The organism is Streptomyces sp. NPDC001393 (assembly GCF_053597455.1).
In genome coordinates, this window is record NZ_JBSFIH010000030.1 from 57,672 (window position 1) to 107,008 (window position 49,337).

A 49,337-nucleotide genomic window follows, 5' to 3' on the forward strand; every position below is an offset into this window, starting at 1 on the left:
CCCGCTCCGTGCGCCCTCGGCCGCTCGGCCCTTCGCTGACCGTCGCCCGGCGGCCGGCCAGGCCGGTGCGCCGCATCGCGGTCCTTCGGCCCGACCCCGAGGCCCCTCGCCCCCCTGCGGGCCCTGACGTGGTGCCGGCAACCATCGCTGGAGCAACGCCGAACCCCGTGCCTCCCGTGCAGCGCACCGCCGGCCCGGCACGCCCCGACAGCCGGGCACCCCTCGGCGCTCCCCTGTCGGAACTTCCCGCCACCGCCAGGCCACTGACCACCGACGGGCCCGAGGCGACCGGTCCGACCACCGGCACACACCCGTCGGCCGCACCGGAGCTCCCGATCGTGCAGCGCCAGGCGAGCGCTCCTGGGACCGGTGCCACGCCGGGCCCGCACGGCGCGGACCCCGCAACGCCCCGGACCCGGCACCAGATCCAGCCGCGGCTCGAGCCCCAGGCCCAGCCCCAGACCCAGACTCGGACGACCGGAACGCCCCGTACTGCAGCGACCGTACCCGAGCCGTCCGTCGCCCGTGCCCGTGCCCGTGGTGGACTCGGGGCGCCGCTGTCCGCGATGCCACCGACCGCGGACGCGACACCCCCGGCCGGCCCCGGTGGCGCCGAGGCCGTCGCGCGCATCCAGCGCACCCCGGTGCGCCCGGACCGCACCGTCACGGACACGCCCGCGACCGCTTCCGGTGCCTGGAAGCCCTCCGCGCCGCTACTGGGCGCAACGAACACCGAGAGCGGCGGCGGCAGCCCCGGCTCACCAGTGGTCCAAGGGGTTTCGCTCCCTGCGTCGAGCGCCTCGGACGTTTCCGCCACGCCTCTGGTCACTCCGGTCGCCCCGCAATCGGCGCCTTCCACCGCGGTCGGATCCGGTTCCACCGGGATCGCCTCCGCGGCCGATGCCGTGCAGCGCAGGGCCCCGCAGACACACCCGTCCCCCTCACCGGGCCAGGCGCTCACGTCCCGCGAGGCGTCGGCGCCGACGCCGGCGGGCACGGCGGAAGGCGCCGTGACCTCGGCCGGCGGTAGAACGCCGGCCCGTGGGGCCACCGCGGCGGGCAACGCGGGCATGAGCGGACCGGCGCCGCTGGTCGTCGCCCGCTCGGTCACCGTTGCCCGGCCGGGCCCCGGCACCGACGGTGTGGACGCACCCGGCGTCATCCGGCGCCGACCGCTCCCGGCTCAGGGGCAGCGGTCCGCACCCCGCAGCCTCGCCCTGCTCGCCGCACGGCCGCTCAGCGTCAACACCCGTGCGCCGGAAGGCGTCGCGCCGCCCACGGGAACCCGCGCAGCCGAGCGGCCCGTCGTCGTCGCGTCCTGGCGCCGCGCCCCGGCCCCTGCCCTGAGCGCAACCGCGCCCTCGTCCGTGCCGGGTCCCGAGGTGCCGCACGTGCAGCGTGCCGCTGCCGGTCCGGTGCCCTCGGGGTCGGCCGACCCGCCCTCCGGTGCTTCCGGTCCATCGCAGACCCGGCAGACCGTGCCCGGAGTGCGGCCGACCCCGCCCGTCCCACGGGTCGTACGCGTCGTACGGCCTGTTCCGCCCGTCCAACGCGCCACCGCCGGCGGTGACATGGCCGTACGGCCGCTCAGCCTGCCATGGTCCGATCCGCAGGCATCACCGCTCCAGGAGCAGCCGTACGCCCCGGCTGCCGTCCCCCCGCTCGTGCCGGTGGTCCGCGCCGCCCGTACCGCACCGACCGCGCCCACGACGGCGCCGCCGCGGGCCTCCGGCCCCACGGGGCCGGCCGTGCAGCGCGAGGCGGCCCGAGCCGGGGGCGGCGCCGTGTCCGCCGGGGTGTCCGTGACGGCCGTGCCCCCGCGAGGACGGCAACGGTCGTCCTCCGCGCCGTCGGTGCCCGGGACGGCCGGTGCCGGGAGGCTGGGGCCGGTGGGGGCGCGGCAGGAGCCCGTGGTCGACCTGGACGAGCTGGCGCGGCGGCTGCTGGACCCGCTGGCCCGGCTGCTCCGCGCCGATCTGCGGCGTGGCCGCGAACGTGCGGGCCGCCCCTACGACGGACGCCGCTGAGGACTGGAACGGATGACCAACGGATGACGGACAACATCTTCGCGACGAGCGTGTTCTTCCGGCTCGCGATCGGCGGCAACGATCTGGGGGCCTTCCACACCTGCTCCGGTATGGGGGCCGAGGTGGAGATGGAGAGTTACGCCGAGGGCGGGAACAACGGCTTCACCTGGCAGTTGCCCGGCCGGGTCACCTGGTCGAACATCACTCTCAGCCGGCCGGTCACCGCCGACACCGCGAAGATCGCGCGTTGGCTCGACGAGACGCTGCGGCGTGTGGAGCCCAAGGACGGCGAGATCGTGGCCCTGAAGCCGGATCTGACCCGCATCATCAGCTGGCAGGTGCTCGGCATCGTGCCGGTGCGCTGGCAGGGGCCGTCGTTCGATCCGACTTCCTCGCAGGCGGCGGTGGAGACGCTGGAGATCGCCCACGGGGGACTGAGGCCTTCCTGATGCCTGCCATGCGGACGAGCCGGGCCAGGGCCCAGTTGACCCTGAAGGAACCCCCGGCGGCGGTCGGCGCGAAGCCCGGAGGGACGATCGCGCGGCTGAACCTCCAGTTCAATCCCAGCACCCTGCAGCTGAGCAAGACCACCGAGTGGCGGCGCACCCCGTCGCGGATGGCGGGGCAGTCGGCGCTGCCGGAGTTCGTGGGCAGCGGGCCGCGGCAGCTGAGCCTGGAGGTCTTCCTCGACGCGACGTCGACCCATGACAACTCGGTGGAGCAGGCGGTGGAGACGCTGATGAAGGCGTGTGTGCCCAGCCCGGCGAGCCTCGCGCGGAAGAAACCGGCCAGTCCCTGGGTGCGGTTCGAGTGGGGCACGGCCCGGACGACGTCGTTCGACGGCGTGCTCTCCAGCCTGTCGGTGACGTACACGCTGTTCGACGTGGACGGCAAGCCGCTGCGGGCGACCTGTTCGCTGTCGGTGGAGGAGGCGAGCGTCGACCCACCGGGACAGAACCCGACGTCCGGCGCCCGTACGGCCCGCAGCACGCACACGGTCGTGGCCGGGGACGGCCTGGCGCTGTTGGCCTGGCGGGAGTACGGCGACGCGACGGCGTGGCGGGTCATCGCGGAGGCGAACGGAATCGACGACCCGATGGCCCTCGTGCCCGGCACCGAGCTGGTGGTGCCGGCGCTCGGGGACGCGGACGGTGAGGAGGAGCGGTGACCACACCCGAGGCGCGGGGCGGCCGGTCCTTCGCGGCGGACCCCGTCGTGGAGGCGCCCGGTGAGCTGCCGCAGATCTGGGCCGCGCAGCTGGTGAGCTGTGTGGTGGACGAGAACGTGGGCCTTCCGGACACGGCCGTGCTCACCTACCGCGATCCCGATCACGAGTTCCTGAAGTCGACCGGCATCACGCTGGGCACCCCGCTGCGGGTGTCGGTGGTGACGGTGGCCGGGCAGGCGCGGGAGCGGCTGTTCAACGGCGAGGTCACGGCGGTGGAGATCGACCGGGACGGCACCGGGTCGTTCACGGTCGTCCGCGCCTACTCCGTCGCGCACCGGCTGCAGCGCGGGCGGAAGGTGGTGGCGTACCGGAACATGACGGCCGCGGCCATCGTCCGCAAGGTGGCCGCCGGGGCGGGGCTGCCGGTCGGGAAGGTGGAGGTGGCGCCGGTCACGTACAAGCAGCTGTCGCAGGCCAATGTGTCCGACTGGGACTTCCTGCAGTATCTGGCGGGCGAGAGCGGTGCGCAGGTGCGGGTCGACGACAAGGGCGTGCTGCAGTTCACCAAGCCCGAGAAGGCCTCCGGTGCGCCCGCGCCGTCGACTTCGGCGACGCAGAGTCCGATGGTGCTGGAGTACGGGCGGAATCTGCTGGCGCTGCGGGCCGCGCTGTCGGGGGCGGACGGGGCGTCCCAGGTCGAGGTGCGCGGCTGGGACGTCGCCACCAAGACGCCGCTGGTGGCCCGGCAGCAGTCGGTGACCAGCGACACCGTACTGCCCGGTCTGGCCCCGCAGTTCGGCGCCCGGTTCGGGAAGTCGGCGAAGCTGACGGTGACGGACACGCCGTACCGTACACAGGCCGAGACGACGGCGGCCGCCGGTGCGGTCGCCGGTCAGGTGAGTGCGGGTTTCGGTGAGGTGGAGGCCCTGGCGGAGGGCAATCCGCGGCTGCGGGCGGGCCGGCCGGTCGCGCTCGGCAACGTGGGGCCCGCGTTCTCCGGCAAGTACACGTCCACGGCGGTGCAGCACACCCTGGAACCGCACGGTGGCTACCGCACCACGGTGTGGGTGAGCGCCAGCCCGGACCGGTCCCTGGCCGGCCTCGTGACCGGTGCGAACGCGCCCGGGCGGGGTCCGCGCATGCCGGGCCTCGCGATCGGGGTGGTGACGGACGTGCGGGAGCCGGGCGGCGCGCAGAGCGGCGGGGTCCGGCTCAAGTTCCCCTGGCTGGACGACACCTATGTGACCGACTGGGTGCGTACGGTGCAGTGGGGCGGCAAGGGCGGGGGCGGTGTGGTGAGCCCCGAGGTCAACGACGAGGTGCTGGTCGGCTTCGAGCAGGGCCTGCTGGACAGTCCGTATGTCATCGGCGGTCTGTACAACGGCGTGGACCGGCCCTCGAAGCACGACGTGCCCCTCGTGGACGGGACCAGCGGCAAGGTCAACCGCCGTTCGGTGGTGTCACGTTCGGGGCACCGGCTGGAGCTGCTGGATCCTCCGACGGGACCGTCCGGGGTACGGCTTCGTACCGCGGACGAACGGCTTGAGGTGCTGCTGGACGACCGGAGCAACCGGCTCGAGCTGACGGTGTACGCGGCCGGCGGCCGACGGGTGCTGTCCTCGGTGGTGATGGACGGCCAGGGCATCACGCTCGACGCGAAGACCGGGAAGGTCAGCGTGAAGGGCGGCACCGTGGAGATCGACGGCACCAACACGGTCAGGGTCGGCGGCCGGTCGGTGAGCGTCGCGGGGCAGACGGACCTCACGCTCGACGGCGGCCTGCTCGGAGTGCTGAAGGCGGATCTCGTGCGTATCAATTGACATTCGGCCCATCTCTGACAGTACGTCATATTGCTTTCACCACAGGCTCCTTGGGGGGCCACGAACCGCTTCGAGGAGCCCGTTGCATGCCCGGCGCAGCCCGTACCGGCGACCCCACCAGTCATGGGGGTGTGATCGCCTCCCCGCCGCCCGGCGCCGCCATGGCGGTGGCGCGCGTGCTGATCGGCGGCCGTCCCGCCGCCGTCGTGGGAAGCCTGCACACCTGTGTGGTGCCGCCGCACGCCGCCCTGGGCCCGGGGAACGTGGTCATGCCCAACCCGGCCGGGCTGGTCTCGGGCGAGGTGCTCATCGGCGGGCTGCCGGCCGCACGGGCGGGCGACCAGACCACGTGCGGCGCCACGATCCAGCTCGGCGCCCTGAACGTCCGGATCGGAGGCCTGTGATGAGCGAGCGGTTCATCGGGCGAGGCTGGGCGTTCCCGCTGCGGGTCGGGCCGACCGGCGGGATCGCCATGGTGGAGCGGGAACGGGAGATCGAGGAGGCGATCCGGTTGGTGCTCGGCACCGCGCCCGGAGAACGCCCGATGCGCCCGGAGTTCGGCTGCGGCATCCACGACTTCGTCTTCGCACCCGGCGACGGCGCCACCGCCGGGCGGATCGCCCAGCAGGTGCGCGAGGCGCTGGAGCGGTGGGAGCCGCGGATCAGCGTGGACGACGTGGTGGTGGCCTTCGACGCGGTGGACGACGGAACCCTCTACATCGACGTGCGCTACACGGTGCGGTCCACCAACGACCGGCGCAACCTGGTGTTTCCCTTTTACACGATCCCCTCCGAGGAGGGGGCCGAGGAAGTGGTCGCGGACTGATGGCCCTGCCCTCCCCCAACCTGGACGACCGGCGGTTCCAGCAACTCGTCGACGAGGCGAAACGGTATGTGCAACAGCGCGCACCGGAGTGGACCGACCACAACGTCTCGGATCCCGGTGTCACCCTGATCGAGACCTTCGCGTACATCGTGGACCAGCTGCTGTACCGGCTGAACCGGGTGCCCGACAAGAACTACACCGCCTTCCTGGACCTGCTGGGCATCCGCCTGTTCCCGCCGGCGGCGGCCGGGGCCGAGGTCGACTTCTGGCTGTCCGCGCCGCAGCCCGACACGGTGACGCTGCCCCCCGGCACCGAGGTGACCACGGGCGACGGCGAGGCGGAGGAGCCCGTGGTGTTCGCGACCACGGACGAACTGCGCATCGTGCCGAGCGAGTTGAACCGGCTGGTGACCGCGCCCCGGACCGGCGAGCAGACCGACCGGACCCGTGAGCTGGGCGAAGGCCGCGACGTACGGTGCTTCCAGACGGCGCCCGAGCCCGGCGACGCCGTGCTGTTCGGGCTGCCCACGGCCGTACCCCGGTGCATCGTCGCCGTACGCCTGGACAGCCGGGTGGAGGGCGTCGGCGTGGACCCGCGCCAGCCGCCTCTGGTGTGGGAGGCCTGGGACGGCGGTCGTTGGCTGGTGTGCGAGACCGGCTCGGACACGACGGGCGGCCTCAACCGGCCCGGCGAGGTGATCGTGCACGTCCCCGCCGGGCACACGGCGTCCGTGATCGGCGGGACGCGTGCGGGCTGGCTGCGCTGCCGGGTCACCGAGCCGGAGCCGGGACAGCCGTTCTACGCGGAGTCCCCGACGGTGCGTGAGGCGTCCGTGTTCACGGTCGGCGGCACCATCGCCGTCGAGCACGCCGAGACCGTCACGGACGTACCGCTCGGCACGTCGGAGGGGGTGCCCGGCCAGACGTTCCGGCTCGGCCGGCCGCCGGTGCTGCTGGACGGCGAGCCGCCGGTGGTGGAGGTCTCCTCGGCCGACGGCTGGCAGCGCTGGAGCGTCGTGGAACACTTCGGCCGCTCCGCTCCCGACGACCGGCACGTACGGGTGGACGCGACCACCGGCGAGTTCACCTTCCCGCCGGCCCTGCGTGAGCCGGACGGCACCCTCCGGCTGTGCGGCGCGGTGCCCGAGAAGGGCGCCCACATCCGGGTGTCCCGCTATCGCACCGGCGGCGGCCAGGCCGGCAACGTGGCGCGGGGCGCGATCTCGGTGCTGCGCAGTTCCGTGCCGTACGTCGCCCGGGTCACCAACCGAGAGGCGGCACGCGGCGGGGTGGAGGGCGAGACCGTCGCCAACGCCAAGCTGCGGGCGCCGGACGCGCTGCGGATGCAGGACCGCGCGGTGACCGCCGAGGACTACGAGATCATCAGCCGACAGGCGGCCCCCTCGGTGCGCCGGGTGCGCTGTCTGCCGGCGGCCGAAGGGGCTGCCGCGGTACGGGTACTGGTGGTGCCGGACGCCGTCGCGGACGACGGGGACCGGCTCCGCTTCGAGCAGCTGATCCCCTCCGACCAGGTACTCGCCGCGATCACCGAGAGCCTGGACGAGCGACGGTTGATCGGCACCCGGCTGGTGGTGGAGCCGCCGGTGTACCAGGGCGTCACGGTCGTCGCCCGGCTCGCGGCGGCGCCCGAGGACACCGACCGGGTACGCGACGCAGCCCTGGCCGCACTGTTCGGTTACCTCAACCCGCTGCACGGCGGTCCGGACGGCACCGGCTGGCCCTTCGGGCGGCCGGTGCAGTACGGCGAGATCTTCGGCCTGCTGCAACGCGCCACCGGCAACGCGCTGGTGGAGGAGATACGGCTGTTCGCCGCCGACCCGATCACCGGGCGGCGCGGAACGCCGGTGGACCGCATCGACGTGGCCGCGGGCGCGCTGGTGTTCTCCTACCAGCACCAGGTCGTCGTACAGCCGCTGGAACCCGGAGGCCGGGCATGAGCCGTGCGGCCGTACCCGGACTGCCGAGCCGGCATCCGATCGGCGGGCTGCTGCCCGCGCTCTACGCCGACGACGACTTCGCCCAGCGGTTCACCGCCGGGCTGGACACCGTCCTCGCCCCGGTGTTCTCGACTCTCGACAATCTGCCCGCGTATCTCGACCCGCGCGTGGCGCCGCTGGATTTCGTCGCCTGGCTGGCGTCGTGGGTGGGCGCCGACGACGGTGCCGGGTGGCCTGCGGAACTGCGCCGGGAGGCGGTGACACGCGCCGTGGAGTTGCACCGCCGACGCGGCACCCGGCGTGGCCTGGTCGAGCGGCTGCGGCTCACCCTCGGGGTGAACGCCGATGTCGTCGGTGACGGCGAGGCGGTGTGGTCCCGTACCGCGGGCACCGAGCTGCCGCCGGAGCCGTCCGGCGAGATGGTGGTCCGGGTCTGGCCGGGCCGCGATCCACACGTGGACGCGGGCCGGGTCCGGGAGGTCGTCCGGTCCCTGTGCCCGGTGCATGTCTCGTGCCGGGTGGAGATCCTGCCCGGCCCGCCCGCGGACGAGGGGAGCTGACGTCATGCGCGCCTGTCCCGCGTGCGGGGCGTCCAACGACGCCGCTGAGGACTTCTGCAGCAACTGCGGTTCGTATCTGGACTGGTCCGAAGAGGGCGCGCGAGGTACGTCCGCGTCGTCGCCCACGCCTGAACCAACACCAACGCCCACACCTCCACCACCGTCCACGCCTCCGGCGGAGGGCGACGGACCGCGAGCGCAACCACAATCCGATCCGACACCGACACCGGCGCCTGCGCCGACACCCGACGGTGCCGCACGCGCCGGAACGACCGATGAGCGTCGCACGGGCCAAGCCGCCGAGAGGTCGCGCGGGAAACCCGCGGGCAGCGGCGCCGACCCGGAGAGCGCCGGCCCGATCGGCACAGGCAGCGGCACCGACCCGGAGAGCGCCGGCCGGATCAGCACAGGCAGCGGCACCGGCAGCGAGAGCCGCGGCAACCACGGCGGTGCGGACCGCCCCTCCGCACCCACGGCGTCCTCGGACCGCCCCGACGGCGAGCCCGTGCCCTCGGTACGTCCGTCCGACTCGGCACAGCCGTCCGCCCCGCCCCCGTCCCCCACGCAACCGCCCGCGCCATCGCCGGCTCCCACGCGGCCGCCGGTCACGCCACGGGCTCCCACGCAACCGCCCACCCCACAGCCGTCCCCCGCACAGCCGAGTGCCGCCCAGCCGGCCCCCGCACAGCCCGCGCCCGTGCAGCCGGCGAAGCCGATCGCGCCGCGGCCGGTCGTACGGTCCGTGGCCGCGCCGGAGGAAGCGGCCGGGGAGCCGTGCCCGGTGTGCGGCACGCCCAATCCGCCGGAGCGCCGGTTCTGCCGCCGCTGTGCCAGCCCGCTGACCCCGGCGGCGGCCCATGAGCAGCTGCCCTGGTGGCGGACGATCTGGCCGTTCCGGCGCCGGGTCCGGGCGGGGTCCGGGCGCTGGATCCGGGTACTGGTGACACTGGTGGTGATCCTCGCGCTGTGCGTGGGCGGGTTCTTCCTGCTGCCCGCCGGGCGCGCCCTGCTCGAGGACACCCGGGACAAGCTCAGCGGCGCCAAGGCGATCACCCCGGTGGCCGTTCACGCCGACGCCGAGGTGCCCGGGCATCCGGCGAAGGACACCACGGACGGGCTCAGCAACCGCTACTGGGGGGCGCCGGGGGCCGGAGCCTCGATCACGTTCGCCTTCGGCAAGCCGTTCCGGCTGGTCGACCTCATCATCACCAATGGCGCGTCGAAGGAGCCCGAGGAGTACGCCCGTGAGGCGCGGGCGCTGCGCATGGACATGGAGGTCACCTCGGCAGACGGCTCGGTGCACCACGAGGAGATCGACCTCAGCGACAAGGCGGGAGACCAGACCGTCGCTACCGGGATCGACAACGTGGTGAAGGTGCGGCTGGTGCTGAGGGCGGTCACGGGGCTCTCCGGGGGGCGGCATGTCGCGCTCGCCGAGGTGGAGTTCTTCCAGCGGAGCTGACCAGCGGGCGCCCATGACGGCACCGTGGTGTGGCCACAGGCCCGGTGCCGCCCGGCGTCACCACGACACTGCTCAGCAGCACACCGAACATCGGCTCACGGCCCTGGCCTTGACCAGGCCAAGGTCATGGCAGCCGCGTTCGCGTCGAGCACCGGCATCGGGGCCCGAACCGTGATCGCCATCGACGACTCGGAGCTGCCCGCCGAGCACCCCGTGTCGAACCAGCTGGGCGCAACGTGCCTGTCGCCATGAGGCAGCCGTCTCCGGTCCCACTCGCGCTCCGCCGGGACGATCGACATGCGGCAATCACTCAGCTACTGCGGAGCGCCAGTCCCAAAGAGGTTCACGACGAAAGCGCGCCAGAACCTCTTCATATTCGATCATTTCGCCGAAATTAGTATCCAGCAATCCCGAGACCCCCTGAATTGTTTCGCCCAATAGGTCACGAATACAGGATACCCCGGAGTATTCAAGCAAGATCGCTTGAAAATCACCGATCCTGTGACGGACTTCATCCACTTCCGCTTCGTCAAATTCACCCAGGACGCCTTCGGATGTGTCCACACCGAAGCTGCACCCTCCTCTATCGAGTCGATCGAGGAGTGTCCCCTTGCTGTAGACCCCGACTTGCTGAAGTCGAGTCACGATCCGTTGGTGATCCTCCGGCGGGCTGAGGAGGACAATGGCGGGACGCATGGATCTTCCTATCTTGATGGGCACCTGGTTCCGGATCTGAGCTATGGAGCCAAGATATCCAGCAGATCATTCTTGTCGCGCGTAACTATGATACCGGCCTGCTCAAGGCTCTTAATCGCACTTCCGCGACCTTGCGGGAGATACGCAATCACCGGGTAGTCCGTCAATTCCCGAGTTCTCAAAGCCTACTTCAAGGCGCCCTTGCCGGAGCCCGACTTGACCTGGACCACCGCATTCTGAATCGCGGAGCCTTTTCCAAGCTGCTGAACTTGAATTCGTGATGTCGGTCAGCCGTCCAGGACCAGGCCGGTGCCGGCCAGGCAGCCGTCCACCAGGTCCGGGCGGTACTGGATCTGCTTGAGCTTCCGCTTGACGGCCCTCGTGATCTGGCCGAGGTCGGCTGCGGCGAGGTTGCCGATGTCGCGCTTGACCAGCGACCAGATGCCCTCTTGCGGATTCAAGTCTGGCGAATAGCTCGGCAGTTGGAAGACAGTAAGCCAGTCGGCGTTGTTGGCGATGAACTCGCGCAGGAGTTCGGCCAGGTGCATGCGCAGGTTGTCCCAGACGAGCACGATCGGCCCGCTGAGCTGGATGTGCGCCCTGATCAGCAGGTCCCGCAGGTCACGCCAGCCGATGCCCTTCGGCTCGCCCTTGCGGCCCCGGTACTCACGAACCGAGTAGAACATCCGGGACCGCTGCCCCGGCTTGTAGCACGTGAGCCCGGCCATGGACACGCGGCCCGAGCCCCGGCCGCGCACCCGCACGACGGGCGTGCTGCCCTTGTGGCCCCAGGTCCTGGCTCGCGGCGGCGTCATCGAATGCCCGGCTTCGTCCTCGAAGACCACCCAGGCGTCGCGCTCCGCCGCTGTTGTCTTACCAGCGACCACGTCTCCTTCCTCCACACCTCGACGGCCCCGTCATCGCGCTCGATCGCCCGCCGGGCTGGCTGCTGCCAGGACCAGCCGTGGCGCCTCAGCAGCCGCCACGTGGCCTCCACCGTGTAGGAGACGTGGAACAAACGCCCGATCAGCGTCTTGATCCGCGCCAGCGTCCACCGCTGGTCGGCCCAGCCGTGAGCCAGCGGTCCACGCTCCAACTCCCGTTCCAATCTGGCGATCTGCTTCTCGCTGAGCCTCGGTCGCCCCGGTGATCCCTTCGACGCGACACCGGCCTCGCCCCGCTCGCGCCACTGACGTCGCCACCGTTCCACGGACCGCTCGCTGACCCGCAAGGCGGCAGCGATCTCCCGGTTCTTCTGCCCGCCCTCGAACCGTTCCACGGCCTGCAGCCGGACCCGCTCCCGTGCGGCCCTCCCGGCGTCGGTCAACCCGCCGCCCTGCGCATATCTCACACGTCAGGGCTATCGGAACGGGCCGGCCGCCGTCAGGCGCACCGCTGGGCATCACCCCATCCAGTTCAGTTCCGTCGGCTTCGCAGGACCGATCCGGCCGCCAAGCCAGCGCCCAGGCCGATCAGGATGCCCACTGGCGTGCGCCACGCGCGCGATGTCGCCGAAGAGGCGCTGCCAGGCGGGCTGGATGTCACGGTTGAGCGAGTCGGTGGCCCGGCGGCGGCAGCGCGATCGTGCTCCTCGACCACGATGGTCAGGAATTGACGGCCGCGACGGCTTCCGGACGCGCTGGCGATCCAGGAGGTACGGGACCTGATCCAGTAGGTTCGCCCGGCCTCTCCGGTGAACATCCCGGCGAGCATGTCCCGCAGTAGGCTCTCGGGAATGGTCCCGACTTCGAAGCCCATCCACGCGTAGTTCATCATCAGATCGGCGTAGACGTGCCGCTTCTGCTCGTGAGGATCGGCTATGTCCATGTCGCCCCAACAGGGCTGGTAGAGCGGCATGTCGTCGAGTTCCATGCGGACCAGTTCGAGGTAGTAACTACGGATCGCCTGGACCTGGTCGGCCCTGGCCTGTCGGTTCTGGACGATCAGTGAGGCCGCGACGCCGGTCAGCGCCAGCGCCGAGACGATTGCCGACGTGAAGCCGTAGGCCGCACCGATCTGACTCAGCTGGTTCCAGTCCACGCCCTTGGAGTGGGAGAACTCCTGCAGGAGGAAAGGCGACAACAGAACTGCAGCCAGGGCGCCCGCAGCGGCAGCTACAAGTCCAAGCAAGGCGCCTGTCCGGCGAACCAGCAGACCTGCATCCAGGGATCGTTGACGTGCTATCAGGTAGACCACCCCCCAGGCGGGCCTGCCCCGGTGACTAGGCCGAGCCTGGGGCAGCGTAGTCCAGTACCGTCTCCGAAGGCTGCTGGTCCTGGATGTCAGTGGCCAGTTCAGATTCCCCACCGGCGGCCACGTGACGGGGAGCCATCTGGCCGCGCCTTCGTCACCTTCCGTGACTGTCGGCACGGGCCATGTCGTGGCCAACCTGGCCCCGCTCGCCGTCGATGAGCTGGAGAAGGTGAATCGGAACGGACATAAGCGCCTTCAATACCGGCCCTCCGTCCTCGACGCCTTCGTCGCGGCCTGGCCTTCAACCCGCTGCCGCCATGCCTTGCGGCAGACCGAAGACCTGCCCGCTGCGACCGACCGGCCCAGCGAGCAATTCCCTTGCGCCGCCGACCCAGCACCGCGATGCTCAAGTGCCGTGAGCAGCCTGGAGATCAGCACGCTGACGGCCACCGAAGAACGGCTCTGGCACGCCTTCCCTACCGGTGCCTTGGTGGACCTGCGCTCCGGACCCGGCGACGGCCCTGACCAGGCGGCATCATGGCCGCGCACCCGCGATATCCGCGCGGAGGTGATCGCCGCGCTGCTGACCGGCAGCAGGCCCGACGCCAACGTCGGTGCGGGCGTCAAGCTGGCCGGCGTCCGCGTCGTCGGGCGGCTCGTGCTCGCCCACGCGCAGATCCCTTACGCACTCGACTTCGAGCAGTGTTCCTTCGACGACGGCATGGACCTCTCCGAAGCCGAAACGCGTAGCGTGCGCCTGCGCAGCTGCCACCTCACCGAGCTGCAAGCCTCGCGCGCCCAGATCCGCGGGGAGTTTCAGGCAGCGAACTGCCGCCTTGAAGGGATCGGCCTGTACGCGGCACGCGTCTTCGAGATCGAGATCAGCGGAAGCACCGTCACCGCGCCCCCACCGGAGCCGCCAAATCCCGACGGCGACTGGACTCCGCCACGCGCCGCCGTCTACGGCGACCTGCTCGTCGTCGACACCGCGATGTACTGCCACGACGTCCTCGTCGACGGACAGTTCCGACTCCCGGGCGCGCGCATAGGCGGCTACCTGGAGTTGGACGGCACCCGGATCAGCCACGAGGAGCCCCACCGCCCACCCGAGCCCGCCCTTCTGGCGCAGGGGTTGCGCGTCGACACCGGGATGTTCGCGCGACGCGGCAACACCGCAGCGCGTAACCGGTTCACCGTCATCGGCGGCGTCGACCTCAGCGGCGCCACGATCAAGGGCGGGCTCATCCTGCCCGACGCCGACCTGATGGACGACCGCAGCGGAACGGCGCTGCGCGCAGACCACATCTCGGTCGAGGGCGACGTTGACCTGTCGGGCGTCACGGCGTCAGGCGCGGTCAGGCTCGACTCGGCCCGTGTCGTCGGGCCGCTGACGCTGACCGGCGCGCACCTGAGCACGCTTGATGCCTCCAGCGCGCGCATCGAGGGGGCGGTGGTCTGCAACAACGGATTCTCCGCGCACAGCGTCGACCTGCGGCGGGCACGGACTGCGACGTTCGAGGACGACGCCGCCTCCTGGCCTGCCAGGCTGCACCTGGACGGCTTCGTCTACGACGACCTGATGCCGTTGCCGACAGCCGGGACGCGACTGCAGTGGCTGGCTCGTGACGTTTATCAGCCTCAACCCTATGAGCAGTTGGCCAAGTGCTACCGCGCGGTGGGGCGCGATGGCGAGTCGCGGCGGGTGCTGCTGGCTCAGCAGCGGCGGCGACGTGAGGCGGCGGGCATGCCGGCGAAGATCTGGGGCCTCCTCCAGGACGTAACGGTCGGATACGGGTATCGGCCGTGGCTGGCGGGACTGTGGTTGTTGGGCCTGCTCGCCGCCGGATCGGTCTACTTCGCGTCCCACCGTCCTGCACCGCTGGGTACGGGCGGCCCGCATTTCAATGCGGTGGCCTACACGCTCGACCTGTTGGTGCCGGTGGTGAACCTCGGTCAATCGGGCGCGTGGAATCCGAGCGGGTCCAGTCAGGTGCTGGCCTATGCGCTGATCATCAGTGGCTGGACACTGGCCACGACGCTGGTAGCCGGAGTCACGCGAATACTTGTGCGGCCTTGATACGTCTTCATGCGGTTGGCGCACACCTCACGAAACGACATCAAGCCGTCGTCCTCAGTAGCCACACCGTCAGGGCCGCCCTGCACCCCGCTCAGCGGCCCGGCCAGGAAGAAGTACAAACGAGAACTCACCCCGAGTCACGCGGCAGAGCCCTTGGCGGGTGACGTCACGGTCTGTGACGGAGCTTCCCGGTGGCCTCGATGGGGAGCGATAACTGGCCGTACTCGGGGAAAGGATCTTGGCCGCCGACACCTGGATCCAGCCTCGCCGGCACCAGCCTGATCACAGACGGCTGACCGACATCACTCAATCAAGTTCAGTGGCGGTGCTGACCGTGTGCTGGACACGCATGCGCGACGACGAAGGTCCTGGTAGACGGGTTCTCGACCAAGATCACCCGTGTCTGCCAGGAGCTTCGCGTGCTTGTCTGCCCATCCTCGGTCGATCTGTCCAATCGCACCCTGCGGTTCCTGACCGCGCGGCTGAAGGCCAGGCGGCAGGAGATCGGGACGCGTTGGCGGCGTCTTCCCGCCTCGAGACAGGCCCTGCGCACCCTGGCTCACCTGCGGTGCGGTGACACCTAACCCAGCTGGCCGCCGGGTTCGGCATCGGGGTCGCGACTGTCTACCGCTACATACGTGAGGCCGTCGAGGCCCTGGCCGCCCTCGCCCCGTCCCTGGCCAAGGCGATGCGGACGATCCGGACGAAGGCGTTCGTCATCCTCGACGGCACCCTGCTGCCGATCGACCGCATCGCCGCCGACCGCCCGTTCTGTTGAGTCGGCACGGAGCGCGGTGCCGGCGTTGCCACCGGTCCGTTTCTCCGTGCCGCTCGCCGAACCCGGCGTGCGGCTCTCACCGCACCGGGCTCTCCACGGTCTCTGCCGTTCAAGCGTGGTTGAGTGTCCAGGGGTTGGGGATCGTGTTGCCCCGATATCGGTAGCGGGTGACCGCGATCGAGACCGTGGGGAACAATTCGATCCCGTCCGCCGAGAGCTTGTGCCACCGGCCGTTGCAGTCGGTGAAGCGTCGGCGGACGTCCTTCCACCTCCAGCGATGCAGCACCATCCACCAGCTGGTCACCCGTCGCCATACGAACTGGTCCAGGGCTTTCAGCGTGGTCTTGCATACCGCGTGCTTGAAGTAGTTGACCCAGCCGCGCAAAATCGAGTTGATCCTCCTCAGCACGGTCCCGGGATCCTGCTGCGACGTTCTGTTCGTCAGGGCACGGATCTTGTCCTTCAGCTGCCGGATGGGCCTCTTGGCGATGAAGGTGTAGACGTACCACTTGTTCGAGCCTCGCTTGCGGCGCCACTGGATGTGGAACCCAAGAAAGTCGAACCCGTCCGACATGTGCACGATCTGAGTCTTGGCCGGTGACAGCCTCAGCCCGAGAGGGTGCAGTACGTCGGCGATGTCCTCGTGCAGACGAGCAATGTCATCACGGCTGCCGTCGACCAGGACGACGAAGTCATCCGCATAGCGGACGATGCGCCAGTTCGCGCGGCCGTGGAGACGATGGTGTGCGCGCCTGCCTCTGGTGGACATCCTCCCGCCCGGCTCCCACGGCTCCATCACGTGCTCGTCGAGCGCGGACAGGGCGATGTTCGCCAGCAGCGGGGAGAGGATGCCGCCCTGCGGAGTGCCGGTGAAGGTCTCCTCGCGGCCGCCGCCCTCAGTGAGGACGCCGGCCTTGAGAAACGCCTTGACCAGCCGCAGCACGCGCTTGTCCTTGACTCTCGCGCGCACCCGGTCCATCAGGGCCGTGTGGTCGATGGAGTCGAAGCACGCCTCGATATCCGCATCCAGCACCCAGCGATAGCCGCTGGTGCCGTAGCGGTGGATCTCAGCGATCGCGTCGTGCGCGCCGCATGGGCCGGAAACCGTAGGAGACCGGCAGGAAGTCGGCCTCGAAGATTGGCTCCAACACCAGCTTGAGGGCTGCCTGGACCACCCGGTCGGAGACGGTCGGGATGCCGAGCCTGCGCACCTTCCCGCTTCCGCCGGGCTTGGGGATCTTGCGTTCGCGCACCGGCAGCGGGCGGAACTCACCCGTCTTCAGTACGCGTTGCAGGTCCTCCAGGTAGCCCGGGAGACCGAGTTCCCGCTCGACGTTGACGACCGTGAGGCCGTCGACGCCCGGGGTCCGGGCTCCCTTGTTGCCCGCGACCCGTTCGAACGCCACGAGCAGCGTCGCCGGGTCGCATACGAGGTTGAACAGATCGTCGAACCTGCGGCCATGGTCAGCCGCCGCCCAACGGTGAAGCTTGGTCTGCATCCCCGATACCCGCTGGTGAGACCCCAACGGGGCCTCGGGAGCACCACTGTTCAGCGGTGCGTCTTTCGGCATTGCAGCCTCCTTCCCTCCTCGAAACCGCTGCCGCCCTTCCCCATGTGCCGGGCTCTCCCCGGCTCGGAGTACTACGGCGGCTCCGCCCCGTCCCGGTCCGATCGGCCGACGATGGACCCAGCCCTCAGCCCGAGCTGGATGCGCGGCAGGAGGGCGGAACCGGGACGGTTCCCGTGTTCGCTCGCTGTTCGATCGCCGGAGTAGGAGCCCGGCTATACCCCCGCGGCCTCGCCACGGCTACCCCGCAGCACTTCACCGTGGCCTCCCCGCGCGACCGAAATAGACCACTCGGGAAGTTCCCTGCCAGCCGAATATCCAGCAGGGACGCACCGCATCCAGCCCTCATCCACCAGGTTCGAGCTGGCGTGCCTTAAGGAGGCGTAGACGCCGGTTCCTCGCGTACTCCTCTCCGTCTCGCTTGCCGGACCCGCACCATCTGGCAGTACTGGCACGTCCCGGCTTTGTCGGGGCTGCTTCCCGCCGTCCCCGGCACCTCCCGGTTCAGGCTGCCCCCAGCTTCAACCGCCCTGCTGCGACAGGACGACGGTGGCGTCCTTTCACCGCCACTCGAACAACGAGCGCCTCACGGCGCACACTCCGGGAAGCACAAGCGCCACGGCAGAACGTGCAGGTCCTCGCCGATCCGCTCGGGCGGCTGCTCTGGGCCTCGCCGGCTCTGCCCGGGTCGGCTCACGACCTGACCGCCGCGCGACAGCACGGGATCACCGAAGCCCTCACCGAAGTGGGGCTCAGATGTTGGGCGGACAAGGCGTGTCAGGGCGCTGGCGGCTCCGTCCGCGCACCGTTTCGGGGCCGGCGCCTCAAGCGGTGGAAGCGCCGCCACAACACCACCCACGCCAAGATCCGCTGTCTCGGCGAGCAGGCCATGGCCACCCTCAAGGGGTGGCGCCTCCTGCGGAAGCTCCGCTGCAGCACCAACCGAATCACCGACGTCGTGAAGGCCGTCCTCGTCCTTCATCTCGCATCAACGTGAGGTTGGAAAGGCTCAGTTTCCGCGACCGCCGCCAACCGTCTGCTGTGGGAAGGACCGGCCGGACGCTCCTGTTGACGGTACTCGCCTTCGCAGGCGGCGCCGCCTGCGACCATGCAGCGCGGACTGGTGGGCTTCGGTCGCGCGGCTGAGCTGCTGAGGAGAACGGGCGGCCAGCAAGCAGACCGCGGCCGACGTGCGGAGGGCCGTTTACCCGGTCCTGCAGCCGCCCCGCTCGTGCGCTGCTCCGATCCGGCCGTCGTCACCGCCACCGAGCAGAGGCTGAACGCTCTGGGCTTCGCCAACTGAGGCGCTCAGGGTTCGGTGGCAGTGCCGCAGGATCAGAGCGTGAGCACAGGCCGTGTGGAGAAGTCCTCGCAGAGGTCTTCACCGTCCGGTCCGTACACGAACTCGGCCATAGAAGGGTTGCGGTTGGCGGTGGCCAGGGGCAGCCACGCCAGCAAGCGGCCGTAACCCCCGCACACCGACTCGCCGCCATCTCCGCCGTGGACCGCGGTGACGTCGCTGGTCAGCTCCGCGCGGTAGGTGTCGTAGGCGATGCGCAGGCCAAAGGCGCTCAGCTGCTGCTGAGGGCCGGTGCGGTCCCCGTACGGGATGCCGTCGAGTGGGCAGTCGTTGCCCCACCGGAACAGTGTGTCCGCGCCGGCTCCACAGGCGTGCTCCCATTCGTCGCAACTCGGCATCCGCAGGCCACGAGCCGCGAGGGCAGCTGGCATGTCGGTAGGCGGCACGGTCAGGTTCTCGTCCTCCACGGCCATGAGCACCGTCGCCAGGATGACGTTCCGGCGTGGGCTGAGCACCTGCGCGAGGTGAGCCCGAAGATCGGGGCCATGGCCGAAGCCCTGATCCAGACTCTCCGCGTAGTCGGTAGCCTGCTCGGGCGTCGGTTGCCAGGCGTCGAGGTCGAATCCGAGTGTCAGTGCACCACCGGGGACCAGTGCGAATTCCTGTGAATTCCGCTCGATCCGAACGCGGTGCAGCGGAGCACCGAGGTGCTCAATGGTCTCGACGACGGTCACACGGCCATCCACCAGGTCCGCCACCTCCTGAGCGACGCGACGTGCGGTGGGCAGCTCGAGTGACCGCCACTGATCAAGGCTGAGGTCGGCAAGAGACATGCGCCGCAGTGTTGCACGCGCCTCTGACACACCCCGCGACCTGGGCCTCGAAGCCAGGCACCCGCCAACTGAAGCACTGAACCCCGCGAATCCAGGTGCCCATCCGCCAAGTGAAAGCGCTCCTTTACCTTGTTGGCGGGTTGAGTGTTGTGGTTGGCGAGCGAGCTGATCTCGTCCCCTACACGCAAGCTCTCGCCGCCCGAATCGACCGATACGCCGCAGCCCGACCGACCCAGGGTCATGGCCCATGAGCACACAAGGCTCACCCATCGGGGTGTCGCCAAGGCTCCGCGTCAGGACGGGGCGAGGATGCAGAACTCGTGGCCCTCCGGGTCGGCCAGGCACGTCCACGGGACGTCTCCCTGGCCGAGGTCGAGGTCGGTGGCGCCGAGGGCCCGCAGCCGGGCCACCTCCGCTGCTTTGTCGTCACCGGGGTACGGCAGCAGGTCGAGATGGACGCGGTCCGGCACGGTCTTCACGTCGGGCGTGCGGAGGAATTCGAGATACGGGCCAGTACCCTTGGCGGAGCGCAACACCGCCTGATCGTCGCTCACCTCGTGCAGGGTCCAGTCCATCGCCTCGTCCCAGAACCGGGCCATGGCCCGCGGATCCGCACAGTCGATCACCACCGCAGCGATCGGCCCGGTGTCCCGGTAGATCTCGCGAGGTTCCAGCACGCAGAACTCGTTGCCCTCGGGGTCGGCGAGGACCGTCCACGGCACCTCTCCCTGGCCCACGTCGGCGGGCGTCGCACCGAGAGACTTCAGGCGCGCGACCAGTTCCGCCTGATGGGCCGCGGAGGTGGTGGCGAGATCGAGGTGTACACGGTTCTTTGCCGATGTCCTGGGTTCCGGGACGGGGACGACGTCGATGCCGAGGAAGACCGGATCCGGCCAGACGAGGCCGCCGGCGGGTCCGACGTAGGTGGTCACGCCGGGACTGTAAGCACTCCAGCCGAGCGCCTCCGCCCAGAACCTGCCGACTGCCGAGGGATCAAGAGCCTTTATGTTCACCATGACAGGTCGCAGTGCCATGTCGGCGATCCTATGCGCCCGCTCTGCAACGACATCCGCACCGTCGCCGAGCAGTCGTTCCACGACGACCACGCGCTGCTCGACAAGGTCCGCCGACTCGGCGGCACCGGCACGCGGCTCCTGGACGACGCGGGCGTACAGGAGTTGGTCCTGCCTGCGCTGCGGGCCGGCTACCGTGCCGTGGCCGCCTACACGGGCACCTCCGGGGCACCGCTGTCGTGTCCTGTCGTGGCGCTCGCCCGCGACGGTGACACCGAGGCGTCCGTCGACGACGTCGCCGCGTGGGCTCAACACACCACCGACTCCTTCGAGTTGACGGTGTTCAAGGGACCTCGATGATCCGCGAACTGCTGCCGCCGGACACGGAGGAAGCGGAGGCGTACGGCGACCCGCCGCAGGCCCGGCTGCATCCGGCCGAGGAGCCGCCGGTGGCGCACGCCGTGGAATCCCGGCGCCGCGAGTTCACGACCGTACGTCACTGCGCGCGCACGGCGCTTGCCCGTTTCGGGTTCGCCGGGCCGCCGCTGCTGCCGGGCCGCCGTGGTGCGCCGCGGTGGTCGGACGGGATCATCGGGAGCATGACGCACTGCGCCGGGTACCGGGCCGCGGCGGTGGCGCGGGCGTCGGCCGCGCTCGGCATCGACGTGGAGCCCGATCTGCCGTCGCTCGCGGGCATGCTGGAGACGGTCTCGCTGCCCTAGGAGCGGGCGCGGATGCCGCGGCTGCGTTCCGCCGTCCCCTCGATCGCCTGGGACCGGCTGCTGTTCAGCGCCAAGGAGGCCGTCTACAAGGCGTGGTTCCCGCTGACCGGGTGCCTGCTGGACTTCCCGGAGGCGGACCTCGTCTTCGCGGTGCCGCCGCCCGGTGTCCGGCAGGGCACGTTCCGGGCCCGACTGCTGGTGCCGGGCCCGGTGCTCGGCGGACGGCCGGTCGCCGTGTTCGAGGGTCGCTGGACGGCTGCGTGCGGATTGCTCGCCTCCGTCGTCGTGGTCCCTCAGCCGGCGACGGCCATCAGCCGGACCAGCGCTGCCTTCGAGTCGATTCCCAACTTGCTGTCGATCCGGTTCAGATGGACGTCCACGGTCCGGGGGCTGACGCTCAGCCGCTCGGCGATGTCGTGGGGCGCGGGACTGCTGCAGCGGTGATCCGTACGGTCGATCGATGTGATCACTCGATGGTGAGTTCTTCCGTGTTCGCGCCTGGGGTGGCGCGATGCTCGAGCGGACGGCCTGTGACCGGGGCCGCAGGGGTGTGCTGTGGGTGGGGGAAGAGCATGACGCGTGAAGTGGGACGGCGCGGGGGCTTGGACGCGCAGGCGGTGCTGCTGGTGGCTGGGCTGGCCGATCTGGCGGTGAGCACGCTGGGTTCGGCCGTGGGGGCGGTGCGGGGGCTGCTGCGCCGCTCGGACGCTGCTGAGCTGGCGGCGCAGGCCGAGCACGACCTCGCGGCGCGTGGGCGTCTGGTGCTGGACCGGTACGCGGCCGTCCCGCCGGCCCACCTGGAGGTCCTGGCCCGGCACGCCCTGGCTCGGAAGGCCGCTGCTGATGACTGACCGGTGGGAGCAGGCCGCGTTCAAGATCCGAGTCGATGAGGTGGTGCGCCGGTTCGTCGCCCAGGAGGCCGACCAGTTCGCCGCGATCGATCCGCTCCTTGCCCCGGTGGCCGAGCAGCTGGAGGCCGCGGTCGCGGACGGCAAACGGCTGCGGGCGGCGTTCTGCTACTGGGGCTGGCGCGCGGCCGGGCAGCCGGACAGCGACGCGCTGGTGCGGGCGGCGGCGTCCATGGAGCTGGTGCACGCCGCCGCGGTCGTGCACGACGACCTCATCGACGACAGTCCGCTGCGGCACGGGCGACCCACGGCCCATGTCGCGCTACGCGGCGCCGTACCACGTCGTCCGCGCACCGACGCCGTCGCGAGGTCGCTGGCGATGCTGGTGGGTGACCTGCTGATGGCGCTGGCCGGGCAGTTGTTCGCCACCAGCGGCCTGCCCGCCGCGTACCTCGCCCGCGCCCGGCCCCTGTGGTCCGTGATGGCCCGCGAACTGGTCGCGGGCGAGTGCCTGGAGATCCTGCGCACCGGAGCCGGTCCGGACACCGAGGCATCGCTGAAGGTGGTCCGCTACAAGACCGCCAAATACACCGTCGAGCATCCCCTGCTGATCGGTGGTGCTCTGGCCGGGGCCGGCGCGCGGCTGCGTGAGGGCTACTCCGCGTACGGGCTGCCGCTGGGCGAGGCGTTCCAGCTGCGGGATGACCTGCTCGGCCTGTTCGGAGACCCGGAACGCACCGGCAAGGCCAACGCCGACGACGTACGCGGCCACCGGCCCACCGCGCTGCTGGCAGAGACCTGGCGCCTCGCCGGTGACGACGACCGCGAGAGGCTGCAGGCCCTGCTGGGCCGTCGCCGTCTGGACGCGGATGCTCTGAACGCGGTCCGTGAGGTGATGCGCCGGCTGAAGGCACCCGACCGCATCGAGGCCATGATCAGCACACGAGTCGAGGAGGCGCTCGGCGCCCTTCACGAGCTGGATGCCCCCACGCACGCCGACGCTGCCCTGACCGCACTGGCGCAGTCGGCGGCGGACCGTCTCTCTTGACCCTGTGCACCCGAGGTGGCGCGACCCCGCTGCCATGTCCGGCCACTGCCCCTCCCTCCGCTCATGGACGATCCCGTGGAAGACAAGGAGCCCCGTCATGACATGCACCGAGGCATCGATGAACGCCCTGCGGCAGGCCGGTGACGAACTCGCCGACGCCACCGTCGCCGCACTGTTCGAACGCGGCCAGGTGGGCACGTTCAACACCCTGATGCGCTACGTCTCCACAGCCGGCGCTCCTCTTCCAGAGGGTCTGCCGGACGTGGCGCGCGAGTACCTCGAGGCCACCCGTGTCCCGCCGTCCTGGGTGGACTGGTCGGAAATGGAGAAGGCCCGGCTGTTCTTCATCGACAACAACGTGCACATCTCCACCGCGCTGTCCTTCGCCTCCATGCCCGCCTGCTACGTCGTACCGCACGTGGCGAAGCTGCTGTCGGCCACCCACGGGCTCAAGTACCCCTCCAAACGCATGGCGGAGACGGGCCAGTTCACCGTCTACCTGATGCAGCCCGACGCCTTCGAAGCCGGCAGCCGCTTCGTCCCCGCCGCCCAGAAGGTCCGCCTCCTGCACGCCTCCATCCGCCACCACCTGGGGCGCGAGAACCGCTGGGACACCGACGCGCTGGGAGTGCCGATCTGTCAGGAGGACATGATCGGCGGGCAGATGTTCTTCTCCCTGCTCGTACTGGACAGCCTGCACCGCCTGGGCATCCACATGTCACAGGAAGGGGCGGAAGCCTACTACTACGCATGGCGGGTGGTCGGTGCCATGCTCGGCATCGACCAGGACGCGGCCCCCAAGACGCTCGACGAGGCCCGCCAGTTCCTGGACCTGTACATGATCCGGCACATGGGGCCCTCCGAAGAGGGCACGCAACTGACCCGGCAGCTCATCGACCTCTACGAGGAGATCGCGCCCGGCACCTTCTTCGACCCGATCGTCTCCGCTCTCATCCGCTACCTCATCGGCGACACCTGCGCCGACTGGCTCGACGTGCCGCACACCCCCTGGGACACCGTCGTCAAGGCCGTACCCCACCTCCTCGGCGTCCTGGAGACCATCGAGGACCGCTCCCCCCTCGGAGCCTGGGCCCTGGACCGTCTCGGTCACCTCACGACCGTCTTCGAGCTGTCCTCCCTCACCCGCGGACGCGTCATGCACTACGCCATCCCCGAACAGCTCAAGAAGGACTACGGCATCACCAGCGCGATGCCCCGCACCCGCCGATGGACCCCACCAGCCGCCACAGTCTCCTGACCGCCACGTCGCTCAAACTTCGCTGACACGCGCCTTGGCGCCAGGTCTCGTTGTCGAAGCCTACCCGTGCGGACTGGGCCGTTCGGGTGCATCACGGTCCCGTGATGCGTCCGTTCCCAGCGGACGGGCAGGCATACGAGCACGGTTCCTGCGAGGAAGGGATTGCGCTGTGCGCCGTGCTCTGATCGTCGTCGATGTGCAGAAGGACTTCTGCGAGGGCGGCAGCGTCCCGGTGAAGGGCGGCGCCGACCGAGCCCGGGCCATCGCCGAGATGGTCCAACGCTCCGCCGGCAGCGAGTACGCGCACATCGTCGCCACCCGCGACCACCACATCGATCCGGGCGACCACTTCTCCGACCACCCCGACTACCGAAACTCCTTCCCCGTGCACTGCGTGGCCGGCAGCGAGGGCAGCACCTTCCACCCGCACTTCGCACCGACCGCCGCGTCCGGTGCCGTCGACGAGGTCTTCTACAAGGGTGCGCACTCCGCCTCAAAGAGCGGCTTCGAAGGCTCGGCCGAGGACGGCACATCCCTGGCCGACTGGCTTCACGCGCGCAGCGTCCGCGACGTGGACGTCGTCGGTATCGCCACCGACCACTGTGTGAAGGCCACCGCGCTGGACGGCGCGAAAGCCGGCTTCGCCGTGACTGTCCTGCTCGACTACACCGCCGGCGTCGCCATCGACACCACCGCCCACGCCATCGAGGAACTACGCCAGGCCGGCGTCGCACTCACCGGCGAACCAGTCGTCCTCGACTGATGACGCCCGCGGGCATCTCAAAGTGAGTGTCGCTCCCGCTCCGGCGGCGCGGGTTGAGGGCAACGGCCGGGACCTATCGCGTCCAACAGGAGCCCTGCTCGGCGCTGCCAGTTCGCGCATCCGGTGATGCCGCCGCCCAAGAGGTGGCCGTCGACGGCACTTTCGCCGTGATCGTGCGGTGGCCAGTGTGGTTGAACCTTGTTCGAAGACGACCGGGGCGAGGCATCCGATCGCCGAGTACCTTCGCTGGTGGTTGCAAGTGGCCGAGCCAGCGGAACACCGTGAGGCGGGCGGCTCGTGCCGTGGACCAGCCGCGCCGGACGGGCAGGATTTCCCGCCGCAGCCGGCTGGGCTGGGCGACTGTCAGAAGGGGCCGATGCCCACGGCGCAGGCGAGGACGAGGGTCGGGGGCCTGCGCAGCACCTGCGCCAGCGGGATGCGGGGCGTGGTGTCGGCGTCCCGTTCCTGCACTGCCTGCCGGAACAGCGGGCTTTCCGTGATGCTGATGCGCACGTAGAGGCCGATGGCGAGCAGCAGTGCGCTGAACAGGAACGGGATGCGCCAGCCCCAGGCCTCGAACTGCTGCTGGGGAAGCAGCGTGGTCGCGGTGATCGTGAGCGTGGACAGCAGGAATCCGAGCGGTGATCCCATGCATCACACCGCTCCACAGGCCGCGGCGCCTGGCGTCGGCGTGCTCGACGACCATCAGTGTCGCGCCGCCCCACTCACCGCCGATGGCTATGCCTTGGACGACCCGGAGCAGCACCAGCAGGGCGGGTGCGGCGATGCCGATCGTCGTGTATGTCGGCAGCACTCCGATCAGGAAGCTCGCCGTGCCCATGAGGACCATGGTCAGGAAGAGCATGGACTTGCGTCCCAGGCGCTCGCCGAAGTGTCCGAAGACGGCGCCGCCGAGCGGCCGTGCGACGTAGCCGGCGGCCAGCGTGCCGAACGCGGCGATCGTGCCGGCCGTGGGGCTGGACCCGGGGAAGAACAGCCGGCCGAACAGGAGTGCGGCCATGGTGCCGTAGAGCAGGAAGTCGTAGTACTCGATGACCGTGCCGAGCAGGCCCGACAGTGCCACCTTGCGCAGCACAGCGGGGTCCGGCGCGGTGACCGGCCCGTCGGGGTCGGAGGTCTTGGATCTGTCGGGTCGCTGTGGGGACGGTGTGGCGGACATGGCTGACTCCCGTAAGCAGGGACGTTGAGGAGTGGTGAGCGGTGTTGCGCCATGTGTGGGGTGCGACGGCTTGCTTCCCCGGGCGGGGTGTTCCGGGGAAGCAAGCCGGCGGGTGCCGGATGGGGCGGGCTCTAGGGCGCGAGGACGCGGGCGCGGCAGGAGGAGGGGGTGCCCCATGCGGACCGCAGGGCGCGGGCTTTGCGGATCCACAGGGAGAGGTCGAGCTCCTCGGTGTATCCGACGGCGCCGTGGACCTGCAGGGCCGTACGGGCCGCCGCGTAGGCGGCCTCGCCGGCGGAGACCTTCGCCGCGGCGATCGCCCGGCCCGCGTCCGGATGTGCCGCGGCCAGCGCGAGGGCGGCGGCGTGGAGCAGTGGCTGGGCGAACTCCAGGGCGATGAGCGTGTCGGCCAGCTGGTGCTTGACGGCCTGGAAGGATCCGATCGGGACCTTGAACTGGGTGCGCTGCTTGGCGTAGTCGGCGGTGCGCGTCAGCAGGGCGCGGCCCAGCCCGAGGGCCTGTGCGGCCGTGGCCAGGGCTGCGACATCGGCTGCGTGCGCGGCCGCTGCGGTCACCTTGGGCCCTTGGGCCAGGACGGCTCCGCCGTGTGGCCGGGCCAGTCGGCGCGCCGGGTCGGCGCAGGGCTGGACGGGGCCCGCGGAGTCCGCCACTCGGACGGTGTCGCCGTCGACGACGAAGACGGCGTCGGCCGAATCGGCGTCCAGTGCGTACGGGCTGTCGCCGGAGAGCAGGCAGAGTGAGGCGGCGGTCTTGCCGGAGGCGATGCCGGGCAGCCAGGCGGCGGCCGCCTCGCCGTCCAGGCGGTCGAGGAGGGCGGCTGCGGCCACGGTCTCCACGAGGGGACCCGGCGCGGCGTGGCGGCCCAGTTCCACGAAGGCGCAGGCGAGTTCCACGGGCAGCGGGCCGAGTCCGTCGTGCTGTTCCGGTACGGCGAGGGCGAAGACGCCGGCTTCGGCCAGGCGGGCCCAAAGGGTCCGGCCAGGTGCGGTGTCCCCGGCCGCCCAGGCCCGTATGACCGCCGGGGTGCCGGCCGCCTCCAGCAGGCCGTCCAGCGTGCGGCCGAACTGCCGCTGCTCGTCGTCGAGGAGGAACCGCATCACCGGCGTCCCTTCGGCAGGCCGAGCAGCCGCTCGGCGATGATGTCGCGCTGGATCTCGTTGGTCCCGGCGTAGATGGGTCCGGCGAGGGAGAAGGTGTAGCCCTCGGCCCAGCTGCCGTGATCGGGCGCCTCCTGGGCGCCGTCTGCGAGTTCCCCGTACGGGCCGAGCAGGTCGAGGGCGGTTTCGTGCAGGGCGATGTCCAGTTCCGACCAGAACACCTTGTTCAGGCTCGACTCCGCGCCGATGGAGCCGCCCTCCCGCCGCGCACCACCGTCCTTGTCCGACGGCCCGGAAGGGCCTGCTTCGGCCAGGCGCGAGGCGGTGGCGTAGGCGAACAGCTGGTAGGCGCGGGCGCCGATCACCGCGTCGGCGACCCGGTCGCGCAGGGCGGTGTCGCAACGGTCGGCTCGCTCGTGCCACAGCCTGGTCAGCCGGTCGGCTGCCGCGGTGAAGCGTCCGGGGCTGCGCAGGGTGAGCCCGCGCTCGTTGCCGGCGGTGCTCATGGCCACCCGCCAGCCCTGTCCGGGCTCGCCGATGACATCACGGTCGGGCACGAAGACGTCGTCGAGGAAGAGTTCGGCGAAGGCGGGCTTGCCGTCGAGCCTGCCGATGGGCCGTACGGTCACGCCTTCCGCGTGAAGCGGGAACATCACATACGTCAGGCCCTGGTGCGGCTTGGCGGTGCCTTGCTGGCTGCGGAACAGTCCGAAGGCCCGGTCGGCGAACGCGGCCCTGGACGACCACGTCTTCTGACCGCTCAAAAGCCAGCCGCCGTCGGTGCGTTGGGCCGTGGAGCGCAGCGAGGCGAGGTCCGAGCCGGCTTCCGGCTCGGACCAGGCCTGGGCCCAGATCACCTCGCCGCTCGCCATGGGCGGCAGGATCCGGGTGCGCTGCTCTTGCGTCCCGTGTTCGAACAGCGTCGGGGCCAGCAGGTTGATGCCGTTCTGGCTGACCCGGCCGGGGGCGCCTGCCGCGTAGTACTCCTCCTCGAAGATCAGCCACTCAAGGATCGAGGCGCCCCGGCCGCCGTACTCCTTCGGCCAGGAGACCACCGACCAGCGGTCGGCGGACAGCGTGCGCTCCCACTCGCGGTGGGCCGCGAAACCCTCCGCCGTCTCCAGGGAGGGCAGCGGGGTGTCGGGCACATGGCCGGCGAGCCAGGCGCGGGCCTCGGCCCGGAAGGCGTCCTGTGCGGCGGAGAAATCGAGGTCCATCAGGCGCCTGCCTCCTTGGTGCCGGCCGCTTTCATCGCGCGGATGTCCATGCCGCCGAGCGAGTCCGTGGCGGTCTCGGCGTTGTGCGCGTGGGCGAGGTGGTGCAGCCCGAAGACGGAGTCCATACCGGCGTGCATCCCCTGCAGGTCCTCGGCCTGGTTGACGGCGCGCTTGGCCAGTGCCAGGCCCATGCGCGGCATCTGGGCGATCCGGCTCGCCGACTCCATCAAGCGGCTGGTGAGTTCGGCACGCGGCACGACCCGGTTGATCATCCCGATCTCGTACGCCCGCTGGGCGCTCATCCGGTCGCCGGTGTAGAGGAACTCCTTGGCGATCCGTGGGGGCATCACCCAGGGGTGGGCGAAGTACTCGACGCCGGGGATGCCCATCCGGACCACGGGGTCGGCGAAGAACGCGTCGTCGGAGGCGACGATCAGGTCGCACACCCAGGCGAGCATCAGCCCGCCCGCGACGCAGGCGCCCTGCACCGCGGCGATCACCGGCTTGGGCAGCTCGCGCCAGCGGCGGCACATGCCGAGGTAGACCTCGGACTCGCGGGCGAAGCGGCTCTCCGCGCCCTGCTTGTCCGAGTGGTCCCACCACAGGCCGGCCCTGCGCTGGAACGGCAGGTGGGCGTCCCGTTCGGGGGTGCCGATGTCGTGGCCGGCGGAGAAGTGCTTCCCCGCTCCCGCGAGGACGACGACCTTGACCTGGTCGTCGTCGGCCGCGCGGTAGAAGGCCCGGTCCAGGGCGTAGGTCATCGCGGAGTTCTGGGCGTTGCGGTACTCGGGCCGGTCCATGGTGACGACGGCGACGGGGCCGTGGCGTTCGTAGCGGACGGGCTCCGTGGGTGCGGTGCGGGCAGCGGACATCCACCCTCCTTCCCTAACAAGTGTTTGGTAGGTTAACGTACGGGGCATCAGCCGTCGAGAGTCGTCCGGAGCCGTGCATGAGCAGCGTCGAGGAGTTCCGCACCGAGATCCGCGCGTGGCTGCGGGCCAATCTCGTCGGTCAGTTCGCTGACCTGCGCGGGCGCGGGGGGCCGGGGCGGGAGCACGAGGCCTTCGCCGAACGCCTGGCCTGGGAGCGGCACATGGCGGCCGCCGGGTGGACCTGTATCGGCTGGCCGAAGGAGTACGGCGGCCGGGGCGCCACGCTGGAGCAACAGGTCGCCTTCCACGAGGAGTACGCCCTCGCGGACGCCCCCGCCCGCGTCAATCACATCGGCGAGCAGCTCCTGGGGCCCACTCTCATCGCCTTCGGTACGCCCGAGCAGCGCGAGCGGTTCCTGCCGCCGATCGTGGCGGTTGAGGAACTGTGGTGCCAGGGCTACAGCGAGCCGGACGCCGGGTCGGACCTGGCGAACGTGCGGACCCGCGCCGAGCGGGACGGCGAGGAGTGGGTGGTCACCGGGCAGAAGATCTGGACCTCGCTCGCGCACGAATCCGACTGGTGCTTCGTCGTCGCCCGTACCGAGCCCGGCTCCACCCGGCACCAGGGGCTGTCCTACCTGCTGGTGCCGCTGGACCAACCCGGTGTGGAGATCCGGCCGATCATCCAGCTGACCGGGACCTCGGAGTTCAACGAGGTGTTCTTCGACGGGGCTCGCACCTCCGCGGGGAACATCGTGGGCGCCCCGGGCGACGGCTGGAAGGTGGCCATAGCCACCCTCGGTTTCGAACGGGGGGTGTCCACGCTGGGCCAGCAGGTCGGCTTCCGCCGCGAGCTGGAGGCGGTCATCGCCCTGGCCAAGCGCAACGGCGCGGCCGACGATCCGCTGATCCGCGACCGGCTCGCCCGGGCCTGGGTGGGCCTGGAGACCATCCGGTTCAACGCCCTGCGGATGCTGGAGGGCGTGGCGGCGGGCGCGCCGGGTCCCGAGGCGTCCATCGGGAAGATCTTCTGGGCTACCTGGCACCGCGAGCTGGGCGAACTCGCCATGGACGTCTGCGGCGCCGGCGGCATGCTCGCGGCCGGTGAGCCGTACGACCTCACCGACTGGCAGCGGCTGTTCCTCTTCTCCCGCTCCGACACCATCTACGCCGAATCGAACGAGATCCAGCGCACCATCATCGCCGAGCGCGTCCTCGGCCTGCCCAAGGAGGCCCGCCCGTGACCACCTCCCCGCCGCCCTACGTCCCCGGCCACGCCCTCCTCCAGGGCCGTACCGCTGTGGTCACCGCCGCCGCGGGCGCCGGCATCGGCGGCGCGACCGCCCGCCGGCTGCTGGAGGAAGGCGCGCGCGTCGTGCTCTCCGACGCCCACGCCCGCAGGCTCAAGGAATCCGAGGCGACGCTGGCCGCGGAGTTCGGCACGGACCGCGTCGCGGCACTGCCCTGCGACGTCACCGACGAGGACCAGGTCACCGCGCTGTTCGACTTCGTGGCGGAGCGGCACGGGCGCCTGGACGTCGTCGTCAACAACGCCGGTCTCGGCGGCACCGCCGACCTGGTCGAGATGACCGACGCACAGTGGGACAAAGTCCTCGACGTCACCCTCACCGGCACCTTCCGCTGCACCCGCGCCGCGCTGCGCCGGATGAAGGCGGCGGGCGCCGGGGGCGTCGTCGTCAACAACGCCTCGGTGGTCGGCTGGCGGGCGCAGCGGGGCCAGGCGCACTACGCCGCCGCCAAGGCCGGGGTCATGGCCCTCACCCGCTGCGCCGCCCTGGAGGCCGCGGGGTACGGGGTACGGGTGAACGCGGTCTCCCCCAGCCTGGCCATGCACCCGCACCTGGTGAAGGTCACCGCCCCCGAGCTGCTTGAGGAGCTCACCTCCCGCGAGGCGTTCGGCCGCCACGCCGAGCCGTGGGAGGTGGCCAACGCCATCGTCTTCCTGGCCAGCGGCTACTCCTCGTATCTGACCGGCGAGGTCCTGTCCGTCAGCAGCCAGCACCCGTGAGGCCAGAATGGCCAGGTGCCGAAGAACAGCAAGAAGACTGCGATGAGCCCGTCGCCCGAGCGGCGCGAGGAACTGCTGGCGACCGCCGCCGAGGTGTTCGCCGCACAGGGCTACAACGCCACCACCGTCCGCAAGATCGCCGACGCCGCCGGGATGCTCGCGGGCAGCCTCTACTACCACTTCGACTCCAAGGAGTCGATGCTCGACGAGATCCTCTCCACCTTCCTGGACGAACTGTGGGGCCGGTACGACGCCGTGCTCGCCGCCGGGCTCGGCCCGAGGGAGACCATCGAGGCCCTCGTCACCGAATCCTTCCGGGAGATCGACCGGCACCGGGCCGCCGTCGCCATCTACCAGAAGGAGTCCAAGCACCTCCAGACCCAGCCCGGCTTCCACTACCTCGCCGACTCGCAGGCCAGATTCGAGAAGGCATGGCTGGGCACGCTGGAGCGCGGAGTGACCGAGGGGATCTTCCGCGCAGACCTGGACATCCGGCTCACCTACCGCTTCGTGCGCGACACCGTCTGGGTCGCCGCGTCCTGGTACCGGCCCGGCGGACAGCACAGCCCCGAGGAGATCGCCCGCCAGTACCTGTCGATGGTGCTGGAGGGCATCGCCGTCCGCGAATGACACCGTAAACCTCACACAAGGAGCAGCAGCCATGCCAGAGGCATACATCGTCGAAGCGGTACGCACCCCGGTCGGCAGGCGAGGCGGCGGGCTCTCCGCCGTCCACCCGGCCGATCTGGGCGCCCATGTGCTGAAGGCGCTGATGGAGCGCTCGGGCGTCGACCCGGCCGCCGTCGAGGACGTCGTGTTCGGCTGCCTGGACACCGTCGGCCCCCAGGCCGGTGACATCGCCCGCACCTGCTGGCTGGCCGCCGGGCTGCCCGAGGAGGTGCCGGGCGTGACGGTGGACCGCCAGTGCGGCTCCTCCCAGCAGGCCCTGCACTTCGCCGCCCAGGGCGTGCTCTCGGGCACCCAGGACCTGGTGGTCGCGGGCGGCGTGCAGAACATGTCGATGATCCCGATCGCCTTCGCCACCCGCCAGGCCGCCGAGCCCCTCGGGCTCACCCAGGGCCCCTTCGCCGGCTCCGAGGGCTGGCGAGCCCGCTACGGCGACCGGCCGGTCAACCAGTTCGCCGGCGCCGAGATGATCGCCGACAAGTGGGGCATCTCCCGCCGCGACATGGAGGAGTTCGCGCTGCGCTCCCACCAGCGGGCCGTCCGCGCCATCGACGAGGGCCGCTTCGACCGCGAACTCGTCCCCTACGGTGAGGTGACCCGCGACGAGGGGCCGCGCCGCGACACCAGCCTGGAGAAGATGGCGGGGCTGAAGCCGGTGGTCGACGGCGGCCGGCTGACCGCGGCCGTCTCCTCCCAGGTCTCCGACGGCGCCTCGGCGATACTGCTCGCCTCCGAACGAGCCGTACGGGAGCACGGACTGACCCCGCGGGCCCGCGTCCACCACCTGTCGGTGCGCGGGGAAGACCCGATCCGGATGTTGTCCGCGCCGATCCCGGCCACGGCGTACGCGTTGAAGAAGGCCGGGATGACCCTCGACGACATCGACCTCGTGGAGATCAACGAGGCCTTCGCCTCCGTGGTGCTCGCCTGGCTGAAGGAGACCGGCGCCGACCCGGAGAAGGTCAACGTCAACGGCGGCGCCATCGCCCTGGGCCACCCTCTGGGTGCCACAGGCACCAAGCTGATGACCACGCTCCTGCACGAACTGGAGCGCACCGGTGGGCGGTTCGGTCTGCAGACGATGTGCGAGGGCGGCGGCCAGGCGAACGTCACCATCATCGAAAGGCTCTGAGGCGCCCGCGTCAGCCTGTGGCCGGCCCGTCGGCAGACAACAGCGCGCCGCTCAAGAGGGGGCGTCGGGCCGCGTCGCGGGGAGGACCTGCTGCCACACGGCGTGATCGGTGCCGGGACCGCCAGGAGCCCGCGCACCGCTGTGGCGATCCCGGCGGCAATGCCGAGGAGCCGGGCGGGCGAGGTCATGGCGGCGAGCCCGGCAGCTACGGCCGTGGTCGGGGACCATGGGCCGTTGCGCGCCGGGGCTCGTAGGCTCACCCGGCCGGAGTGACCCGGCCCAGGCCCCGGAGGCACGGGCCGGTTCCCGTTGGCGCAGGACTTCTTGCCGGCTGCCGGCCGACGGCGGATGGGTGCAGGGCCCCGGCGGCCCAGCGCAGGTGGGCTGCCGTAGGGCCCAATCAGGGGCATCTTGAGCGCGGTTGCGACGGACCAAGAACAGGGCGGAAGCCAGGTGAGGTCGCACTCGGAACGCCGAACTCAGTATCCATGCTGGGCATATCCCGTTGAACCCCGGGACCTCGGGCGCTGAAAATCAGCACATGGATGTGGAAGCGTTCGTCCGCGACGGCTACGTGGTGGTCCGCGGTGCCTTCGACGCGGACACCGCCGCAGCGTGCCGGGAGGCGATCTGGCAGGCGCTCGGCTCGCGTGGTGTGCACCGGGACGATCCCGCCACCTGGCGGCCGCGTGTGGAGATTCCCTGCCCTTCCGGCGAGTCGTTCGCCGCGGCAGCCGCGTCGCCGGCGTTGACCGCCGCGTACGACGAGTTGATAGGGCCGGGCCGATGGACCCGCCGGGACTGGGTCGGAGGGGCGGTGCCCGTCTGTTTCCCGTCGGAGGAGTATCCGGGCATCGGCTCCGGCTACCACATCGAGGGCAGCTTCGAAGGACCGGACGGGTACTGGGTCAACGTACGCTCCCGCGCCAGAGGACTGCTCGCGCTGTTCCTGTTCTCGGACATCGGGCCCGACGACGCGCCGACCCGTCTGGTCAAGGGCTCGCACCTGTTCATCCCGCGGATCCTTCAGCCCTACGGGGAAGCGGGCGTTTCGCCGGAGACGGTCGAACGCGCATGGCGGCCGTCGGTGCTGTGCCGGGCCACCGCGCATGCCACCGGCAAGGCGGGCGACGTCTACCTGTGCCATCCGTTCATCATCCACACGGCCACCTGGCCGCACCGGGGAACGGTTCCCCGGATGATGGCTCAACCTGCCGTGCACATCCTTGACGGGTTCGTCCTGGACGGCTCCGACCCCTCCCCGGTGGCGCGCGCGATCACGGCCGGGCTGGCGATGTCCGATTGACGCCGCGGAAGTCGCTGAACAGCCTGTGGACCGCGGTCAGTTCGCATCACACCAGCACCGGGCCCTCGCTCCGGCAGAAGACGTGGGTCAGCCCAGGCTCCACGATGCCGCCGCGTTCGTGAGCTTGCCGAGCGCGTCGGCACGGAAGACCTGCCCGTAGCGCACGTGGCGGCCCGTGTCGGTACGGTAGCCACCGAGGTCCCGGACGTTGACCGCACCCTGCAGGGTGATGTGGCGGACAGGGTCGGTGGTGCCGCTGTCGTCGTACGGGACTGTGACGGCGGGCCGTGCCTCGGCGTGGGTGCCCGCTTCGGACCATGGCGAAGGTGGGGAGGCAGCCGACGGCGATGGCGGAGATCACCACTCCGGTCGCCCGGAAAAGCGTAGCGCGCATCGGATCAACTCCATGGGAGTGGGGTGTTCCCCGGGATAGAGGAGAGCGGGCAGTCAGCCGGATGAGGGCAGCGCACGGAGGGTGGCCTGAGCCTCGGTCATGATCCGGTCGACGAGTTCGGCGCAGGAGGGCAGATCGCTGATCAGTCCCGCGACCTGGCCGGAGGCCATCACGCCGAGGTCGGTGCGGCCCTCGACCATCGACGCCTTGAGCAGCATGGGGGTGTTGGCCGCCAGCAGGACCTGACTCCAGGTCAGTTCCTTGCCGTGCTTCATCGCCTGACCGTCGCGGACCATCTTGGCCCAGCTCATGCCGGACAGTCTCTTGAACGAGGCCGCGTGCCGCACGGCGCGCAGCAGCGCGGCCGTCCGGCTCGAGCGTTCGAGGGAGTCGACCAGCTCGCTGCGCAGCATCCGGTGCGGGAGGCCGTCGACCTTCGTCGTGACGGTGACGTCGTCCACCGTGGCCGCCAGGTACCGGGCCTTGACCGCGTCGGGGACGGTGCTGTCGGAGGTGAGCAGGAAACGGGTGCCCATGGCGATCCCGGCGGCGCCGTAGGCGAGCGCGGCGACCAGGCCGCGCCCGTCGTGGAAGCCGCCGGCCGCGACGACCGGGATGTCCACCGCGTCGACCACCTGCGGAAGCAGGACCGTGGTGGCGACCTTCCCGGTGTGCCCGCCGCCCTCCCCGCCCTGCACCACCACCGCGTCGGCGCCCCACGCGGCGACCTTCTCCGCGTGCCGCCGGGCGCCGACGGACGGGACGACGACCACGCCGGCGTCCTTGAGGCGGGCGATCAGCTCCCGGGAGGGCGCGAGCGCGAACGAGGCGACCCTCACCCCCTCCTCGATGATGATCCGCACCCGCTCGGCCGCGTCCGAGGCGTCCGCCCGCAGATTGACCCCGAAGGGCGCGTCGGTACGGGACTTGACTTCGCGGGCGGCCGTACGGAGCTGGTCGGTCGTCATGGTGGCCGAGGCGAGGATCCCGAGCGCGCCCGCGTTCGCGGTGGCCGACACCAGGCGGGGGCCGGCCACCCAGCCCATGCCGGTCTGCACGATCGGGTGCCGTACGCCGACGAGCTTCGTCAGCGGAGTGCTGATCGCGAAGTCGCTCATGCGCGCACCTCGCGTTCGCGCAGCCCCTTCGGGTCGATGACCTCGCGGATCAGCCGCAGCTCCGCGGCGGTGGGATCCCGGGTGTACGGCACCTCGTCCGGGATCGTGAGCGGGAAGCCGGTGGCGTCGACGACCTGCTCGACGGTGACCCCGGGGTGCAGCGAGCGCAGCCGCATCGTCCGGTCGGGTGTCTCGAAGTCGAACACGCCGAGGTCGCTGACGACGTCCGCGATGCGGTGGTACCGGGTCACGGCGGGACCGGCCTCGGCGGCACGGTCGTAACCCACACCGCACACCATGTCCACGCGCTCGACGAACACCCGACCCGAATGGCGCGGCACCCAGTAACTGGTCGGATTGTTCAGGGTGTTGATCGGCGCGCCGCGCACACCCAGCAGCTGCCGGGTGGGCCTGGCCCAGTCGCCGATGCAGGAGATGTTCTGGTTGCCGTACCGGTCGAGCTGGCTCGCGCCCATCATCACATGCCGCCGCCCGGTCGCGACCAGGGCCAGGTGCTGCCGGTACGGCAGCCAGCCCTCGACCACCCCGGCCTGCGCGCCGACCGCAGGGACGTCGCCGGTCAGCAGCGCCTCGCCGTCGGTCAGCAGCAGGTCGGGTGAGAAGGTCAGCCTGGCGAGCCGGGCCCCGATCGCCGGGATGGTCCCCATCGGACTGGCCAGGACCTCGCCCGCGTCCCGCCAGACCTCGGCACAGGCCACCACGCAGTACTCGGCCCTTGTCGCCGTGACGGTGTCACTCATGCTGCTGCGTCCTCCTCGTGGAACGCCGCTACCGCGGCCTGGTACGTGTCCTCGTCGCCGGACAGGAACCGCTCGGTGAAGGCCCGCCAGGACTCGGGGTCGCGGGCGGCCTGCGCGTAGACGCGCTGGAAAGCCTCGTCGCGGTCATAGTCCGCGGCGCAGGAGGTGAAGTGCGCGCCGTTCGGGGTCTCCACGACGCCGTCCACGAACAGGCGCTTGACCAGGAGGGTCTGTGGCCCGGCGTCCTTGAGCAGGTCGGCGCTGTCCACGATCCGCTCGCAGGAGACGTACGCGGCGTCGGCGGCCTCGCAGAACAGGTCGTCGAAGTAGGGATCCGGGCCCAGGTACTGGGCATTGCCGTGCACGTCCGCCCGGTTGAGGTGCACCAGCGCGGCATCCAGGCGCAGGGCCGGAACGGCGACCAGCTCCTCACCGTCCTCGTACGGCGAACGCACCGTCCGCAGGCTGGGGTTGACCCTCATTACGTCCGAGGCGAGACCGGCCCGGATCGGCATGAAGGGCAACCGGTGCGCGGCAGCGGTCAGCCCCCACATGATCATCGCTTCGTCCAGCTCCACGAGGTCCAGCGCGCCGCGCTGCCGGGCCGCGGTGAAGTTGGGTTCCAGGGGAATGGAGTCGAGGGTGGCGAAGGCCGCGACCAGCTTGCGGATCTTCCCGGCGGCGGCGAGCAGCCCGACGTCCGGGCCGCCGTAGGAGACGACCGTCAGGTCGGTGATGTCCGAGCGCAGCAGCGCCCGCACGAGTGCCATCGGCTTGCGCCGCGCCCCCCAGCCGCCGATGCCGATCGTCATGCCGCTGTCCAGCCGGCCGACGACCTCCTCGGCGGTCATCGTCTTGTCCCTGCTCACGACTGCTCCTTTCCTGCGCCGAAGGTGTCGCGGGCGCGGTCGGCGACGCCGCTGAGGTTGGCCTCGAAGGTGAAGCCCTGCTCGAAGCGGTAGCTGCGGCGCACGTCGACCGGATCGATGCCGTTGATCGCGGCCTTGGCCAGCCGGATCAGGTAGCCGTCCTTGGCGGCGATCTCCCGCGCAAGTTCCAGCGCCGCGTCCATCAGCCGCTCGCGCGGGACGATGCGCCACACCGAGCCGTGCTGGCGCAGCTCAGCGGCGGTCACGGTGCGCGAGGTGTAGTACAGGGCCCGCATCAGGTGCTGGGGCACCAGCCGAGCGAGGTGGGTGGCCGCGCCGAGTGCGCCCCGGTCCAGCTCGGGCAGGCCGAAGGTCGCGTCGTTGGAGGCGACGATCGCGTCGGCGTTGCCGACCAGGCCGATGCCGCCGCCCAGGCAGAAACCGTGCACGGCGGCGACCACCGGGACTTCACATTCGTAGACGGCGGCGAATGCCTCAAAGCAGCCGCGGTTGGCACCGATGAGGGCCTCATGCCCAGCCGAGCGCTGCATCTCTTTGATGTCGACGCCGGCGTTGAAGCCGCGGCCGACGGCGGTGAGTACCACGCAGCGCACCTTCGGGTCGGCGCCCGCGGCGCGCACGGCGGCGGCCAGATCATGCCAGCCCTGGACGGGGAGCGCGTTGACCGGGGGGAAGTCCACGGTGACGACGGCGACGCCGTCTTCGGGGACGGAGGTGGAGACACCCATGAGCGGATCAGCTACCTTTCCACCAAACATTTGTTAGGCAGAAGGTAGCAGCGGAATGCGCGCTGCGGGAGGTGCCCCTTGGCGGCGATCATCGATCTGACCGGATGCGTCACAGTTGTCACCGGAGGAACCCGGGGCGTCGGCGCCGGGATCACCCGCGCGTTCCTGGAGGCCGGCGCGGACGTCGTGACCTGCGCGCGCCGGCCCCCGGACGAGGAAGTCGCAGTGGCTGGCCGCACCGCCCGCTTCCTCACCGTCGACCTGCGCGACCCGGAGGCGGTCGGCGCCCTCTTCGACCAGGTGCGCGGCGAGTACGGGCACCTCGACACGCTCGTCAACAACGCCGGGGGCACCCCCTTCCGGATGCTCGGCGAGGGCGGGCCCGCACGCCACGCCCGGATTGTCGAGCTGAACCTCATCGCACCCCTGACGGCCTCGCTCGCCGCCTACGACGTGATGCGCCACCAGCGCGGCGGCGGGTCCATCGTGATGATCGGCAGCGTCAGCGGAACCCGCCCGTCACCGGGGACCGCGGCGTACGGCGCGGCCAAGGCCGGTCTGGACAACCTCGCTCGCTCCATGGCCGTGGAATGGGCGCCGCGGGTGCGGGTCAACACGGTCGTCCCGGGCATGGTCCGCACCGAACTGTCCCATCTGCACTACGGCGACGAGGACGGCATCGCCGCCGTCGGCCGCACCGTCCCGCTCGGCCGTCTCGCCACCCCCGCCGACATCGGCGACGCCTGTGTCTTCCTCGCCTCCGACCGGGCCGCCTACATCAGCGGGGCCAGCCTCCACGTCCACGGCGGAGGGGAGCGCCCCGCCTTCCTCGACGCGGCAGGCGTCAACAAGTAACAGGCTTCCGCGATACCAGACTTCCACTCATCACCGGAAAGGACATCCACTCATGACCGGACTGTGCACCGGACGCGTCGCCGTCGTCACCGGCGCGGGCCGCGGCCTGGGCCGCGCTCACGCCCTCGCCCTCGCCGCCGAGGGCGCCAGGGTCGTCGTCAACGACCTCGGCGTGGGCCTCGACGGCACCGGCGGAACGGCTGGACCGGCCCAGCAGGTCGTCGAGGAGATCCGCGCGCTCGGCGGGCAGGCGGTCGCGCACACAGGCGACATCGCCACCACCGAGGGTGCGGCCTCCCTCGTCGCCACCGCACTGGAGACCTACGGCCGCCTGGACACTCTCGTCAACAACGCCGGCTTCCTGCGCGACCGCATGCTCGTCAACCTCGACGAGGACGCCTGGGACGCGGTCATGCGCGTCCACCTCAAGGGCCACTTCCTCACCCTGAAGCACGCCGCCGCACACTGGCGCGCCGAGGCGAAGGCCGGCCGTACGCCCGAGGCGCGTGTGATCAACACCAGTTCCGGAGCCGGGTTGCTGGGCAGCGTCGGCCAGGGCAACTACGCCGCCGCCAAGGCCGGGATCATCGGCCTGACCCTGGTCGCCGCCGCCGAACTGGGCCGCTACGGCGTCCAGGTCAACGCCATCGCCCCGGCCGCCCGCACCCGCATGACCGAGCAGACCTTCGCCGAGACCATGGCGTCCCCCACCGACGGCGGCTTTGACGCCATGGCCCCGGAGAACGTCTCCCCCCTCGTCGTCTGGCTGGGTTCCGCCGCCTCCGCCGGGGTCACGGGCCGGGTCTTCGAGGCGGAGGGCGGCCGCATAACCGTCATGGAGGGCTGGCGCCCGGGCCCGACCGCCGACCAGGGCGCCCGCTGGACCCCGACGCAGGCGGGTGAGGCGGCGCTGAAGCTGCTCGCCGAGTCCGAGCCTCCGCAGCCGGTGTACGGGGCGCGTTGACACTCTCCAACGCGAAGGGTGATCCCCCACCGGGCCGCCGCTGTCGAGCGGCGGTCGGAGGTGTCGTCCTCACCCCGGGCGCCGCGGCCTACGCGAACGAGCGCATCGCCCTGGGTGAGGCACACTCGACGTACGAACTGCGCTACGACGCCGACGAGTTCCGACACCGTGGATCGCCCCTAGGGCAGGGCGCGGGCGAGCGGTTCGCCGCCGGGTTCACCGCCCCGGCCGTAGACGCCGATCACGAGCGGACCCACCGCCCCGACGGCGGCCCATGCGTCACCGGCCCGCTGGAACTCGAACTCGCTCCGGTTCCCGTCCACTTCGATGCCGAGCGTCGTCGGCCACGCGTGTCCCGGCTCGATCCGTCCCGCCTCGCGGAAGGCCGCCTCGGCCTCGGGGTGGTCGGGATCGGCCGGGAACGCGAAATGGTCGCAGTCCGACCGGAACGCCAGGTGCAGGGCGCCCGCGAGACACTCGACGCGAGCCTCGGCGAAAGCCTTCTGGATCCCGTGAAATCCATGCCGGTTGGAGTCGGCGGGCCGCCAGGTCGATACGACGACCGTGGCTCCCGCGGCCGTACGGTGCCCGTGGCTGACGTACCACAGGGGCTGCTCGGGCTTGCCCTCCACGGTGCCCCACCCTTCGAGCCAGCGCTCCACGGCCCCGTGTGCGAGACCGTGGACGGGGAATTTCCCTTCCTCATAAGGGAGTTCGGGCTGGAGTCCGGGTCCCCTCAGCGCGGCCAGACGCGACAGGGCGTAGGCCCGGTCCCAGTCGTCCAGGTGGTGGCCGGAGCAGGAGAGGAAGCTCCGCAGCAGCGCGGCGCCCTCGCCCACGTACGGGGGTGCGAGCCGGGCCAGCGCGTAGGCGCCGTCGATGTTCTCCCACTGCTCGACGTAGCCCCGGTATTCGTTGGCGACGAGCCGCAGAGCGCCGACGGCGGCCCGGACGCGGTCGCCGCCGAGGGACGCACAGATACGAGCGGCCTCGATGCGTCGCGCGGAGCCTACGTGCTGGTTGCTCGTGAAGACGAGCCCGAGCCGGGTCGCCGCCTCGTCGGCGTACCGCGGCCCCAGCGCGATCAGCCGCCGCGCCCCCTCCAGTATCGCGTCGGCGTCGACGCGCCACTCGGTGACGAGCAGCCGCCGCGCCTCACGCACGTCCGCGCTCTCGCAGTGTTCCCCGTTCGTCACGCCGTTCTCCCCCTCGGTCCGGCAGACATCTCCATCCTGTCCGATGTGCGATGTCACATACCCGGTTTTCCCCGGACAGCGATCCCACGTGACGGCCAGGACTGCTCCGCGCGACCGTGCGGGCCGGCACAGCTCAGGCGAGGTTCAGCAGGCCCAGGTAGACGTCCAGTCGCGTGGTCCCCCGGAGCATGGCCAGGCCCTGTGCGGTGAGTTTGCGTTCCCAGGCCTCCAGGGAGGCGGTCAGTGCGTCGGTGCCGCCCGCTGTCCGGATGAGTTGTACCAGCGAGGCCCGGCACACCCTGCTGAGTCACGCCACGCGATGGTGGCCATGTGGGTGTCGGCCATGCGGTACAGGGCGATGACCGCCGCGTCGTCGGCGAGACGACCGCCGACGCGCGAAGAGATCACGCCGGGGGAAGCGCACCCTGGATCAGCTGGTGCGCTTGGCCGGTGATGCCGCTTCGCGGGCGTCGATTAGCTCGTCCAGGTGTGCCTCTGCCCAGGAACGTGCCGCGTCCAGCAGGTCAAGGAGGCTCCGGCCGAGCGAGGTCAGTTCGTACTCGACGTGCCGGGCAGGTCCGGCATGGACCGTTCGGACGATGAAGCCGTCACGCTCCAGCGCCCGGAGTGACTGTGTGAGCACCTTAGGCGTGATGTTCCGCAGTGGGACCCGTAGTTCAGAGAATCGTCGTGGACCGCCCTCAAGGCACTGGATGATCATTCCGGCCCATTTGTCCCCCACGCGGATCGGCATCAGGTCAGAAGGGCAGAGGGGATCGAACATCTCCGGGTCCAGGGGCTCGGTCACAGGGCCACCATAGTGCGGTATCCAGGAGGTAACCATGGGCGCGGCTACCTTGCTCAGACACACCGACAGGCAGAGGTTCTTGAGAAGCGAGGCAGGCAGTCCATGAGCAAGATCATTGTTTTCGGGGCAGGCGGGCGCGTCGGACGGGCAGCTGCTGGCGAGGCACTCCGGCGGGGGCACCACGTCACTGCTGTCGTCCGGAACCCAGCCAAGCACCAGGACCTTGAAAGTGCGGGAGTCCGCCTCCTGGCCGGTGATGTCACCGACGCCGACGCTGTTGCCGAGCTCGCGGCCGGACATGACGCCGCGATCATGGCCGCCTACGATGCCGGCGCCCAGCCGGGTGTCTTCTTCACCGCCGCTGCCCACTCTCTCCTCGATGGGCTAGCGCGAGCGGGTGTGGGACGGTTGGTCGCCGTCGGCCTGGCGGCAACACTGGAGACCGATGACGGGATGCCTTTGATGGACACTCCGGGCTTCCCGCAGGAATACCGGCCCTTCTGCCTCGCTCATGCGGCCGGGACATCTGTGCTGCGTGCCTCGGTAACCGCTCTGGACTGGCTGATCGTCAGCCCAGCCGGTGACTTCGACAACGCCGGAGCGCGCTCCGGCCGGTACTCCGTGGCCGGTGTCAACATGGTCAGCCGCATCTCCCACAGTGACTTCGCGCTCGCCCTGCTCGACGAGATCGACGCCCCTCGTCACCACCACACCCACATTGGTGTCGAAGGAGTATGAAGGAGGCAGGCGGCCCGTGCACCAGGGACTTCGGCGAGGTCGACCGCCGCTGCGTGGACGGCGTGCCGCGTCAGATCCGAAACCGGACACCCGAGCACGGCACCGCGCTGGTACCCACCACCCTGGTGCCTAGGGCCAGCACCGCCACTCCGCCGCGCGCGTCGAGGTGACGGATCGTCACTTTCGTCGCGGATGTCATCAGCGTTCCAGCGTGCGGTGCGCAGCAGTCGCTGCACCGGCCCGGGACGGGCGTGGTCGGCCTGCTCGGCCAGTTGCCAGTAGTTCTCCCGCCGACGGCGGACAGCAGTCCGTACCGGTACGCCCGGGGCCGTCGCCCGGGGCTCGATCCGGCGGAACCTGCCCGCGATCCTTGACATCGCCTGGCCGAACATTGGCCGCCATCGGGCGGCGTCTATGCTGTGGCCCGCGGCCACCGCACGATCATCATGAGTCCACACAGCCCTTGATGATCACGCAGTGGCCGTTCCCGTGCCCGTACCGCTCCGGCACCGGATCGCCAATCAGGCGAGATCAACCCCCGCGTACTCCAGCGGGGGCGCGATCGCCTGAGCATCCGCACCTTCACCCACCCACAGACCTATCAGGAGCGCGGCCGTCGCCTCCAGCAGGCCCGCCCGGCCGAGCCCCCCTCCGTTGACCGGCACACAGCCGAGGTCACGGACAAGGAGCCGTACTGTTTCGAGAGCCAGTGCATCGTCACCGCAGAGCGGCACCGCGAGGGGGCGTCCACCGAAGACCGGCGGGGTCAAACGCCACACGCTCTCATGGCAGAGATTGAATGCCTTGACCACGGATGCACCGGGCGCCGCAGCCGCGAGGCGCTCGGCCGCCGATGGCCCGCCCCAGGTCTCAAGGACGAAGCCCTGCGCCAGCGGGTTGGTGCAGTCGATCAGCGTCCGGCCTCGTACGGTGTTGGCCAGCTCGGATACCACGCTGATCGCCGCCGAGTACGGCACGGCCAGCAGTACCGCGTCCCGGCCGTGTTGAGCCGCCTCCCGCAGCGTCCCCGCCCGAACGCCGATCTGGTCGGCCAGGGCCGCGGCGCGGCCGGCGTCCCGCCCACCCACCAGCACGTCGTGCCCGGCCTGTGACCACCGTGCACCCAGCACCCGCGCCATGTTGCCGGCACCGGCAATCCCGATTCTCATCAGCCCAGCCTCCTCGTGGTGATCCCGTAAGTCGGAATTGGGACGACACTAGGAAACCGCTCGGGCACCATCTGGTAAGTGACCACTGATCAGGGCTACATCGCCGACTGCCGTGCCCGCCTCGCATTCGATCTGCTGGCCAACACCTGGAACGCGGTGGTGGTGTGGACGCTGCGCGATGGTCCCGCGCGACCCGGTGAACTGCGCGAACGGATCGGCGGGATCAGCCCCAAAGTCCTTACGGAGACGCTGCGCCGGCTCCAGTTCAACGGGTTGGTGGAGCGCCACGCGTACGCAGGGTCGCCGCCGCACGTGGAGTACATCCTCACTGGGTTGGGGCGAACGCTGCTGGAGCCCATCGAGGCATTCGGCGCGTGGGCCTTCGAACACGGCGAAGACGTGATGGCAGCCCGGGAGCGGGCCGAGGAAGCGGGGGCGTGATCGTGGTGGGAAGCCCTCACGGACCAGGTCACGGCACGCAGTCACCGCGGGCAATCTGCTCTCCGGTCTCATCTCAGCGCTGTTGTCCTGGCGTTGGACGTTCGCCGTACCACTCGTGGTGGCGGCCGCAGCCTTCGCCCTCACGCCCCGGCTGCTGCCGGACACCACGCCGAACCGGGGCAGGACTCTCGATCTGCCGGGAGCTCTGCTCGCCACGCCGGGATCACCCTCGCCAGTTACGGGCTCGTCGTCACCGACGGCCAACCTTGGTCGTCGGTCGGCGCACTCGTGCCGCTCCTCGCCGGAGCCGTGCTGCTTGCCGCGTTCCGGTGCGCCGAGCGACGCGCCCGCGACCCGCTGCTGCCACCCCGCTTCCTGCTCGACCGGCGGCGGGCCCTCGCCCTCGCGGCCATCGCGCTGAGCGCTTGCGGAACCTCAATGACCTTTGCGGTGCTCTCGCTCCACCTCCAGCAGTCGCGCGACTGGTCGCCGCTGCAGACCCCGGCGGCGTTCGTACCGTTCGCCGTTGCGCTGATCACCTCAGGCCGTGCGGCAGGACCGCTCATCGCGCGGTACGGGGCCCGATCGGTCACGACCGCCGGGCTCGGCATGGGCGGGGTCGGGCTCGCCGTCCTCGCGCTCACCGGGATCAACGCTCACGCCTCGTACGCCTATGGGCTCCCGCCGGGCCTTGTGCTGCTGCCGGCCGGCGCCGCGGCCTCCTTCGCGGGAGCCGCCGTGCTCGCCACCGCGGGCGTGCCGCAGCAGCAAATCGGACTCGTGAGCGGCGTGCTGAACACCGCGATGGAGTTCGGCCCCACCGTCCTCTTCGCCCTCCTGCCCGATGGCGCTGTCGGGTACCACCTTGATGGTGCCCACCAGTGTGTCGCCCGTGTACGTGCCGATGTAGTCGGCGTGTGAGTCGAACCGGTCGAACGCCTCCGCCAGGTCGCCGACCGCGGCGATCCGCTCTTGGTCCCTCACACAGACGATGTCACGCAGGCGCATCACATCGACCAGTCCGGACTTTTGCACCAGTCGAAATGTCGTAGCCACTTGGGCTCCTTGCCTCGACCCGCTCGCGCCTTGTCGGCCGCGCGGAAGTCTGGCTGTAGTGCCAGCCCTAGGCTGTAGCCATGCTGCTGATCTACGACGGAGAACCCGCCGCTGACGCGCCCGTGCTGCGTACCGGTGGTGTCCCACTGGTACCGGATGAGTTCCTCTGGCCGGGCTGCCGTGAATGCGGTGGGAGCATGCAGTTCCTCGCCCATCTGCCGCTCGGCACCGGCGTGTTCTCGGTGTTCGTCTGCCAGAACGACCCCGGCCTGTGTGACGACTGGGATGCCACGGCCGGTGCCAACCGCGCCTTCCTGTTCAACGGCGACCTCTCCCCAGCCGCTGTCCCCGCCGAGGGCACGACACTGCTCGGCGCAGTCACCGCTCTACGAGGCCATCCCGCTGACACGCCGACTGAACAGCCGGTGCTGGGACGGCTGGGCGGTGAACCCGACTGGATCCAGGACGACGAGACCCCCGACTGTCCGACTTGTGCCAACCGCATGGCGTTTACGGCCGAGCTCGAAGAGGGCCACGACTTCGCCACCAAGGCGAACTTCGGCGGCGGCGGCCGGGGCTACCTCTTCAGCTGCCAACCCTGTGGTGAGGCCGCGTTCCTCTGGCAGAACTGAACACTGCCCTCAAGGGTCATGACCGAAGCCACAGCCGGATCGCTGCGACGGTGACGGTGCCGTGAAAGACGTACGCCCGCTTGTCGAACCGTATCGCCACAGCGCGGAATGCCTTGAGCGTGTTGATCGTTCGTTCCACTTCATTGCGGCGGGCATACCGCCCACGGTCAAAGCCGGTGGGTGTCCCGCCGCTTCTTCCGCAGCGTCGGCGGTTGGCCTTCTGGTTGGCTGGCTCCGGGATGGTGTGCTTGATCTGGCGTCGGCGCAGGTAGCGGCTGTTGCGGCGGGAACTGTAGGCCCGGTCAGCGCAGAGGTGTTCGGGCCGGGTGCGCGGGTGCCCGCCACCTGACCGGGACACGCGGATGCGGGCCAGGACCTCGATCATCTGTGGGGCGTCGCCCCACTGACCCGGGGTGATGACGAAGGCGAGCGGACGGCGACCGCCCTCACTGGCCAGATGGATCTTCGAGGTGAAGCGGCCACGCGACCTCCCCAAGGCCTCATCCGACCGGTGCTGGGCCGGACGGCGTCGTCTGCCCGGCACGAACGGCGCCCTCCTACGGGCCCCGGCGGCGTGTTGGTGGGCGCGGCAGACGGTGGAGTCCACGCTCACCACGGACCAGTCGATCCGCCCCTCGACATCAGCCTCCGCCTGGACAGCACGAAACACCATCTCCCATGTTCCGTCCGCTGACCAACGGCGATGCCGGTCGTAGATCGTCTGCCACTTCCCGAACCGCGACAGCAGGTCCCGCCATGGAACCCCGGTCCGCAGCCGGAACAGGATCCCGTTGATCACCATCCGGTGGCACTTCCAGCGCCCGCCGCGTCCGATGTTCATCGGCAGGTGCGGCTCCAGCCGCACCCACTCCCCATCACTAAGATCACCCCGCCCACACCAACCCTGAACGAGCGACCTTCTGGTCCGTCACCGACCTATCAGACACGTCCTCGGACCTGGTTCGCCATGTCCTCGATCGTCTTGATGACGACGTCGGGCCGGTCGATCGGGATGTCGTGAGAGCTGCGGTCCGCCACGACCAGGTGGCGGTTGGGTGCTGCGCTGGCGAACTCCTGCTGGGCTTGTCGCCACAATCGGGCGTCGACGGGTGTGGGGAAGGGGGTCATTGAGGACACGATCGCGGTGGCGGGCACGCTCTGGGGCCAGGGCAGCTTGTGGTAGGCGCGGTGTACGGGGCCGTAGTGGTCGGCCTCGGCGAGGAGTTGGCGGGTCGCCCGGGTCTGTGGCTTCTTCTTGAGCGCTGCGATCTGCTGCTCGTTCGCGGCCACGAGCTTGGCGGTCTCGCTGTCGGTGTAGAACTCGGGAAGGCTGGCGTCCACGAGGACAGCGCCGGTGAGCCAGTGCGGGTGCTGCCTGACGAAGTACGTTGCGATCTCCCCGGCGAGGGAGTGGGAGACCAGGAGCACGTCCTTTGTGGCTCCCAGCTGCGTCAGGCCGGCCGCGAGGTCGGAGGCGGCGTCCTGTGCCCTCCACGGCCCGGGTACGTCGCTGCTCTTGCCTTCCCCGGTGCGGTCGTAGGTGATGATCTCGGACCCGGTCTTCTTCGCGAGGACGGGCACGATCTTCTTCCAGTACGACGCGTCGAGACCTCCACCGGCGTCGAGGACGATGGCCGGGCCATGGCCAGGCGTCACGTAGAACGCCAGCTTGTGACCGTTGTTGGTGATCATGTGAAGTGAGGGCTGGGCGACGGTCATTGCCGTTGGGGACGCCGAGGATGCCGTTGCACTGGTTCGGGACACGGTTGTAGCCGGTTGCGCGTTCTTCGCAGTGGCTGCGTCGCAGGCGGTGAGGCCACAGGCGGCGACTGCGACGGAGGCCAGGGTGAGCGTCGCGTGCCGTCGTCGCCGACGCCGTGCGGTGGGATTGGGCATGGGGGTCCTACCTTTCAGATGTGGGTCTGATCTGGTCATTCGTAAGATCGGAGGGCCCAGGGGTTCTGGGTATGGCTGGCATGGTGGAGACCGTTCGATGGCTCAAGGGACTTGGCCGCCCGGAGCCCCGCGACGACTCGACCGCCAATTGGGAGATGCGACTCCGATCGCTGCTGTAGGACAACGTCGGCGAGGTCGTCTGTGGGATCGATGTACGACGAGCTGGCGGAGGGGAACGTGCCCGAGATCTGGGCCGGAGTGGACATCGGCAAGACGCATCACCATGCGGTGGTGATCAACGCGGAGGGCAAGCGTCTGCTGTCCCGCCGGGTCCAGAACGACGAGACCGAGCTCCTCGCTCTGATCGGCGACGTCCTGGAGATATCGCAGGATGTGCTGTGGGCGGTGGACCTCAACCATGGTGGTGCCGCGCTGCTGATCGGCCTGCTGATCAGCCACGGCCAGCCGGTCGCCTACCTCACCGGCCTGGCGGTCCACCGTGCTTCTGCCACCTACCGCGGCGAGGGCAAGACAGACGCGAAGGACGCCTTCGTCATCGCCGACCAGGCTCGCGTTCGCCGTGACCTCGGTCTGCTGAGGCCCGGCGACGAGATCGCCGTCGACCTGCGCACCCTGACCACCCGTCGTCTGGACGTAGTCTTCGACCGCACTCGCCAGATCAACCGCCTGCGTGCCCAACTCCTGGAGATCTTCCCTGCGTTGGAGCGGTCCTTGGAGCTGACGAACCACGGTCCGGTGGTGCTGCTGACCGGCTTCCAGACCCCGGCGGCGATCCGGCGTGCGGGCGTGAACCGGATCGAGACGTGGCTGAAGAACCGCAAGGTCCGAGGTGCCGCAGCACTGGCGAGGACGGTGGTGGAGGCCGCCCAGGCTCAGCACACCGCGCTCCCTGGCGAGAAGCTGGCCGCTGCCATGGTGGTCCGCCTCGCGAAGGGGGTGATGGACCTCGATGAGGAGATCGCCGAGCTCGATGGCCTGATCGAGGCCCGGTTTCGCGAGCATCCGCATGCCGAGGTGATCCGCAGCCTGCCCGGCATGGGGCCAAGCTCGCAGCGGAGTTCATCGCCGCGACCGGCGGCGACATGGACGCCTTCGCCAGCTCCGACCGCCTGGCCGGCTTCGCCGGCCTGGCCCCCAGGCCCCGCGACTCCGGCCGCGTCAGCGGCAACATGCGCAGACCCCGGCGCTATCACCGCGGGCTGCTGAGAACC

Annotated in this window: 48 protein-coding genes and 8 pseudogenes (1 of these 56 only partly in view); 32 read left to right on the plus strand and 24 right to left on the minus strand. The window is 70.5% G+C overall.

All coding sequences use genetic code 11. The features are described 5' to 3' along the window. From ACWC2T_RS28085 to ACWC2T_RS28130, 10 genes are all read left to right on the plus strand, one after another. On the plus strand, nucleotides 1-2,027 hold the 3' portion of the coding sequence (locus tag ACWC2T_RS28085; RefSeq protein ID WP_450673138.1) for a hypothetical protein. 1,069 nt of this gene lie to the left of the window's left edge; only the last 2,027 of its 3,096 coding nucleotides appear in the window; its start codon lies off the left edge, out of view; the stop codon is at nucleotides 2,025-2,027. Nucleotides 2,028-2,050: 23 nt separating this feature from the next. Further along, nucleotides 2,051-2,476 (plus strand): phage tail protein, encoded by a 426-nt coding sequence (locus ACWC2T_RS28090; protein ID WP_450673139.1) that lies wholly within the window; start codon nucleotides 2,051-2,053, stop codon nucleotides 2,474-2,476. Beyond that, a complete protein-coding gene (locus ACWC2T_RS28095) occupies nucleotides 2,473-3,195 on the plus strand; it encodes a CIS tube protein (protein WP_351556570.1) in 723 nt (240 codons plus the stop codon). The genes ACWC2T_RS28090 and ACWC2T_RS28095 overlap by 4 nt, the downstream gene beginning before the upstream one ends. After that, nucleotides 3,192-5,015, plus strand: a complete 1,824-nt coding sequence (locus ACWC2T_RS28100; RefSeq protein ID WP_450673140.1) for a VgrG-related protein — start codon at nucleotides 3,192-3,194, stop codon at nucleotides 5,013-5,015. Before ACWC2T_RS28095 ends, ACWC2T_RS28100 begins: the two co-directional genes overlap by 4 nt. A gap of 86 nt (nucleotides 5,016-5,101) precedes the next feature. Continuing rightward, nucleotides 5,102-5,419, plus strand: a complete 318-nt coding sequence (locus ACWC2T_RS28105) for a PAAR domain-containing protein (RefSeq protein ID WP_450673141.1) — start codon at nucleotides 5,102-5,104, stop codon at nucleotides 5,417-5,419. Then, nucleotides 5,419-5,841, plus strand: a complete 423-nt coding sequence (locus ACWC2T_RS28110) for a GPW/gp25 family protein (protein ID WP_450673142.1) — start codon at nucleotides 5,419-5,421, stop codon at nucleotides 5,839-5,841. Before ACWC2T_RS28105 ends, ACWC2T_RS28110 begins: the two co-directional genes overlap by 1 nt. After that, the gene (locus ACWC2T_RS28115) at nucleotides 5,841-7,799 is read left to right on the plus strand and encodes a putative baseplate assembly protein (RefSeq protein ID WP_450673143.1); all 1,959 of its coding nucleotides are present in this window, start codon (nucleotides 5,841-5,843) and stop codon (nucleotides 7,797-7,799) included. Before ACWC2T_RS28110 ends, ACWC2T_RS28115 begins: the two co-directional genes overlap by 1 nt. Further along, nucleotides 7,796-8,359, plus strand: a complete 564-nt coding sequence (locus ACWC2T_RS28120) for a phage tail protein (RefSeq protein ID WP_450673144.1) — start codon at nucleotides 7,796-7,798, stop codon at nucleotides 8,357-8,359. Before ACWC2T_RS28115 ends, ACWC2T_RS28120 begins: the two co-directional genes overlap by 4 nt. Before the next feature lie 697 nt (nucleotides 8,360-9,056). Beyond that, nucleotides 9,057-9,821 carry an NADase-type glycan-binding domain-containing protein gene (locus ACWC2T_RS28125; protein ID WP_450673145.1) on the plus strand — a complete coding sequence of 255 codons (765 nt, stop codon included), beginning with the start codon at nucleotides 9,057-9,059 and terminating at the stop codon, nucleotides 9,819-9,821. Nucleotides 9,822-9,947: 126 nt separating this feature from the next. Next, nucleotides 9,948-10,073 (plus strand): hypothetical protein, encoded by a 126-nt coding sequence (locus tag ACWC2T_RS28130; RefSeq protein WP_450673146.1) that lies wholly within the window; start codon nucleotides 9,948-9,950, stop codon nucleotides 10,071-10,073. 54 nt (nucleotides 10,074-10,127) lie between these two features. On the opposite strand, the gene ACWC2T_RS28135 is transcribed toward ACWC2T_RS28130, so the two are convergent. The 3 genes from ACWC2T_RS28135 to ACWC2T_RS28145 form a co-directional block, all read right to left on the minus strand. Beyond that, nucleotides 10,128-10,385: a hypothetical protein gene (locus ACWC2T_RS28135; RefSeq protein WP_450673147.1), complete on the minus strand. Its 258-nt coding sequence runs from the start codon at nucleotides 10,383-10,385 to the stop codon at nucleotides 10,128-10,130. A gap of 419 nt (nucleotides 10,386-10,804) precedes the next feature. After that, nucleotides 10,805-11,868 (minus strand): IS630 family transposase gene (locus ACWC2T_RS28140; RefSeq protein ID WP_450673148.1). Its coding sequence is split into 2 segments (ribosomal slippage): nucleotides 10,805-11,421 and nucleotides 11,421-11,868, totalling 1,065 coding nucleotides; the frame shifts between segments, so codons are not numbered across the junction. A 65-nt stretch (nucleotides 11,869-11,933) separates the two neighbouring features. Continuing rightward, nucleotides 11,934-12,557 (minus strand): DUF6082 family protein, encoded by a 624-nt coding sequence (locus ACWC2T_RS28145; RefSeq protein WP_450673149.1) that lies wholly within the window; start codon nucleotides 12,555-12,557, stop codon nucleotides 11,934-11,936. 340 nt (nucleotides 12,558-12,897) lie between these two features. Here ACWC2T_RS28145 and ACWC2T_RS28150 point away from each other — a divergent pair, with 340 nt between their 5' ends. Continuing rightward, entirely contained in the window at nucleotides 12,898-14,787 is a 1,890-nt protein-coding gene (locus tag ACWC2T_RS28150) for a hypothetical protein (RefSeq protein ID WP_450673150.1), read from the plus strand. Between the two features lie 419 nt (nucleotides 14,788-15,206). Beyond that, nucleotides 15,207-15,559 (plus strand): annotated as a pseudogene (locus ACWC2T_RS28155) (helix-turn-helix domain-containing protein); the annotation flags it as partial. A 115-nt stretch (nucleotides 15,560-15,674) separates the two neighbouring features. Here ACWC2T_RS28155 and ACWC2T_RS28160 read toward each other — a convergent pair. Together ACWC2T_RS28160 and ACWC2T_RS28165 are read right to left on the minus strand one after the other, a co-directional pair. Continuing rightward, on the minus strand, nucleotides 15,675-16,640 hold the full coding sequence (locus ACWC2T_RS28160; protein WP_450673182.1) for a reverse transcriptase domain-containing protein: 966 nt from the start codon (nucleotides 16,638-16,640) through the stop codon (nucleotides 15,675-15,677). Next, on the minus strand, nucleotides 16,633-17,136 hold the full coding sequence (locus tag ACWC2T_RS28165) for a hypothetical protein (protein ID WP_450673151.1): 504 nt from the start codon (nucleotides 17,134-17,136) through the stop codon (nucleotides 16,633-16,635). Before ACWC2T_RS28165 ends, ACWC2T_RS28160 begins: the two co-directional genes overlap by 8 nt. 593 nt (nucleotides 17,137-17,729) lie before the next feature. On the opposite strand from ACWC2T_RS28165, the pseudogene ACWC2T_RS28170 reads away from it, so the two are divergent. Further along, nucleotides 17,730-18,130, plus strand: a pseudogene (locus ACWC2T_RS28170) (transposase family protein); the annotation flags it as partial. A 338-nt stretch (nucleotides 18,131-18,468) separates the two neighbouring features. Here the strand turns inward: ACWC2T_RS28170 and ACWC2T_RS28175 are convergent. Together ACWC2T_RS28175 and ACWC2T_RS28180 are read right to left on the minus strand one after the other, a co-directional pair. After that, on the minus strand, nucleotides 18,469-19,266 hold the full coding sequence (locus tag ACWC2T_RS28175) for a hypothetical protein (protein WP_450673152.1): 798 nt from the start codon (nucleotides 19,264-19,266) through the stop codon (nucleotides 18,469-18,471). 293 nt (nucleotides 19,267-19,559) lie between these two features. After that, nucleotides 19,560-20,300 (minus strand): VOC family protein, encoded by a 741-nt coding sequence (locus ACWC2T_RS28180; RefSeq protein WP_450673153.1) that lies wholly within the window; start codon nucleotides 20,298-20,300, stop codon nucleotides 19,560-19,562. 12 nt (nucleotides 20,301-20,312) lie between these two features. On the opposite strand from ACWC2T_RS28180, the gene ACWC2T_RS28185 reads away from it, so the two are divergent. Further along, on the plus strand, nucleotides 20,313-20,639 hold the full coding sequence (locus tag ACWC2T_RS28185; RefSeq protein ID WP_450673154.1) for a thioesterase II family protein: 327 nt from the start codon (nucleotides 20,313-20,315) through the stop codon (nucleotides 20,637-20,639). Further along, nucleotides 20,636-21,295 (plus strand): annotated as a pseudogene (locus ACWC2T_RS28190) (4'-phosphopantetheinyl transferase family protein); the annotation flags it as partial. The gene ACWC2T_RS28185 and the pseudogene ACWC2T_RS28190, both read left to right, overlap by 4 nt. On the opposite strand, the gene ACWC2T_RS28195 reads toward ACWC2T_RS28190, so the two are convergent. Continuing rightward, nucleotides 21,295-21,471, minus strand: coding sequence for a LuxR C-terminal-related transcriptional regulator (locus ACWC2T_RS28195; RefSeq protein ID WP_450673155.1), 177 nt, complete (start codon nucleotides 21,469-21,471; stop codon nucleotides 21,295-21,297). The pseudogene ACWC2T_RS28190 and the gene ACWC2T_RS28195 overlap by 1 nt on opposite strands. Before the next feature lie 102 nt (nucleotides 21,472-21,573). Here ACWC2T_RS28195 and ACWC2T_RS28200 point away from each other — a divergent pair, with 102 nt between their 5' ends. The 4 genes from ACWC2T_RS28200 (at nucleotide 21,574) to ACWC2T_RS28215 (ending at nucleotide 24,918) form a co-directional block, all read left to right on the plus strand. Next, complete coding sequence (locus tag ACWC2T_RS28200; protein ID WP_450673156.1) at nucleotides 21,574-21,852, plus strand: polyprenyl synthetase; 279 nt, start codon at nucleotides 21,574-21,576, stop codon at nucleotides 21,850-21,852. Next, nucleotides 21,845-22,897, plus strand: a complete 1,053-nt coding sequence (locus ACWC2T_RS28205; protein WP_450673157.1) for a polyprenyl synthetase family protein — start codon at nucleotides 21,845-21,847, stop codon at nucleotides 22,895-22,897. The genes ACWC2T_RS28200 and ACWC2T_RS28205 overlap by 8 nt, the downstream gene beginning before the upstream one ends. Before the next feature lie 97 nt (nucleotides 22,898-22,994). Further along, nucleotides 22,995-24,155 (plus strand): oxygenase MpaB family protein, encoded by a 1,161-nt coding sequence (locus tag ACWC2T_RS28210; protein WP_450673158.1) that lies wholly within the window; start codon nucleotides 22,995-22,997, stop codon nucleotides 24,153-24,155. Between the two features lie 169 nt (nucleotides 24,156-24,324). Beyond that, a complete protein-coding gene (locus tag ACWC2T_RS28215) occupies nucleotides 24,325-24,918 on the plus strand; it encodes an isochorismatase family protein (RefSeq protein WP_450673159.1) in 594 nt (197 codons plus the stop codon). Between the two features lie 366 nt (nucleotides 24,919-25,284). Here ACWC2T_RS28215 and ACWC2T_RS28220 read toward each other — a convergent pair. The 4 genes and pseudogenes from ACWC2T_RS28220 to ACWC2T_RS28235 all read right to left on the minus strand — a co-directional run. Beyond that, a pseudogene (locus tag ACWC2T_RS28220) lies at nucleotides 25,285-26,098 on the minus strand (MFS transporter); the annotation flags it as partial. A 131-nt stretch (nucleotides 26,099-26,229) separates the two neighbouring features. Next, nucleotides 26,230-27,216, minus strand: coding sequence for an acyl-CoA dehydrogenase family protein (locus ACWC2T_RS28225; RefSeq protein ID WP_450673160.1), 987 nt, complete (start codon nucleotides 27,214-27,216; stop codon nucleotides 26,230-26,232). Then, nucleotides 27,216-28,433, minus strand: a complete 1,218-nt coding sequence (locus ACWC2T_RS28230; RefSeq protein ID WP_450673161.1) for an acyl-CoA dehydrogenase family protein — start codon at nucleotides 28,431-28,433, stop codon at nucleotides 27,216-27,218. Before ACWC2T_RS28230 ends, ACWC2T_RS28225 begins: the two co-directional genes overlap by 1 nt. Continuing rightward, a complete protein-coding gene (locus tag ACWC2T_RS28235; RefSeq protein WP_450673162.1) occupies nucleotides 28,433-29,305 on the minus strand; it encodes an enoyl-CoA hydratase in 873 nt (290 codons plus the stop codon). The genes ACWC2T_RS28230 and ACWC2T_RS28235 overlap by 1 nt, the downstream gene beginning before the upstream one ends. Before the next feature lie 77 nt (nucleotides 29,306-29,382). Between ACWC2T_RS28235 and ACWC2T_RS28240 the strand changes: the two genes are divergently transcribed. The 5 genes from ACWC2T_RS28240 (at nucleotide 29,383) to ACWC2T_RS28260 (ending at nucleotide 34,459) form a co-directional block, all read left to right on the plus strand. After that, nucleotides 29,383-30,549 (plus strand): acyl-CoA dehydrogenase family protein, encoded by a 1,167-nt coding sequence (locus ACWC2T_RS28240; protein WP_450673163.1) that lies wholly within the window; start codon nucleotides 29,383-29,385, stop codon nucleotides 30,547-30,549. Continuing rightward, complete coding sequence (locus tag ACWC2T_RS28245; protein WP_450673164.1) at nucleotides 30,546-31,334, plus strand: SDR family oxidoreductase; 789 nt, start codon at nucleotides 30,546-30,548, stop codon at nucleotides 31,332-31,334. The genes ACWC2T_RS28240 and ACWC2T_RS28245 overlap by 4 nt, the downstream gene beginning before the upstream one ends. 42 nt (nucleotides 31,335-31,376) lie before the next feature. Further along, a complete protein-coding gene (locus tag ACWC2T_RS28250; protein WP_450673183.1) occupies nucleotides 31,377-31,964 on the plus strand; it encodes a TetR/AcrR family transcriptional regulator in 588 nt (195 codons plus the stop codon). 31 nt (nucleotides 31,965-31,995) lie between these two features. Further along, complete coding sequence (locus tag ACWC2T_RS28255; protein ID WP_450673165.1) at nucleotides 31,996-33,153, plus strand: acetyl-CoA C-acetyltransferase; 1,158 nt, start codon at nucleotides 31,996-31,998, stop codon at nucleotides 33,151-33,153. A 541-nt stretch (nucleotides 33,154-33,694) separates the two neighbouring features. Then, nucleotides 33,695-34,459: a phytanoyl-CoA dioxygenase gene (locus tag ACWC2T_RS28260; protein WP_450673166.1), complete on the plus strand. Its 765-nt coding sequence runs from the start codon at nucleotides 33,695-33,697 to the stop codon at nucleotides 34,457-34,459. An 87-nt stretch (nucleotides 34,460-34,546) separates the two neighbouring features. Here the strand turns inward: ACWC2T_RS28260 and ACWC2T_RS28265 are convergent, their stop codons facing one another. From ACWC2T_RS28265 to ACWC2T_RS28285, 5 genes are all read right to left on the minus strand, one after another. Continuing rightward, on the minus strand, nucleotides 34,547-34,690 hold the full coding sequence (locus ACWC2T_RS28265) for a tyrosine-protein phosphatase (RefSeq protein WP_450673184.1): 144 nt from the start codon (nucleotides 34,688-34,690) through the stop codon (nucleotides 34,547-34,549). 216 nt (nucleotides 34,691-34,906) lie between these two features. Then, nucleotides 34,907-35,956, minus strand: a complete 1,050-nt coding sequence (locus tag ACWC2T_RS28270) for an NAD(P)H-dependent flavin oxidoreductase (protein WP_450673185.1) — start codon at nucleotides 35,954-35,956, stop codon at nucleotides 34,907-34,909. Nucleotides 35,957-35,967: 11 nt separating this feature from the next. Beyond that, nucleotides 35,968-36,732, minus strand: a complete 765-nt coding sequence (locus ACWC2T_RS28275) for a CoA-transferase subunit beta (protein ID WP_450673167.1) — start codon at nucleotides 36,730-36,732, stop codon at nucleotides 35,968-35,970. After that, nucleotides 36,729-37,583 carry a CoA transferase subunit A gene (locus tag ACWC2T_RS28280; RefSeq protein ID WP_450673186.1) on the minus strand — a complete coding sequence of 285 codons (855 nt, stop codon included), beginning with the start codon at nucleotides 37,581-37,583 and terminating at the stop codon, nucleotides 36,729-36,731. The genes ACWC2T_RS28275 and ACWC2T_RS28280 overlap by 4 nt, the downstream gene beginning before the upstream one ends. Nucleotides 37,584-37,597: 14 nt before the next feature. Next, nucleotides 37,598-38,350, minus strand: a complete 753-nt coding sequence (locus tag ACWC2T_RS28285) for an enoyl-CoA hydratase family protein (RefSeq protein ID WP_450673168.1) — start codon at nucleotides 38,348-38,350, stop codon at nucleotides 37,598-37,600. Nucleotides 38,351-38,428: 78 nt separating this feature from the next. Here ACWC2T_RS28285 and ACWC2T_RS28290 point away from each other — a divergent pair, with 78 nt between their 5' ends. Both ACWC2T_RS28290 and ACWC2T_RS28295 read left to right on the plus strand, forming a co-directional pair. Next, on the plus strand, nucleotides 38,429-39,205 hold the full coding sequence (locus tag ACWC2T_RS28290) for an SDR family oxidoreductase (protein ID WP_450673169.1): 777 nt from the start codon (nucleotides 38,429-38,431) through the stop codon (nucleotides 39,203-39,205). A 52-nt stretch (nucleotides 39,206-39,257) separates the two neighbouring features. Then, entirely contained in the window at nucleotides 39,258-40,169 is a 912-nt protein-coding gene (locus ACWC2T_RS28295) for an SDR family oxidoreductase (RefSeq protein WP_450673170.1), read from the plus strand. 179 nt (nucleotides 40,170-40,348) lie between these two features. Here ACWC2T_RS28295 and ACWC2T_RS28300 read toward each other — a convergent pair whose 3' ends face one another. From ACWC2T_RS28300 to ACWC2T_RS28310, 3 genes are all read right to left on the minus strand, one after another. Beyond that, the gene (locus tag ACWC2T_RS28300) at nucleotides 40,349-41,365 is read right to left on the minus strand and encodes a hypothetical protein (protein WP_450673171.1); all 1,017 of its coding nucleotides are present in this window, start codon (nucleotides 41,363-41,365) and stop codon (nucleotides 40,349-40,351) included. Nucleotides 41,366-41,498: 133 nt separating this feature from the next. Continuing rightward, nucleotides 41,499-41,663 carry a hypothetical protein gene (locus ACWC2T_RS28305; RefSeq protein ID WP_450673172.1) on the minus strand — a complete coding sequence of 55 codons (165 nt, stop codon included), beginning with the start codon at nucleotides 41,661-41,663 and terminating at the stop codon, nucleotides 41,499-41,501. Nucleotides 41,664-41,795: 132 nt separating this feature from the next. After that, nucleotides 41,796-42,209, minus strand: coding sequence for a winged helix-turn-helix transcriptional regulator (locus ACWC2T_RS28310; protein ID WP_450673173.1), 414 nt, complete (start codon nucleotides 42,207-42,209; stop codon nucleotides 41,796-41,798). Nucleotides 42,210-42,275: 66 nt separating this feature from the next. Between ACWC2T_RS28310 and ACWC2T_RS28315 the strand changes: the two genes are divergently transcribed. Both ACWC2T_RS28315 and ACWC2T_RS28320 read left to right on the plus strand, forming a co-directional pair. Further along, nucleotides 42,276-42,911, plus strand: a complete 636-nt coding sequence (locus ACWC2T_RS28315; RefSeq protein ID WP_450673174.1) for an NAD(P)-dependent oxidoreductase — start codon at nucleotides 42,276-42,278, stop codon at nucleotides 42,909-42,911. 23 nt (nucleotides 42,912-42,934) lie between these two features. Continuing rightward, nucleotides 42,935-43,081, plus strand: a pseudogene (locus ACWC2T_RS28320) (LacI family transcriptional regulator); the annotation flags it as partial. Between the two features lie 12 nt (nucleotides 43,082-43,093). On the opposite strand, the pseudogene ACWC2T_RS28325 reads toward ACWC2T_RS28320, so the two are convergent. Both ACWC2T_RS28325 and ACWC2T_RS28330 read right to left on the minus strand, forming a co-directional pair. After that, nucleotides 43,094-43,288, minus strand: a pseudogene (locus tag ACWC2T_RS28325) (IS701 family transposase); the annotation flags it as partial. A 144-nt stretch (nucleotides 43,289-43,432) separates the two neighbouring features. Next, nucleotides 43,433-44,080, minus strand: a complete 648-nt coding sequence (locus ACWC2T_RS28330) for an NADPH-dependent F420 reductase (protein WP_450673175.1) — start codon at nucleotides 44,078-44,080, stop codon at nucleotides 43,433-43,435. Nucleotides 44,081-44,158: 78 nt separating this feature from the next. On the opposite strand from ACWC2T_RS28330, the gene ACWC2T_RS28335 reads away from it, so the two are divergent. From ACWC2T_RS28335 to ACWC2T_RS28345, 3 genes are all read left to right on the plus strand, one after another. Further along, on the plus strand, nucleotides 44,159-44,521 hold the full coding sequence (locus ACWC2T_RS28335) for a winged helix-turn-helix transcriptional regulator (protein WP_450673176.1): 363 nt from the start codon (nucleotides 44,159-44,161) through the stop codon (nucleotides 44,519-44,521). A 288-nt stretch (nucleotides 44,522-44,809) separates the two neighbouring features. Continuing rightward, nucleotides 44,810-45,442, plus strand: coding sequence for an MFS transporter (locus ACWC2T_RS28340; RefSeq protein ID WP_450673177.1), 633 nt, complete (start codon nucleotides 44,810-44,812; stop codon nucleotides 45,440-45,442). Nucleotides 45,443-45,657: 215 nt separating this feature from the next. Further along, nucleotides 45,658-46,209: a hypothetical protein gene (locus tag ACWC2T_RS28345; protein ID WP_450673178.1), complete on the plus strand. Its 552-nt coding sequence runs from the start codon at nucleotides 45,658-45,660 to the stop codon at nucleotides 46,207-46,209. 16 nt (nucleotides 46,210-46,225) lie between these two features. Here ACWC2T_RS28345 and ACWC2T_RS28350 read toward each other — a convergent pair. Further along, a pseudogene (locus ACWC2T_RS28350) lies at nucleotides 46,226-47,104 on the minus strand (IS5 family transposase); the annotation flags it as partial. 44 nt (nucleotides 47,105-47,148) lie between these two features. Beyond that, entirely contained in the window at nucleotides 47,149-47,901 is a 753-nt protein-coding gene (locus ACWC2T_RS28355) for an alpha/beta fold hydrolase (RefSeq protein ID WP_450673179.1), read from the minus strand. A gap of 441 nt (nucleotides 47,902-48,342) precedes the next feature. Between ACWC2T_RS28355 and ACWC2T_RS28360 the strand changes: the two are divergent. After that, nucleotides 48,343-49,337 (plus strand): annotated as a pseudogene (locus ACWC2T_RS28360) (IS110 family transposase); the annotation flags it as partial.

Coding starts and splice junctions, on each gene's coding strand:
- ACWC2T_RS28240 (WP_450673163.1), top strand. CDS start 29,383: ATGAGCAGCGTCGAGGAGTTCCGCACCGAGATCCGCGCGTGGCTGCGG.
- ACWC2T_RS28235 (WP_450673162.1), bottom strand. CDS start 29,305: ATGTCCGCTGCCCGCACCGCACCCACGGAGCCCGTCCGCTACGAACGC.
- ACWC2T_RS28280 (WP_450673186.1), bottom strand. CDS start 37,583: ATGACCGCCGAGGAGGTCGTCGGCCGGCTGGACAGCGGCATGACGATC.
- ACWC2T_RS28355 (WP_450673179.1), bottom strand. CDS start 47,901: ATGATCACCAACAACGGTCACAAGCTGGCGTTCTACGTGACGCCTGGC.
- ACWC2T_RS28175 (WP_450673152.1), bottom strand. CDS start 19,266: ATGTCTCTTGCCGACCTCAGCCTTGATCAGTGGCGGTCACTCGAGCTG.
- ACWC2T_RS28130 (WP_450673146.1), top strand. CDS start 9,948: ATGGCAGCCGCGTTCGCGTCGAGCACCGGCATCGGGGCCCGAACCGTG.
- ACWC2T_RS28090 (WP_450673139.1), top strand. CDS start 2,051: ATGACGGACAACATCTTCGCGACGAGCGTGTTCTTCCGGCTCGCGATC.
- ACWC2T_RS28185 (WP_450673154.1), top strand. CDS start 20,313: ATGCGCCCGCTCTGCAACGACATCCGCACCGTCGCCGAGCAGTCGTTC.
- ACWC2T_RS28255 (WP_450673165.1), top strand. CDS start 31,996: ATGCCAGAGGCATACATCGTCGAAGCGGTACGCACCCCGGTCGGCAGG.
- ACWC2T_RS28225 (WP_450673160.1), bottom strand. CDS start 27,216: ATGCGGTTCCTCCTCGACGACGAGCAGCGGCAGTTCGGCCGCACGCTG.
- ACWC2T_RS28275 (WP_450673167.1), bottom strand. CDS start 36,732: ATGAGTGACACCGTCACGGCGACAAGGGCCGAGTACTGCGTGGTGGCC.
- ACWC2T_RS28285 (WP_450673168.1), bottom strand. CDS start 38,350: ATGGGTGTCTCCACCTCCGTCCCCGAAGACGGCGTCGCCGTCGTCACC.
- ACWC2T_RS28165 (WP_450673151.1), bottom strand. CDS start 17,136: ATGCCGAAAGACGCACCGCTGAACAGTGGTGCTCCCGAGGCCCCGTTG.
- ACWC2T_RS28250 (WP_450673183.1), top strand. CDS start 31,377: ATGAGCCCGTCGCCCGAGCGGCGCGAGGAACTGCTGGCGACCGCCGCC.
- ACWC2T_RS28205 (WP_450673157.1), top strand. CDS start 21,845: ATGACTGACCGGTGGGAGCAGGCCGCGTTCAAGATCCGAGTCGATGAG.
- ACWC2T_RS28310 (WP_450673173.1), bottom strand. CDS start 42,209: ATGGTTACCTCCTGGATACCGCACTATGGTGGCCCTGTGACCGAGCCC.
- ACWC2T_RS28210 (WP_450673158.1), top strand. CDS start 22,995: ATGACATGCACCGAGGCATCGATGAACGCCCTGCGGCAGGCCGGTGAC.
- ACWC2T_RS28105 (WP_450673141.1), top strand. CDS start 5,102: ATGCCCGGCGCAGCCCGTACCGGCGACCCCACCAGTCATGGGGGTGTG.
- ACWC2T_RS28260 (WP_450673166.1), top strand. CDS start 33,695: ATGGATGTGGAAGCGTTCGTCCGCGACGGCTACGTGGTGGTCCGCGGT.
- ACWC2T_RS28110 (WP_450673142.1), top strand. CDS start 5,419: ATGAGCGAGCGGTTCATCGGGCGAGGCTGGGCGTTCCCGCTGCGGGTC.
- ACWC2T_RS28230 (WP_450673161.1), bottom strand. CDS start 28,433: ATGGACCTCGATTTCTCCGCCGCACAGGACGCCTTCCGGGCCGAGGCC.
- ACWC2T_RS28200 (WP_450673156.1), top strand. CDS start 21,574: ATGACGCGTGAAGTGGGACGGCGCGGGGGCTTGGACGCGCAGGCGGTG.
- ACWC2T_RS28180 (WP_450673153.1), bottom strand. CDS start 20,300: ATGGCACTGCGACCTGTCATGGTGAACATAAAGGCTCTTGATCCCTCG.
- ACWC2T_RS28330 (WP_450673175.1), bottom strand. CDS start 44,080: ATGAGAATCGGGATTGCCGGTGCCGGCAACATGGCGCGGGTGCTGGGT.
- ACWC2T_RS28315 (WP_450673174.1), top strand. CDS start 42,276: ATGAGCAAGATCATTGTTTTCGGGGCAGGCGGGCGCGTCGGACGGGCA.
- ACWC2T_RS28345 (WP_450673178.1), top strand. CDS start 45,658: ATGCTGCTGATCTACGACGGAGAACCCGCCGCTGACGCGCCCGTGCTG.
- ACWC2T_RS28115 (WP_450673143.1), top strand. CDS start 5,841: ATGGCCCTGCCCTCCCCCAACCTGGACGACCGGCGGTTCCAGCAACTC.
- ACWC2T_RS28120 (WP_450673144.1), top strand. CDS start 7,796: ATGAGCCGTGCGGCCGTACCCGGACTGCCGAGCCGGCATCCGATCGGC.
- ACWC2T_RS28295 (WP_450673170.1), top strand. CDS start 39,258: ATGACCGGACTGTGCACCGGACGCGTCGCCGTCGTCACCGGCGCGGGC.